General features: G+C 57.6%; 34 protein-coding genes and 1 pseudogene (1 of these 35 running past the window's edge). 18 read left to right on the top strand and 17 right to left on the bottom strand.

What is annotated here, in order from left to right:
* Both ACYAR8_RS10750 and ACYAR8_RS10745 read left to right on the top strand, forming a co-directional pair.
* Nucleotides 1-1404, top strand: partial view of a DUF748 domain-containing protein gene (locus ACYAR8_RS10750; RefSeq protein WP_463579856.1) — the 3' end only. Its footprint begins 1557 nt before the window's first position; only the last 1404 of its 2961 coding nucleotides appear in the window; the start codon falls outside the window, past its left edge; it ends in the stop codon at nucleotides 1402-1404.
* 26 nt (nucleotides 1405-1430) lie between these two features.
* Nucleotides 1431-1721, top strand: a complete 291-nt coding sequence (locus ACYAR8_RS10745) for a DUF2845 domain-containing protein (protein ID WP_074892622.1) — start codon at nucleotides 1431-1433, stop codon at nucleotides 1719-1721.
* A 750-nt stretch (nucleotides 1722-2471) separates the two neighbouring features.
* Here the strand turns inward: ACYAR8_RS10745 and ACYAR8_RS10740 are convergent.
* Genes ACYAR8_RS10740 through ACYAR8_RS10730 form a run of 3 tightly spaced genes read right to left on the bottom strand, consistent with a single transcriptional unit; the run spans nucleotide 2472 to nucleotide 7387 of the window.
* Nucleotides 2472-3845, bottom strand: a complete 1374-nt coding sequence (locus ACYAR8_RS10740; protein ID WP_074892617.1) for an HlyD family type I secretion periplasmic adaptor subunit — start codon at nucleotides 3843-3845, stop codon at nucleotides 2472-2474.
* Nucleotides 3835-5988 (bottom strand): type I secretion system permease/ATPase, encoded by a 2154-nt coding sequence (locus ACYAR8_RS10735; RefSeq protein ID WP_074892616.1) that lies wholly within the window; start codon nucleotides 5986-5988, stop codon nucleotides 3835-3837. Before ACYAR8_RS10735 ends, ACYAR8_RS10740 begins: the two co-directional genes overlap by 11 nt.
* Nucleotides 5989-6037: 49 nt before the next feature.
* Nucleotides 6038-7387 carry a TolC family outer membrane protein gene (locus ACYAR8_RS10730; protein ID WP_074892621.1) on the bottom strand — a complete coding sequence of 450 codons (1350 nt, stop codon included), beginning with the start codon at nucleotides 7385-7387 and terminating at the stop codon, nucleotides 6038-6040.
* 402 nt (nucleotides 7388-7789) lie between these two features.
* Here ACYAR8_RS10730 and ACYAR8_RS10725 point away from each other — a divergent pair, with 402 nt between their 5' ends.
* The gene (locus ACYAR8_RS10725; protein WP_463579855.1) at nucleotides 7790-17545 is read left to right on the top strand and encodes a retention module-containing protein; all 9756 of its coding nucleotides are present in this window, start codon (nucleotides 7790-7792) and stop codon (nucleotides 17543-17545) included.
* Between the two features lie 83 nt (nucleotides 17546-17628).
* The gene (locus tag ACYAR8_RS10720) at nucleotides 17629-17967 is read left to right on the top strand and encodes a tryptophan synthase subunit beta (protein ID WP_074892614.1); all 339 of its coding nucleotides are present in this window, start codon (nucleotides 17629-17631) and stop codon (nucleotides 17965-17967) included.
* Nucleotides 17968-19450: 1483 nt separating this feature from the next.
* Here the strand turns inward: ACYAR8_RS10720 and lapD are convergent.
* Nucleotides 19451-21397: a cyclic di-GMP receptor LapD gene (lapD, locus tag ACYAR8_RS10715; protein WP_463579854.1), complete on the bottom strand. Its 1947-nt coding sequence runs from the start codon at nucleotides 21395-21397 to the stop codon at nucleotides 19451-19453.
* Between the two features lie 8 nt (nucleotides 21398-21405).
* Nucleotides 21406-22101, bottom strand: coding sequence for a cysteine protease LapG (lapG, locus tag ACYAR8_RS10710; protein WP_463579853.1), 696 nt, complete (start codon nucleotides 22099-22101; stop codon nucleotides 21406-21408).
* Between the two features lie 170 nt (nucleotides 22102-22271).
* On the opposite strand from lapG, the gene ACYAR8_RS10705 reads away from it, so the two are divergent.
* Nucleotides 22272-23432, top strand: coding sequence for a glycosyltransferase family 4 protein (locus tag ACYAR8_RS10705; protein ID WP_463579852.1), 1161 nt, complete (start codon nucleotides 22272-22274; stop codon nucleotides 23430-23432).
* Between the two features lie 11 nt (nucleotides 23433-23443).
* Here ACYAR8_RS10705 and ACYAR8_RS10700 read toward each other — a convergent pair whose 3' ends face one another.
* From ACYAR8_RS10700 to ACYAR8_RS10690, 3 genes are read right to left on the bottom strand one after another with little or no spacing between them, the layout of a single operon-like run.
* Nucleotides 23444-24841, bottom strand: a complete 1398-nt coding sequence (locus ACYAR8_RS10700; RefSeq protein ID WP_463579851.1) for a TolC family outer membrane protein — start codon at nucleotides 24839-24841, stop codon at nucleotides 23444-23446.
* Nucleotides 24838-26163: an HlyD family type I secretion periplasmic adaptor subunit gene (locus ACYAR8_RS10695; RefSeq protein ID WP_074892610.1), complete on the bottom strand. Its 1326-nt coding sequence runs from the start codon at nucleotides 26161-26163 to the stop codon at nucleotides 24838-24840. The genes ACYAR8_RS10700 and ACYAR8_RS10695 overlap by 4 nt, the downstream gene beginning before the upstream one ends.
* A 13-nt stretch (nucleotides 26164-26176) precedes the next feature.
* Nucleotides 26177-27946, bottom strand: coding sequence for a type I secretion system permease/ATPase (locus ACYAR8_RS10690; RefSeq protein WP_463579850.1), 1770 nt, complete (start codon nucleotides 27944-27946; stop codon nucleotides 26177-26179).
* A gap of 600 nt (nucleotides 27947-28546) precedes the next feature.
* Between ACYAR8_RS10690 and ACYAR8_RS10685 the strand changes: the two genes are divergently transcribed.
* Nucleotides 28547-29989: a mannose-1-phosphate guanylyltransferase/mannose-6-phosphate isomerase gene (locus ACYAR8_RS10685; RefSeq protein WP_463579849.1), complete on the top strand. Its 1443-nt coding sequence runs from the start codon at nucleotides 28547-28549 to the stop codon at nucleotides 29987-29989.
* A 115-nt stretch (nucleotides 29990-30104) separates the two neighbouring features.
* On the opposite strand, the gene ACYAR8_RS10680 is transcribed toward ACYAR8_RS10685, so the two are convergent.
* The 4 genes from ACYAR8_RS10680 to ACYAR8_RS10665 are packed head-to-tail and all read right to left on the bottom strand — an operon-like array spanning nucleotide 30105 to nucleotide 36239.
* Complete coding sequence (locus ACYAR8_RS10680) at nucleotides 30105-32636, bottom strand: glycosyltransferase family 4 protein (protein ID WP_463579848.1); 2532 nt, start codon at nucleotides 32634-32636, stop codon at nucleotides 30105-30107.
* Entirely contained in the window at nucleotides 32636-34234 is a 1599-nt protein-coding gene (locus ACYAR8_RS10675) for a class I SAM-dependent methyltransferase (RefSeq protein ID WP_463579847.1), read from the bottom strand. The genes ACYAR8_RS10680 and ACYAR8_RS10675 overlap by 1 nt, the downstream gene beginning before the upstream one ends.
* Nucleotides 34234-35448 carry an ABC transporter ATP-binding protein gene (locus tag ACYAR8_RS10670; protein WP_463579846.1) on the bottom strand — a complete coding sequence of 405 codons (1215 nt, stop codon included), beginning with the start codon at nucleotides 35446-35448 and terminating at the stop codon, nucleotides 34234-34236. Before ACYAR8_RS10670 ends, ACYAR8_RS10675 begins: the two co-directional genes overlap by 1 nt.
* Nucleotides 35445-36239, bottom strand: a complete 795-nt coding sequence (locus ACYAR8_RS10665) for an ABC transporter permease (protein ID WP_463579845.1) — start codon at nucleotides 36237-36239, stop codon at nucleotides 35445-35447. Before ACYAR8_RS10665 ends, ACYAR8_RS10670 begins: the two co-directional genes overlap by 4 nt.
* A gap of 551 nt (nucleotides 36240-36790) precedes the next feature.
* Here ACYAR8_RS10665 and rfbG point away from each other — a divergent pair.
* The 9 genes and pseudogenes from rfbG to cysC all read left to right on the top strand — a co-directional run bounded on the left by rfbG (nucleotide 36791) and on the right by cysC (nucleotide 46924).
* Nucleotides 36791-37873 (top strand): CDP-glucose 4,6-dehydratase, encoded by a 1083-nt coding sequence (gene rfbG, locus ACYAR8_RS10660; RefSeq protein WP_463579844.1) that lies wholly within the window; start codon nucleotides 36791-36793, stop codon nucleotides 37871-37873.
* Nucleotides 37870-38685, top strand: coding sequence for an NAD-dependent epimerase/dehydratase family protein (locus ACYAR8_RS10655; protein ID WP_463579843.1), 816 nt, complete (start codon nucleotides 37870-37872; stop codon nucleotides 38683-38685). The genes rfbG and ACYAR8_RS10655 overlap by 4 nt, the downstream gene beginning before the upstream one ends.
* A gap of 27 nt (nucleotides 38686-38712) precedes the next feature.
* Entirely contained in the window at nucleotides 38713-39675 is a 963-nt protein-coding gene (locus ACYAR8_RS10650; RefSeq protein ID WP_463579878.1) for a glycosyltransferase family 2 protein, read from the top strand.
* Between the two features lie 11 nt (nucleotides 39676-39686).
* Nucleotides 39687-40454 (top strand): glucose-1-phosphate cytidylyltransferase, encoded by a 768-nt coding sequence (rfbF, locus tag ACYAR8_RS10645; RefSeq protein WP_463579842.1) that lies wholly within the window; start codon nucleotides 39687-39689, stop codon nucleotides 40452-40454.
* A pseudogene (locus tag ACYAR8_RS10640) lies at nucleotides 40396-41470 on the top strand (lysylphosphatidylglycerol synthase transmembrane domain-containing protein). Before rfbF ends, ACYAR8_RS10640 begins: the two are co-directional and overlap by 59 nt.
* 27 nt (nucleotides 41471-41497) lie before the next feature.
* Complete coding sequence (locus tag ACYAR8_RS10635) at nucleotides 41498-42799, top strand: NAD(P)/FAD-dependent oxidoreductase (RefSeq protein ID WP_463579841.1); 1302 nt, start codon at nucleotides 41498-41500, stop codon at nucleotides 42797-42799.
* A 111-nt stretch (nucleotides 42800-42910) separates the two neighbouring features.
* Nucleotides 42911-44872, top strand: a complete 1962-nt coding sequence (locus tag ACYAR8_RS10630) for a hypothetical protein (protein ID WP_463579840.1) — start codon at nucleotides 42911-42913, stop codon at nucleotides 44870-44872.
* A gap of 262 nt (nucleotides 44873-45134) precedes the next feature.
* Nucleotides 45135-46337: a sulfotransferase family 2 domain-containing protein gene (locus tag ACYAR8_RS10625; protein WP_463579839.1), complete on the top strand. Its 1203-nt coding sequence runs from the start codon at nucleotides 45135-45137 to the stop codon at nucleotides 46335-46337.
* Nucleotides 46334-46924 (top strand): adenylyl-sulfate kinase, encoded by a 591-nt coding sequence (gene cysC, locus ACYAR8_RS10620; protein WP_463579838.1) that lies wholly within the window; start codon nucleotides 46334-46336, stop codon nucleotides 46922-46924. The genes ACYAR8_RS10625 and cysC overlap by 4 nt, the downstream gene beginning before the upstream one ends.
* Nucleotides 46925-47066: 142 nt before the next feature.
* Here cysC and ACYAR8_RS10615 read toward each other — a convergent pair whose 3' ends face one another.
* On the bottom strand, nucleotides 47067-48203 hold the full coding sequence (locus tag ACYAR8_RS10615) for an acyltransferase family protein (RefSeq protein ID WP_463579837.1): 1137 nt from the start codon (nucleotides 48201-48203) through the stop codon (nucleotides 47067-47069).
* Between the two features lie 872 nt (nucleotides 48204-49075).
* Here ACYAR8_RS10615 and gmd point away from each other — a divergent pair.
* From gmd to ACYAR8_RS10600, 3 genes are all read left to right on the top strand, one after another.
* Nucleotides 49076-50107 carry a GDP-mannose 4,6-dehydratase gene (gene gmd / locus ACYAR8_RS10610; protein WP_272631387.1) on the top strand — a complete coding sequence of 344 codons (1032 nt, stop codon included), beginning with the start codon at nucleotides 49076-49078 and terminating at the stop codon, nucleotides 50105-50107.
* Entirely contained in the window at nucleotides 50107-51003 is an 897-nt protein-coding gene (locus tag ACYAR8_RS10605) for a GDP-mannose 4,6-dehydratase (protein WP_463579836.1), read from the top strand. The genes gmd and ACYAR8_RS10605 overlap by 1 nt, the downstream gene beginning before the upstream one ends.
* 136 nt (nucleotides 51004-51139) lie before the next feature.
* Complete coding sequence (locus tag ACYAR8_RS10600) at nucleotides 51140-52261, top strand: glycosyltransferase family 4 protein (RefSeq protein ID WP_463579835.1); 1122 nt, start codon at nucleotides 51140-51142, stop codon at nucleotides 52259-52261.
* A gap of 636 nt (nucleotides 52262-52897) precedes the next feature.
* Here the strand turns inward: ACYAR8_RS10600 and ACYAR8_RS10595 are convergent.
* The 4 genes from ACYAR8_RS10595 to ACYAR8_RS10580 form a co-directional block, all read right to left on the bottom strand.
* Nucleotides 52898-54235 (bottom strand): DEAD/DEAH box helicase, encoded by a 1338-nt coding sequence (locus ACYAR8_RS10595; RefSeq protein WP_463579834.1) that lies wholly within the window; start codon nucleotides 54233-54235, stop codon nucleotides 52898-52900.
* 60 nt (nucleotides 54236-54295) lie between these two features.
* Nucleotides 54296-55195, bottom strand: a complete 900-nt coding sequence (gene yedA, locus ACYAR8_RS10590) for a drug/metabolite exporter YedA (RefSeq protein ID WP_463579833.1) — start codon at nucleotides 55193-55195, stop codon at nucleotides 54296-54298.
* Between the two features lie 848 nt (nucleotides 55196-56043).
* A complete protein-coding gene (locus ACYAR8_RS10585; protein WP_074893312.1) occupies nucleotides 56044-56667 on the bottom strand; it encodes a 3'-5' exonuclease in 624 nt (207 codons plus the stop codon).
* Between the two features lie 308 nt (nucleotides 56668-56975).
* Nucleotides 56976-57455 (bottom strand): NYN domain-containing protein, encoded by a 480-nt coding sequence (locus ACYAR8_RS10580; protein WP_108121635.1) that lies wholly within the window; start codon nucleotides 57453-57455, stop codon nucleotides 56976-56978.
* Nucleotides 57456-57671: the final 216 nt, after the last annotated feature.

The raw sequence follows: 57671 nt of genomic DNA, 5'->3' as shown, positions 1-57671 counted from the left end.
CGACTGAATGTCGAGGGCCTGAATTTCCAGCTGGGCGATAGCCTGACCATCGCTGCGATCAATGTCGATCAGCCGTATGCGCGGTTCATGATTGCCGACGATCGCTCGACCAATATCGACGATCTGCTGATTCCGCAGCCTGCCGGCCAGGCGCCTGCCGCGCCGAAAGCCAAGGCCGCCGCCAGCAGCGAAAAGCCGATGGGCATTCGCATTGGCGAGGTCAACATCACCAACGGCTCGGCCAACTTCGCCGACTTCAGCCTGACGCCGAACTTCGCCACGGCCGTTCAGCAGCTCAACGGCAAGATCGGCACGCTGGATAACCGCCAGGACAAACCTGCGACGGTGAATATCAACGGCAAGGTTGACCGTTACGCGCCGGTGACCATCAAGGGTGCGCTGAACCCGTTCAACCCGATGGCGAGTCTGGACATCGCGACCAGCTTCAAGCGCGTGGAACTGACCACGTTGACGCCCTACTCCGGCAAGTTCGCCGGTTATCGCATTCGCAAGGGTCGTTTGAATCTGGATCTGCATTACCTGATCACCAAAGGCCAGCTGAAGGCTGAGAACAAGGTGGTGGTCGAGCAGCTGCAATTGGGTGAAAAGGTCGACAGCCCGGACGCGGTGAACCTTCCGCTGAAACTGGCGATTGCCCTGCTCAAGGACACCGACGGCAAGATTTCCATCGAGCTGCCGGTAACGGGTGACCTCAACAATCCGCAGTTCAGCGTCATGCCGATCGTCTGGCAGACCCTGCGCAATCTGGTGGTGAAGGCTGCAGCGGCGCCTTTCAAATTCATCGGCGGATTGATCAGCGGCGGTGGCGGATCCGAGGATTTGGGTACGGTGGCCTTCGCGCCAGGGGCTGATGAATTGAGCCCTGAGGCGATGGCTTCGCTGGACAAGCTGGCGGCAGGATTGAAAGCGCGTCCAGCGTTGCGTCTTGAGATTGAAGGCACCAGCGCTGAGGCGAGCGACGGGCCGCTGATCGCGCAGCAACGACTGGAGCGCGAATACCAGAGCACGTACTACAAGATTCTTCAGCGTCGCGGCGACAAGGTGCCTGCGCAGCCGAGTGATCTGACGGTGCCTGCGGATGAAAAGGCGCCGATGCTTGACGGCATTTATCGCACCCGCCTGAAACAGCAACCGCCTGCCGAGTGGGTGAACCTGGGCAAGGAAGAGCGTCAGAACAAGCTGCGCGAGGCGGTGCTCAATTCCTGGAGTTCGAGCGCGCTGCTGTTGCGTCAGCTCGGTCAGGCGCGGGCCGGAAGCATCAAGGATTATCTGGTCGACAAGGGCCAACTGGCGGATGAGCGGGTGTATTTCATCGACACCTCCCTTGGCAAGCCGGAGAAAGACGGCCGCGTCATCAGCCCCCTGCACCTCGACAGCGAGTAATGATTTTGAAGAATGCGATAACGAGGATGGCGTTGATTCTCGGTATGACCGCCCTGGTGGGCGTGGCCCAGGCGGATACATTGCGCTGCGGCAGCCAGCTGATCAGCGTCGGCGACCGGATGTTTGAAGTGCAGCAGAAATGCGGCCAGCCGGTCAGCCAGGACATCATCGGCTACAAGGAAACCGTCAATCACTACCGCCAGGTGGATCAGGTGCAGGTCCAGGAATGGATCTACGGCCCGAGCAACGGCATGTACCAGTATTTGCGGTTTGAAGGCGGGCGCTTGGTGAGGATTGATAGCAAACGCGGGAGGTAATGGCTGCGCAAAATTTATTGTAGGACCGGCTTCAGCCGGGAAGAGGCCAGTGTGAACACCGTACATTTGCGGAGTGACACCCGACGCCTTCCCGGCTAAAGCCGGTCCCACTATTAGTGCGCGGTCTGTAGGACTGGCTTTAGCCGGGAAGAGCCCCGCGAGAACAACCATACATTTGCGGTGTCACGCCTGACGCTTTCCCGGCTGAAGCCGGTCCTACGAGTGTACGGCGTGTCAGTGGGACCGGCTTTAGCCGGGAAGAGGTCAGTTCAAACACCATCAGATTTGCGGTGTCACGCCTGACGCCTTCCCGGCTGAAGCCGGTCCCACTATTAGTGCGCGGTGCTTCAGTAGGATGTGTTTAGACCCCCGCGGACTCAAGCCTGCCGCACTAGGGGGCGCGGCGCGTCGCTTTTAGTGGGACCGGCTTTAGCCGGGAAGAGGTCAGTTCAAACACCATCAGATTTGCGGTGTCACGCCCGACGCCTTCCCGGCTGAAGCCGGTCCCACTATTAGTGCGCGGTCTGTAGGACTGGCTTTAGCCGGGAAGAGGCCCGCGAGAACAACCATACATTTGCGGTGTCACGCCTGACGCTTTCCCGGCTGAAGCCGGTCCTACGAGTGTGCGGCGTGTCAGTGGGACCGGCTTTAGCCGGGAAGAGGCCCGTGTGAACACCATAGATTCCGGTGTGGCACCTGACGCCTTCCCGGCTGAAGCCGGTCCCACTAAAAGCACGCGGCCCTCTGCCATCAACGCTCGTGCAATGCCTCGGCACGGGCTTTGAGTACGGGTTTGAGCAGGTAGCTCAGGATGGTTTTCTTGCCGGTGATGATGTCCACCGAGGCGACCATGCCGGGGATGATCAGCAGCGGGTGCTCATCGGTGCCGAGGTGGCTGCGGTCGGTGCGCAATTTGATCACGTAGAAGGTGTTCTTCTTCTCTTCGTCCTGAATGGTGTCAGCGCCGATCTGTTCCAGCTTTCCTTTCAGCCCGCCATAAATCGTGTAGTCGTAGGCGGTGAACTTGATCATCGCTTCCTGACCCGGGTGCAGGAAGGCGATGTCTTGTGGACGAATGCGCGCTTCTACCAACAGCGTGTCATCCAGCGGCACCACTTCAGCAATGTCGCTGCCCGGCTGAATCACCCCGCCGACGGTGTTGACCAGCATCTGCTTGACCACGCCACGCACCGGCGACGTCACCATCGTACGGTTGACGCGGTCTTCAAGGCCCTTGGCCGTCGACTGCGCCTTCGAAAGGTTGGTGCGCGCCTCGTTCAGTTGCGTCAGCGCGTCGCTGCGGAATTTGCCACGGGTCTCATCGATCTTGCGCTGCACTTCGGCAATCGCCGCTTGTGCGCGGGGGATTGCCAGGGTGGTGCCGTCCAGCTGACCACGGGTTTCGACCTCAGAGCGTTTCAGTCGCAGGATGTCCACCGGCGACACCGCGCCCTGGGACACCAACGGCTCGGACATGCCGATCTCCTGGCGCAACAGGCCCAGGCTGCTGCGGTATTGCTCCTGCTTGGAAGCAAATTCGCGCAACTCTTGCTGCCGTTGAATCAACTGCTGCTGCAAACCACCCACTTCGTCCACCAGTTGCTGACGGCGGCTCTTGTACAGGGACTCTTCGTTGGACGCCTGATTCGGCACCAACTTGCGCGCTTCGGCGCTGATGTTCAGCGGACGATCATCGACCTCGGCGCTCAGGCGCTCAACGCGCAGCTGCATGGCCAGACGATCAGCCTCAGTCTCACCAACGTTGGACGCAAAACGGGTGTCGTCGAGACGAATCAGCGGGGCGCCAGCGTCGACGATCTGGCCGTCATGGGCATAGATCTGCGCAACGATGCCGCCCTCCAGGTTCTGGATCTTCTGGATCTTGGTCGACGGAATGGCCTTGCCCTCGCCCTTCGTCACTTCATCGATCACGGCGTAGTTCGCCCAGACCAGCAAGAACACGAAGAACAGGATCACGGCCCAAATGGTCAGCCGCACGATGCGCGGAGCGTCGTCCACCAATGCCTTTTTGACTTCGGGCAGCGCCTGGCCTTCCAGCGAAGGCGAGCCCTTGAAGTAGCCGAAGATGCCGCCACCGGAGTTTTGACCTGACTTAAGCAACACTGATCTGCCCCTTCTTCAACGCTTCCATAACGGCGGCTTTCGGGCCGTCGGCCACGATCTGGCCGCGGTCGATGACCACCAGGCGATCAACCAGGCTGAGCAACGAAGCTCGGTGTGTCACAAGAATCACGGTCTTTTTCTCTATAACGCCAAACAGGCGCTGCTTTAAACGTTCTTCGCCAGTGTTGTCCATGGCGCTGGTGGGTTCGTCGAGCAACAGGATCGGCGGATCGAGCAGCAAGGCCCGCGCCAGGGCGACGTTCTGCCGCTGACCACCAGACAGATTCTGGCCGCGCTCACCTACTTGCAGCTCGTAGCCCTGGGGATGCAGGCTGGCGAATTCATGCACGCCGGCCAGTTCAGCGGCCTGCAACACCATCTCGTCATCCACGTAACGCGCGCCGGAAATCAGGTTGTCGCGCAGCGTGCCCGACAACAGTTGAATGTCCTGGGCGACGTAACCAATGTTGTGGCGCACTTCACTGACGTCGATCTGGCGAATGTCGACGCCATCGACCAGCAGCGAACCTTCGTCCGGCTGATACAAACCGACCAGCAGCTTGGCCAGGGAGCTTTTGCCTGAACCGCTACGGCCGATGATGCCGACCTTCTCGCCCGGGCGGATCACCAGATTGATGTTGCGCAGCGCCAGGTTCTGCTGGTTCGGGTACGTGAACTCCAGGTTGCGGAATTCCATGGCGCCCTGCAGGACCTGACGGCTGAGCGGACGCTCATCGAAGTTGCGCTCCTGCGGCAGCTCCATCATCTGATCGACCGAGACCATGGTCACTTTGGCTTGCTGATAACGGGTCAGCAGGCCGGACAGTTGCGCCAACGGGCCAAGGGCGCGGCCGCTGAGCATGTAGCACGCCACCAGGCCGCCCATGCTGAGGACGCCGTCCATGATCATGTAGACGCCGAAGCAGATCATCGCGACGCCGGCCAGTTGCTGAATCAGCAGCGTGATGTTCATGGCGAGACCGGAAAGCACTTTGACCCGCAGTTCCAGGCGGCTGAGCGTACCGATGGTGTGTTCCCACTGGTACTGACGCTCGCTTTCGGCGTTGTTGACCTTCACCGCATCCAGGCCGGCGAGGGTTTCGATCAGGCTCGACTGACGCTCGGCCCCCAGCGCCATGGTGCGCTCAAGAGTGGAGGTCAGCGGTTTTTGCAGGAAATGGCCGATGCCCAGCGCCAGCGGGAAGGCAATGATCGGAATCCACACCAGATGCCCGCCCAGCAGTGCGATCACCAACAGGATGATCAACGTGAACGGCAGGTCGATAAGGCTGGTCAGGGTCAGCGAGGTGAGGAAGTCACGCATGCCCTGGAACTCATGGATGTTCTGGGCATAGCTGCCGACCCGCGCGGGGCGAAACTTCATCGCCATGCCGACGATTCGCTCGAACAGCGTGGCGGAAATGATCAGGTCGGTTTTCTTGCCGGCCAGGTCCAGGCACAGACTGCGCAGGCCCTTGAGCAAAAGGTCAAACAGGAACGCGCCACAGATACCGGTCGCCAGCACCCACAAGGTTGCGGTGGCCTGGTTGGGCACGACACGGTCGTAGACGTTCATGACAAAAAGAGGGGTAGCCAGCGCGATCAGGTTGATCACGAAGCTGGCAGCGATCGCGTCGACGTAAAGCCAGCGAGACAGCTTGAGTGTGTCTTTGAACCAGGAGCGAGCACGTGGAATGAGCGAGCCCTGGGTTACGTCAAATTTATGCTGCGGCTGTGCGAAAAACACCCGACCGCTGTAATCCTGCGCCAGCGCTTCGGTTTCGATCAGCACTTCGCCACCGTTACTTTCGCTGATCAGCAGGCGGGCAGACTCACCCTCCCAACCGAGCAGAACGGCAGAGCGCCCTTCTTTCAGGAGCAGCAAGGCGGGCAAGGCGATCTCGGGAATCTGGGTGAGCTTGCGTTGCAGCAAACGCCCCTGCAAGCCGGCCCGGGCTGCGGCGCGAGGCAACAGATCCGGGCTCAGGCGTTGGTCGGGCAATGGCAGACCGGTGGTCAGCATCGCCCGGCTCGCTGGCTTGTGGTGCAGGGCGCAGAGTGTCAGCAGCCCGTCGAGTAACGGATCGTCGTGCTGGCTGCGTGGATCATGACCTAATTGAGCCGAAGGTAATTCCAAGTCCACGCTGACACTCTCTTTCTTAACGATTAAAAGAAGCTGACTCCGTCAAGAATCAGTTCATGCCCGGCAGCTGAACGGTCGGTTTGACATCGTTCTGCACAACCGATGCCATCGGCGCTACGACGCCCTGGCTTTTCAGCAATGTGCCCATGTCCGCCTTGATGCGGTACTGGGTGTACGTCTGCAGGTTTTTCAGCTGCACCAGACGCTGTTGCGCGGTGAACAACTCGTTCTCGCTGTCGAGAAGGTCGAGCAGGGTACGCTCTCCCAGACTGAATTGCTGCTGGTACGAGGTACGCACGCTGTTGGCCCGCTCGACGTACTGCTGAGCGATCGGCACCTGGGCATTGGCGTTGTTGTAGGCGTTCCAGGCTAGGCCCAGTTCTTCGTTCAACTGACGCAATGCGTTGTTGCGGATATCCAGTGCCTGGCTCGACAGGTACGACTTCGATTGCAGGTCGGCCTTGTTGCTGCCACCGGCGTACAGGTTGAAGCGCATGCGGACCATGGCTTCCCAGCCATTGTTGTGGCCTTCGTCGCCGCCAATGTTGTTATCGGCATTGCGGCCCAGTTCTGCATCGAAACGCGGGTAGTAATTGGACTGAGCCGAGGTGTACTGCTTTTCAGCGGCAACGATGTCGGCTTCGGCCGAGCGCAGCACCGGGCTGTTTTCCAGCATCTGGCGGCGGGCTTCGTTCAGATCGGCAGGCATCATCGCGAACGGCGACGGTGCTTCAAGTTGATCAGCTTCCAGACCAACGGCACTCAAGTAATTGGTTTGTGCGTCGGCCAGGTTGGTTTGTTCGGTGATCAGGTTGTTACGAGCCTGTGCCAGACGGGCATCGGCCTGGTCCATATCGGCCATACGACCCACGCCGCGGGAAGTGCGAAGTTTGATTTGGTCGTAAATACGTTCGTGACTCTTCAGGTTCTCTTCAGCCAGCCGAACCATTTCACGCTGGGTAAGAACATCCAGATAGACCTGCGCAACAGTCAACGCGGTACGTTCGGTTGTATTTAACAGCGAGTATGCCCGGGAATTGGCGGTGGCTTGTTGACGCGCAACTTCGTTACTTGTTGCAAAGCCATCAAACAGCATCTGCTGAAGGCGGATGGCGGACTCGCCGCGGTCCAGCGTCTGGTAGTCGTGACGACCGGTCGAGGCACGGGTGCTTGGCGTATCGGAACCGGCCCGGCCGTAGCCAGCCGTGACGTCGACACGCGGCAGGTAGCCGCCTCTCGCAGCGCGGAGCGCGTAGTCCTGGGCGATACGGGCGTTGATGCCGGCCTGCACCTCGGGATGTTCGTCCATGGCTTTCTGCATGGCGGACTGCAGGGTCTGGGCCTGAACGAAGCCGGCACAAAGGATAAGGGGTACAGCAGTGAAGAGGTGCTTACGCATTTTGGTGGTTTCCCGAGAACGTACTTGTTCAAAACGCAGCAATACACACTGCCGCATCGTAAAAATGGCCATTGAAGTGATCGTTTCGAGAGTGTTCTGAAGGGCGCTTGCGATCACACTGCAGAAATACGCGATCTCATCAAATATCAATGTGACATTACGGAAGCGATTGTTTAGGATGTCGCCGAATAGGTCAATACTTTGGCAGAAAGTTAATTCCGGTGCCGACCTGCTGTTGACAAATTGACGCCAGATTAGGAGCAACTTAGTAAGTTCCCTAACTTGTTTATCTGGCATCGAAACAAATGCGAATTTTTACGTATCCCGGTATGAAGCGGCGTTAGTTAAGGCCGGTCAGCATGATGGATACCAACTGAACGGTAATTTCGGAGAGTCACCCCCATGAGCAGTGTTGTTGCCATCGTCAAAAGCATTGTTGGCCAGGTAGTCGCAGTTTCCCCGGAAGGGATTCGTCGTGTGCTCATCGAGGGTGACCGGTTGTTCACCGGCGAGCAGCTTGTGACAGGCCCGGGAGGCGCAGTCACGCTGCAGCTTGCCGATGGCCGTCAATTGGACATTGGCCGTGACAGCCAGTGGAGCGCAGACGCACCGGCTTCTACCACCAACCTTGCCGAAGCCACCGCGCAAGCGGCACCGTCCGTTGCTGAACTGCAGCAGGCCATCGCCGCCGGCGCCGACCCGACCAAAGACCTCGAAGCCACTGCAGCAGGTCCGCAAGCAGCCCCAGGTGATGGCGGCAACGCAGGCGGCGGCCACAGCGTGGTGATGCTCACCGAGACGGCGGGCGAAGTGGATCCGACCATCGGCTTCCCGACCAACGGTCTGGGGACGACGGCTGTGCCGCCTCCTACGCTGAGCAACGGCCTGCCGATCGACAACGGCAATGGCAACGCCGCCGCTCCTCAGCCAACGGGCACCCTGACACTGACCGCCACCCAGACGCTGACCGAAGCCGGCGGCGCGCTGGTGTACACGGCAAACGTCACGCAGGCCCCGACATCGGACCTGACCATTACCCTGTCCAACGGGTCGACCATCGTCATTCGTGGCGGCGACACGTCGGGCTCTACCACTGTTCAAGTGGCTGACAACAACACGCCGTACATCGACCCTTCAGTTATCAGCACGACCATCACTGGCACAACGGGCGGTGGCGGCCTGGTCGTGACGACCGATCCGACGCCGGCGGTGACCACCATCACCGACACCATCGACACCACCATTGCCAGCATCACCGGTACCCAGTCGGTGATTGAAGGCCAGGCCGCCACGTACACCATTACGTTGAGCAACCCGGCGCAGACCGAAGTCACGATCAACCTGACCTACAGCGGCACCGCGACCAACGGCACCGACTACACGCAAGTGGTCAGCGTGAAGATCCCTGCCAACAGCAGCAGCGTCACCTTCGACCTGAACACCCTTAATGACACGATCCCGGAAGGCGTTGAAAACGTCACCGTGGCGATCGGCGCCATCAGCGGCGGCAACTTCGAGAACGTCGCTGTCAGCGCTACCAACGGCAGCGTCACTACCACCATCATCGACAACGATGCTCTGCCGGTTGTTGATCCGAATGGCGGCGCTAACGGCACCAACAGCGAAACCACCTTCACCGAAGGCCAGGCTGGCGTATCGATCGCCGACCAGTTGACCGTCACCGACGCCGACAGCCCGAACCTGCAAGGCGCGAAAGTCACCCTGACCAACCCTCAGGACGCCGACACCCTGGTGGTGGGCAGCCCGAACGCGAACATCGCGGTCAGCACCGCCACCGTCAATGGCCAGATCGTACTGACCCTGACGGGCGCGGCCACCGCTGCCGAATACGAAGCCGTGATCAAGTCGATCACCTTCCAGAACAGCAGCGAAGACCCAAGCGTTGCTGATCGCACCATCACTGTGACCGTCAACGACGGCCAGAACGACTCCGCACCGGCCACCAGCATCGTGCATGTTGTCGCCGTCAATGACGCCCCGACCGTCTCGTTCACCGGCACCGATTACGTCGAAAACGGCGCGCCCCAGGCGTTGGTCAATAACCTGCAGATCGGCGACGTCGACGGCGGCCAGTTGAGCGGCGCGAAGATCACCGTGACCGGCGTCCAAGCCGAAGACCTGATCGCATCGCCGTCCTTCCAGGGTGGCAACAGCGGCACCACGGCCTCGGGCATCAGCTACACGCTGGGCAACGACGGCAACGGTAACGTCGTCATTCAGTTGAACGGCAACGCCTCGATCGCCGACTACACCACGCTGATCAACTCGATCACCTACGCCAACAGCAGCGACGCCCCGGTTACCACCCCACGCGGCGTGACGATCGAAGTGACTGACGTGGACACCCACGGCACCAACAACCTGACGGGCAGCGCCACCGGCGAAGTCGCCATCACCCCGGTCAACGACGCACCGACCGTCATCGACGCTTCGGGCAAAGGCGACGAAGACACCGCCATCGCGGTCAGGCTGACCGGCACTGACGTCGACGGCACCATCGATCACTTCAATCTGGTCACCCTGGCCCAGCACGGTACGTTCTACGCCGATGCCGCCGGGACCCAGGCGCTGACCAACTTGACCAACATCACCGCGACCAACAATGGCGCGACGATCTATTTCAAGCCGGACGCGAACTGGGCGGGCGATACCAACTTCACCTATACCGCCGTCGACAATCAGGGCCAGCCAGCCGGCGCGCCAGCCAACGGCATCATCAACGTCACGCCAGTGGCCGATGCGCCGATCGTTACCGTTGCCGACGCCCAAGGTAATGAAGACAGTGCCATCAAGCTGGACCTGAGCGCTGCACTGGTGGACACCGACGGTTCAGAGTCCCTTGGTCCGGTCATTGTGGGCGGCATTCCAGTGGGCGCGGTGCTGAGCGATGGCAATGGCCACAGCTACACCTCCATCCCTCCTTCTGAAGGCGGCGATGGCGAGGCCTACCTCACCGGCTGGAACCTGAGCACCCTGACCATCACGCCGCCGAAAGACTTCAACGGCTCGTTCGACCTGAAAGTGAGTTCGACGTCGACCGAAGGCGCCAACAAGGATTCGGCCACCACGACGCAGTTTCTGACCGTGACCGTCGGGCCGGTTAACGACGCGCCTACCGTCACCTTCACCAACCCTGACTACGTCGAGAACGGCGCACCTCAGCCATTGGTCGACAACTTGCAGATCGGCGACATCGACAGCACCCAGCTGAGCAGCGCAAAAATCACGCTGACCGGTATTCAGGCTGAAGACTTGATCGTTTCCCAGTACTACAAGGACGCCAACAGCGGCGATGCCGCCTTTGGCATCAAGTACACGCTGAGCAACGACGCCAACGGCAACATCGTGATTGATCTGACCGGCAACGCGTCGGTCGCCGACTACACCACGGTGATCAACTCGATCACCTACGCCAACAGCAGTGATAACCCGAGCACCACACCGCGTGGCGTGACCATCGAAGTGACCGACGTGGATGCCAACGGCACCAACAACTTGTCGGGCAGCGCCACCGGTGTCATCAACGTCACGCCGGTTAACGATGCGCCGACCGTGAGCGCGGCTCAGGGCCAGGGCAACGAAGACACGGCGATCGCCGTCAAGCTGACCGGCGCTGACGTCGACGGTAAGATTGATCACTTCAACCTGGTCACCATGGCAGAGCACGGCACGTTCTACGCCGATGCCGCTGGCACCCAACCGCTGACCAACTTGACCAACATCACCGCGACCAACAATGGCGCGACGATCTACTTCAAACCGGACGCGAACTGGGCCGGTGACACCAGCTTCACCTACACCGCTGTCGACAACCAGAATCTGCCAGCGGGAGCGCCAGCCAACGGGATCATCAACGTCATGCCAGTGGCTGATGCCCCGATCGTCACCGTCACCAACGCCCAAGGCGATGAAGACAGTGCCATCAAGCTGGACCTGAGCGCTGCACTGGTGGACACCGACGGTTCTGAGTCCCTTGGTCCGGTCATTGTGGGCGGCATTCCAGTGGGCGCGGTGCTGAGCGATGGCAATGGCCACAGCTACACCTCCATCCCTGTTTCTGAAGGCGGCGATGGCGAGGCTTACCTCACCGGCTGGAACCTGAGCACCCTGACCATCACGCCGCCGAAAGACTTCAACGGCTCGTTCGACCTGCAAGTGAGCTCGACGTCGACCGAAGGCGCCAACAAGGACTCGGCCACCACGAAGCAGTCACTGACCGTGAACGTTGCGTCGGTCAACGACGCGCCGGTAGTCGACAACGCCACAGGCAAGGGCAACGAAGACACCACCATCGCCGTCAAGCTGACGGGCTCTGACGTCGACGGCACCATTGACCACTTCAATCTGGTCAACACGCCTGCACATGGCACGTTCTACTCCGACGCGGCAGGCACCCAGCCGCTGACCAACTTGACCAACATCACCGCCAGCAACAACGGCGCGACGATCTACTTCAAGCCGGACGCGAACTGGAACGGCAGCACGCCGTTCACCTACACCGCCGTCGACAACCAGGGCACGGCTTCCACCACCCCGGCAACCGGCACCCTCACGGTTACGCCTGTCAACGACGCGCCGGTGGTGAATTTTGACAGCACCACCTACACCGAAAAAGGTGCCGCGGTAGCGCTGGTCAACAACTTCAGCATCACCGACGTCGACAGCACTCAGCTGAGCAGCGCAAAAATCACGCTGACCGGCATTCAGGCCGAAGACCTGATCGTGTCCCCGTACTACAAGGACAGCAACAGCGCCGAAACCGGTCTGGGCATCAAGTACACCCTGACCAATGACGCCGACGGGACCATCTACATCAATCTGACCGGCAAGGCGTCGATAGCCGCTTACGAAACCGTGATCAAGTCGATCACCTACGCCGACGACAGCAGCAACCCGAGCACCACGCCACGCGGCGTGACCATCGCGGTCACCGACGTGGATGCCAACGGCACCAACAACCAGACTGTCGTTCACGACAGCAAGGTCAACGTGATCGCCGTGAACGACGCGCCTATCGTCGACAACGCCACAGGCAAGGGCAACGAAGACACCACCATCGCCGTCAAGCTGTCTGGCTCTGACGTCGACGGCACTATTGGCCACTTCAACCTGGTCAGTGCGCCTGCACATGGCACGTTCTACTCGGACGCCGCCGGCACCCAACCGCTGACCAACTTGACCAACATCACCGCCAGCAACAACGGCGCGACGATCTACTTCAAGCCGGACGCGAACTGGGCAGGCGATACCAACTTTACTTACACCGCAGTCGACAACCAGAATCTGCCCGCCGGCAACACGGCAACGGGCACGATCAATGTCACGCCAGTGGCTGATGCGCCGATCGTCACCGTCACTAACGCCCAAGGTAATGAAGACAGCGCCATCAAGCTGGACCTGAGCGCTGCACTGGTGGACACCGACGGTTCCGAGTCCCTCGGCCCGGTCATTGTGGGCGGCATTCCAGTGGGCGCGGTGTTGAGCGATGGCAATGGCCACAGCTACACCTCCCTCCCTGTTTCGGAAGGCGGCGATGGCGAGGCTTACCTCACCGGCTGGAACCTGAGCACCCTGACCATCACGCCGCCGAAAGACTTCAACGGCTCGTTCGACCTGCAAGTGAGCTCGACGTCGACCGAAGGCGCCAACAAGGACTCGGCCACCACGAAGCAGTCACTGACCGTGAACGTTGCGTCGGTCAACGACGCGCCGGTAGTCGACAACGCCACAGGCAAGGGCAACGAAGACACCACCATCGCCGTCAAGCTGACGGGCTCTGACGTCGACGGCACCATTGACCACTTCAATCTGGTCAACACGCCTGCACATGGCACGTTCTACTCCGACGCGGCAGGCACCCAGCCGCTGACCAACTTGACCAACATCACCGCCAGCAACAACGGCGCGACGATCTACTTCAAGCCGGACGCGAACTGGAACGGCAGCACGCCGTTCACCTACACCGCCGTCGACAACCAGGGCACGGCTTCCACCACCCCGGCAACCGGCACCCTCACGGTTACGCCTGTCAACGACGCGCCGGTGGTGAATTTCGACAGCACCACCTACACCGAAAAAGGTGCCGCGGTAGCGCTGGTCAACAACTTCAGCATCACCGACGTCGACAGCACTCAGCTGAGCAGCGCGAAAATCACGCTGACCGGCATTCAGGCTGAAGACTTGATCGTTTCTCAGTACTACAAAGGCGGCGCCGACGGCACCACCGGTACCACCAGTCTGGGTATCAGCTACAAGCTGAGCAACGACGCCAACGGCAACATCTTCATTGATCTGACCGGCAAGGCTTCGGTAGCCGCTTACGAAACCCTGATCAAGTCGATCACCTACGCCGACAACAGCAACAACCCGAGCACCACGCCACGTGGCGTGACCATCGCTGTCACCGATGTGGATGCCAATGGCACCAACAACCTGACTGTCGTGCACGACAGCAAGGTCAACGTGATCGCCGTGAACGACGCGCCTGTTGTCGACAACGCCACAGGCAAGGGCAACGAAGACACCACCATTGCCGTCAAGCTGACCGGCTCCGATGTGGACGGCACCATTGACCACTTCACCCTGGTCAACACGCCTGCCAATGGCACGTTCTACTCGGACGCTGCCGGCACCCAGCCTTTGACCGGTACCACCAGCATCACCGCCACCAACAATGGCGCGACGATTTACTTCAAGCCGGACGCGAACTGGAATGGCAGCACGCCGTTCACCTACACCGCCGTCGACAACCAGGGCACGGCTTCCACCACCCCGGCCACCGGCACCATCACCGTAACGCCAGTCAACGACGCGCCGGTGGTCAACTTCGGCAGCATCACCTACACCGAAAACGGTGCAGCGACGCCGATCGTCAAAGACTTCAGCATCACCGACGTCGACAGTACCGAGTTGAGCAGCGCGAAAATCACGCTGACCGGCATTCAGGCCGAAGACCTGATCGTGTCCCAGTACTACAAGGACAGCAACAGCGGTGATACCGGTCTGGGCATCAAGTACACCCTGACCAACGACGCCGACGGCACCATCTACATCAATCTGACCGGCAAGGCTTCGATAGCCAATTACGAAACCGTGATCAAGTCGATCACCTATGCCGACAGCAGCAACAACCCGAGCACCACGCCACGCGGCGTGACCATCGCGGTCACCGACGTGGATGCCAACGGCACCAACAACCAGACCGTCGTTCACGACAGCCAGGTCAACGTGATTGCCGTCAACGATGCACCGGTGACCAAGTCAGCGTCGGCAGCGGGCAACGAAGACACCACCATCGCAGTCAAGCTGACCGGCTCCGATGTGGACGGTAAAGTCGATCACTTCAACCTGGTCGACATGGCGGCACACGGCACGTTCTACGCCGACGCTGCAGGCAAGGTCGCGCTGACCAGCCTGAGCAACATTGCGGCAGTCGGCAACGCTGCAACGGTGTACTTCAAGCCAGCCGCCGATTGGGCGGGCAGCACTTCGTTTACCTACAAGGCAGTGGACAACCAGGGCAAGGCAGACTCCACGCCAGCCACCGGCACCATCAGCGTGGCGCCTGTCGCCGACCAACCGCTGGTGACGCTGGGTAACGGTGTCGTTCAGTCGACCGGTCTGGTGAAAGACGTTTATGTCGGTACGCTGAAAAACATGGGCACCGACGGCAACGGCGCCAACGAATCGACCATCAAGGCCGGCTTCAACACCACCGTGGATCCGACCACGCACACGGTCGCAAGCGGTGCGCAGGACTCGTCCGTCTCGGTCGGGACCGGCACCAAGTTGTCCGGTCTGATGTACATGGAAGCCGGCCACACCTACACCTTCTCCGGTACCGCGGACGACAGTCTGTTGATCACCGTCGGTGGCCAGACCGCAGCCAACGCCACATGGGGCGCGGGCGGCAAGATCCAGAGTGCGGGCTTCACGCCAACGGAGTCCGGCTACTACACCCTGGACATCTACCACTACAACCAGGCGGGCCCGGGCAGCTACAACATCAACCTGGTCGACAAGAACGTCGGCACCGGCGCGACTCAGACCGTGGCCCTGAACGGCAGCAACGTGCTGCTGTTCGCAACGGTCGATGACCTCAAGGCTTCCGGCCTGAACGTCTCGCCGCTGCACGAAGGCACGGTTGGCAGCGGTGAGGGTTACTACACCGGTTACGAGCTGAACCACGGCAGCGAAGGCGCCGCGATCAAGCTCAGCCCGGTCAAAGCGGTATTCGGCGACAGCCTCGACGGTTCGGAGACTCACGTCACCACCCTGAGCGGCGGCGCACCGGCAGGCTCGATACTGACCGACGCGGTGGGCCACACGGCTACCGTGACGACCCACGTCGAAAACGGCAAAACCGTGATGGACACGATCGACGTCAGCAAATTTGACCTGTCGACGCTGAGCATCACCACGCCTGACTACTTCAGCGGCAAGTTCACGCTGAACGTCACGGCGACCGCGACCGAAGCGACTGTGCCAGGGGTCCCAAGCGCCGTGGCCAGCGCCAGCGACAGCAAGGCGATCACCGTTACTGTCGAGTCTCAGACCTACAAATCGAGTGAAGGCCTGGCCGGCACCGACCCGACGCCAATCAACGGCACCCCCGGCGGCGACATCATCGTTGGCGACGTCAGCGGCACGACCATCGTGCAGGGCAAGAGCTACAACATCGCCTTCATCGTCGACAGCTCGGGCAGCATGGGCAAAAACCTCGACACGGCGAAGACCCAGCTGCAATCGGTCTTCGAGAAACTGGCGAACGGTGCCCAGACGGCCAACGCCGGCAAGATCAACGTGCTGCTGGTGGATTTCGACACCAACGTGCGCTCGACCGTTGCTGTGGACATGTCTGACAAGGCTGCTGCCATGAAGACCCTGTCCGCAGCGCTGGCCGGGATGACCTCGGGCGGTACCACCAACTACGAAGATCCGTTCAAGACCACGGCGAACTGGTTTGCCGGCTTGAACAGCAGCAACCCGACGGGCGAGAACCGCACCTACTTCATCACCGACGGCGAGCCTAACGTTTACCAGAACACCAGCACGGTGCTTGGCAAGGTTAATGGCTCCGATTTCACCCTGGCGATGGCGCTGGTGACCTGGAAGGAAAAAACAACGTACGAGATCAACGGCAAAACGGTCATCACAGGCGATGGCACTGTTTACGACGCGAGCGGCAAGTGGGCCGGCGTACTGACCAGCCATGCCGACGGTAAGGGTGGCAAGGAATACAGCCTGACTTCTCCTGAGATGAACGGTAGCCAGGCGGTCATCACCGACGCGGACACCGGCTACGCACTGCTGTTGAAGCAGTCGCCAACCATCGAAGCAATCGGTCTGGGCTCGGGCGTGAAGACGGCCACCCTCGATCGCTACGACAGCGACCACCACTCGTTGAACAACGTCAACGCCGATGACCTGGCGAAAGCGGTGCTGGGCGACCAGAAAACCATCGCGCCGGGCAGCGACACCCTCAACGGTGGCGACGGCAATGACATCCTGTTCGGCGATCTGATCACCTTCAACAACCAGGGCGGCATTACGGCGCTGAAGGCGTTCGCGGCGGATACCTTGCACGTCAACGTGTCGACCATCGACGACAAGACGCTGCATTCGTTCGTGACCAGCCACATTGATCAGGTAGCAGACCTGGCCGGCAAGTCGTCGACTTCGCTGGACGGCAACGACACCCTGCTGGGCGGCAATGGCAATGACATTCTGTTCGGTCAGGGTGGCAATGACGTGCTCGTCGGCGGTAAAGGCAACGACATCCTCTTCGGCGGCGCCGGTGCAGACACGTTTACCTGGAAAGCTGGCGACACCAACAGCGGTGGCGTTGACGTGATCAAGGACTTCAACAAGGATGCTGGCGACCGCATTGATCTGCGCGACCTGCTGCAAGGTGAAGACACCGACACCCTCAGCAAGTACCTGCAGGTCAGCAACGATGGCCATGACACCATTCTGCAGGTCAGCACCACCGGGCAGTTCGCGTCGAACGTCACTGCGGCTGCCGCGGCGACCACGGCCGATGTGCACATCAAGGTGGAGGGCGTGACCTGGAGCAATGCCATGGTCAACTCGCTGGTGAGCGGTGCGGATCCGACCATCAAAGTCGATCACCACTGATAGCTGAGTCGCGAGAGCTGTTGTACTGTGCTGGCAGCCGTCCCTGACGGTTGCCAGCCCGGTTAGTCCCTGAGGAATGAGCCATGTTTTACGTTCAGCGCGATGCCGATGGCACGCTAATTCGCGTGGAAGCGACGGCCTTTGCCGAAGCAAGCGAGCAACTGCCGCCCGATGACCATCAGGTGCAAGCCTGGTTTGCCAACGAAGTGGTCGAGAAAAGCCTGATCCAGCTTAAGTCCAGCGACATGGACATGATCCGGGTACTGGACGACTTGATTCAGGTCCTGACCAGCAAAGGCATCCTCAACATCACCGACCTCCCCTCTGCCGCACAGGCGAAATTGATGGATCGTACCCAGGCCCGGGAAACACTGGGCGGCCTGAGTGATTTGATCAATGACGATGAACAACGGCTGATCTGAAGCCCACTTCCCCGACCTGATGCGCTTACCCGCTTAAGGGTCCCCATTCAAAAAAACAATGCTGGCGGACGCGCTGGATGCAAGAGCGCGCGGGCCCGCGAATGCGTTCTGTCAGTTGATAAAAGGTAACCGACACACCGCAATCGCGAGCAAGCTCACTCCTACAATTCCTGTATCCGCATCCAAAATCCGCGTCGAACGGTTTTAGGTGCCCGCATCCAAATCCTGGCCGAACGCAAATCCCCTTTAGGAGCAATCGGAGGTTACGACGGTCGCGAAAGCGGCGGGTCTGTTACATCAATGTCGTCTGACACACCGCCTTCGCGGGCAAGCGCGCTCCTACACAGAGCGCGTCAGCCAGCATTATTGAATTCCACCGGCAGACGCATTGGATGACCACCCCGCACGTCTCAAATCGCAGGATGAAATGGCATGGATCACGGTCTGCCTCTGCCCGAAGGGCGTAGGAGCGCGCTTGCCCGCGAAGGCGTTTTCCGGGGCGCCCCCCCCACGCCTGACACAACGCCTATTGACCAACCCATACAAATCCGTACGAGCCGGCTTGCTGGCGAATGCGGCGGGTCTGTTACATCAATGTCGTCTGGCACACCGCAATCGCGAGCAAGCTCACTCCTACAATTTCTGCACCCGCATCCAAATCAACGTCGAACAAATTTACGTACCCGCACCCAAATCCGCGTCGAACGGATTTATGTACCCGCATCCAAATCCGCGTCGATCGGATTTACGCACCTGCACCCAAATCCGCGTCGAACGCAAATCCCCCTGTAGGAGCAATCGGAGGTTACGACGGTCGCGAAAGCGGCGGGTCTGTGACATCAATGTCGCCTGACACACCGCAATCGCGGGCAAGCGCGCTCCTACACAGAGCGCGTCAGCCAGCATTATTGAGTTCCACCGGCAGACGCATTGGATGACCACCCCGCACGTCTCAAATCGCAGGATGAAATGGCATGGATCACGGTCTGCCTCTGCCCGAAGGGCGTAGGAGCGCGCTTGCCCGCGAAGGCGTTTTCCGGGGCGCCCCCCCCACGCCTGACACAACGCCTATTGACCAACCCATACAAATCCGTACGAGCCGGCTTGCTGGCGAATGCGGCGGGTCTGTTACATCAATGTCGTCTGGCACACCGCAATCGCGAGCAAGCTCACTCCTACAATTTCTGCACCCGCATCCAAATCAACGTCGAACAAATTTACGTACCCGCACCCAAATCCGCGTCGAACGGATTTATGTACCCGCATCCAAATCCGCGTCGATCGGATTTACGCACCCGCCTCCAGATCCGCGTCGAACGCAAATCCCCCTGTAGGAGCAATCGGAGGTTACGACGGTCGCGAAAGCGGCGGGTCTGTGACATTCATGTCGTCTGACACACCGCATTCGCGGGCAAGCGCGCGCCTACACATAGCGCGTCAGCCATCGACATTGAGCAAAACAGCAGGCGCATCCCTCAGCCCATCACTTCCACGGCGCAGGGTCTCCGAACAACTGCCCCTGTACCCCTTCAATCCCCATCTCAAGGATCACCCGGTGTTCACCTTCTGTCTCAACACGCTCGGCAATCAGCGGCAGGTCGATGCTGTGGGCCGCGCGCTGGACCGCTTCGATAAACAACCGCTTGTGGCTCTCCTGGTCGATGGTGCGGATGTAGCTGCCATCAATCTTCAAATACGCCAACCCCAGATGCGCCAGGTTGCCGATCATGCTGAAACGCCCGCCAAACCGCTGCAGCGCCAGGGAATAACCGGCTTCTTGCAGGCGTCGGGTCAGCTTCTCCAGCACCGCTTGCTCCGGCACCTGCTCCTCGCCGATCTCGAAGGTCAGGCGGGCGCCGAGTTTCGGGTGCTGGCGCAGGGCGTTGAACACTTCGTTGAGCGCCGCCGCGTCGTTCAGCGTGGCCGCCGACAGGTTCAGCGCCAGTCGCTCATTGTGCGTACCCAGATGCCCCAGCACTTGCCGCAACATCAGCAAATCCAGCCGGCTCGACCAACCAAAGCGTTCCAGCCACGGCAGAAAGCGCCCCGCCGGAATTGTCTCGCCGTCAGCATCGACCAAGCGCGACAGCACCTTGTAATGCATCACGGTCGCGCCATCGCCAGACGCCACCACCGGCTGGAAGAACAACTGAAAACGCCCGTGCTCAAGGGCATGGTCCAACGTCCTGTGCCACGCGTGCTGATCCTCACCCAGATCACCAATCGCGCCGCGCTCGATGCAATACCACGATTGCTCGCCGCCGCTTTCAGCCTGGGACAGCGCCTGATCCGCCAACCCCAGCAGGGTCATCGAGGCATCGCCCGGGCTGTACGGCGCCAGCCCCATGTGCGCGACAGGCGAGACATCGGAGGCACCGGTGGCTTCCAGACTCATCAGCGCCGCCTCAAGATTCTGCACCAGCTGCACGGCTTCATCGTGAACCATGCCCGGCGCCAGCACGGCGAACTCACCGCCTCGGCTGCGGCTGATGAGGTTACGGGTTTCCGGAAACTTCTCGCAGTGACGCACCAGTTGCTCCGCCACCGCCACCAGCAATGCATCGGTGCGCTTGCCGCCCAGACGCTGGTTCAGACCGGCCAGATCGGTGACGCGCAACAGCATCAAATACCCCGCGCGACCGTCTTCCAGATGGCTGACGTGGGCGTTGAGCTGCATATCGAAATAACGGCGATTGGACAGCCCGGTCAGGCTGTCCTGATACGACTCGATGCGCAGCTTCTCACTGCGCTCGGTGCTTTCCTGAAACAGCGCCTTGAGCTTCTCGACCATCTGGTTCATCGCCTGCACCACCCGGCGCAGCTCCGGCGTGCGCGGCAGCTCAGGCAGAACGAGGAACTCGCGACGACCAATCGCCTGGGACTGCGCCACCATGTAATCCAGCGGCTTGAGCTGACGACGCAACAGCATCGCCCCCAGAATCGCACTGACCACGCCGCACACCAGCAACCAACCCAGGCTGCCCAGCGCGCTCTGCCACAGTTTCGCCAACGCGAACATCGGATGACTCACCACCTCAACCCGCGCCGTCTGCTGCCAGCCACGGCTGACAATCGCTTCGCCGCCCGCCGGCTCAAGCCCGATCGCATTGATGAACCACTGCGGCACGCCCTGATTGTCCGGCGTCGCACTGCGCTCGACGATCGCGTCGCCACTGGCCAGGTCCACCACCCGGATGCTCGCGTAATAACCGCTGTCAAAGATCGACGACACCATCAGCTCAACCATCGCCGGGTCATCGATATTGGACGTCAGCGACAGGGCCAGCGAGGTCGCAGCGTCCTGGGCGTGGGAGCGCAACTGATTGACGTACTGCGCCCGCGAGCTTTCGAGGCTGACGACAAAACTCCCCGCAAAGGCAACCACCAGAAACAGACAGATCGCGATCAACAGCTGTTTGAACAGAGACATCAGTACTCCTAATTCTCGGGCTCGGTGGGGAAGCCTTCTGCAGTCATTTTTTTCAGCACGTCCTGCCACCGAGACAGACGCTTGGTGTCGCTCACTTTCTTGTTGCCCTGCGCGCCCGGCAGCCACAGCCCTTCAGCGTTGAAGGCATACACCGGCAACAGATCCGTGCGTTGGCTGGCGGGTTTGATCTCGTCGATCAGGCTGTCGAGCACCAGCGGCATGGCGTTGGGGCTCGAGTAATAGGTCAGCACCATGTGCGCGCGATTCAGGCGCAGCGCTTTAACGTAAGTGATCAGCAGCTTCTCGCTGGGCACACCTAAGCGGCGCAGACTGAAATACTTGGCGATCGCGTAATCCTCGCAATCCCCCGCGCCCTTGATCAGCGACTCGACCGGCGTGGCCCAGTAATCGACCTCGTGCCACAGGTCGATGTCTTCGGCGTAGCGCATCTGCTTGTTGAAGAACAGGTTCACGACGTTGAGCTTGTCCATTTCGCTGACCTGCTTCTCGGTCGCCAGCAGGTTCTGCCAGGCATCGATGCGCTGCTTGCCGGCGCCCAATGGCCCGTACAGCGCCTCGGCGCGACGGCTGATCAGAGAAAAATCCCAATCCGCACGCAGATAGCCGACACACGCCGTGCACGTCAGTGCAAGCGCCAGAAGCATCCATAATCCAGGGCGCTTTTGAGCCGAACGTGCTGCCAATTTGTCTAGTCCATCGGGCAATGGATAACGGAAAGCGATGGTGAGGGGTTGGGGCAGGAAACGCAATGGCGCAGTGCGATCATGCGCGGAAGCAAATGCCCGCAAACGTGACTCATGATAGGCTCGCGCCCCTTGATTTAATGACTCACCGGATTGGTTTGGAAACGCGTATGGATATTGGTTTGAGCTGTACAGTGTGGGCAGGATGTGAACGTGCCGGTCATCTGGATGGTATCGGTGTGTACACCCGCTCTCTGTGGCAGGCTATGGAAGAGCTTAAGCAAAGCGAAGCCAGTGACATCACTGTCAAGCCGTATGCGTTTGGCCTCGATCTGCCGGAGCTCGCCTGTGGCGTGCCCAAGACACTCATGGCGGACTTCCGCATTCATGTGCTGTCTAGCGGACTACTTAAGTTGCCGCTGCCAACCTCGGCAGCTATACGTAGAGATGTCGACCTAGTCCATGCGACCGACCACCACATTCCCAGAATTAGTGGTGTTCCCGTGGTGGCGACGGTGATGGACGCCATTCCGCTGATCCATCCGGAGTGGATCAGACAAAATTACAAGACCTTTAAAGGCTGGCTCTTTGCGAGAAGCGTGCGCGGTGCCGACCATCTGATCACGATCTCAGAACACAGCAAGCAGGATCTGATCACGCACTTTGGGGTTTCCCCCGAGAAAATCAGCGTAACGCCCCTTGGCGTTGATCCGGTGTATTTCGAGCGCATCCCGCTTGAAACCCGAGACGCCGTGCTGAGCAAGCATCAGATCAAACCCGGGTTTTTTCTGTTCATCGGCACGCTGCAGCCGCGCAAAAACCTGCCCAAGGTGCTGGAGGCGTTCAACGCGCTGCCGGAGTCGGTTCGCAAACAGCATCCGCTGATCGTGGTAGGACGTGACGGATGGGCCAACGAAGATCTACTTCCGCAGCTAAAAGCGCTGGAGGAACGCGGCGAAGGGCGCTGGCTTAGCTACTTGCCTCAATCCGAGGTTATGGCGTTGCTGCAAAGCGCCGGCGCGCTGGTCTTCGCTTCTCTGTATGAGGGATTTGGCCTGCCGGTCATCGAAGCATTCGCAGCCAAATGCCCGGTTATCGCATCAAACACCACGTCGCTGCCGGAAGTGACCGGCAATGCCGCCTGGGCGGTCGACCCGCTCGATGCATCGAGCATCTCGGCGGCGATGCTCGACGTTTTGAGTAACGACGCACTCAGGACCGAACGGGTTGAAATAGGACTGGAACGCGCCCGTCAGTTCACTTGGCAGGAATGCGCACGGCAGACGCTGGCGGTGTACCGCAAAGTATTGGCGGCACACCGGCAAGCTTGATTGACTGCTGGCTACTTGGACTTGGGGGCTGAATTACCCAAGTCCTTCAGCGCTTCCGAATCATCCCCGCCGAGCCAGACGTTCACACTGGCAACGCTCTCTTGCGACAGCTTGCCGGCCCAGCGATTGAGAATGAACAAGTTGGTGATGAAGTCGTACTGAGATTTCAGCAGATCGCCACGGGCCTTGAATTCGTTCTGCACGGCGGTCAGCACATCGACGGCGTTAACCACGCCATAGCTGAAGGCTTTCTGCGCGGCGATGCTCGATTGCTTGGCCGAAGACAATGCATTCTGCCCCGCGCGGATCTTGTCCACGGCAGACTGAGCCGTCAGATACGCGTTAGTGGTCTCCTTCACCACTTGCCGGCGCACCCCCTCCAGATCCTGCTCGGCTGCGTATTGCTCGTCATACAGCCCACTTACCCGCGCTGAAGTCGAGCCACCGCTGTAGATCGGCACTTTCAGGCCGATGGTGGCGACATAGCTGTCGCTGCGCGGGGTCAGGGTGTTGTCGTAACCGACGTCACTCTGCGAAGCCCCGAGGTTGAAACTGAGCGAGGGATAATGACCGCCCTTCCCTTCGCGTACCGCTGCATCGGCCGCCGCCAGATTGCTTTCATAGGCTTTGAGTCGCGGGTTGCTGTCGAGCGCCTGGGCGATCCAGGCGTCCAGCGGCAGCGTCGGCGCTTCGAGGGCGATGTCGTTACGGATGCGGCTCAGGCGATCATTGATCGGACGGCCGACGATCTCCGACAACCCTTCACGTGACAGACGCACCTGATTGCGCGCCTCAATTTCCTGAGCAATCAGCAAGTCGACCCGGGCTTTAAGGTCCAGCATGTCGGTGATCTTGGCCATCTGCCTAGCGTACAGAGCGTTGACGCGATCAAGGCTGCCCTGAGTGGCACGACGCTCGGCCGAGACCAGTTCAAGCGCATCGTCGGCGGCCAGCGCAGCAAAATAGCGTTTGGCCAGGTCCACCGTCGCTTCCGCCTGAGAGTCCTCGGACTGCGAGCTCTTCTGCAGCGTGACGCTCTTGGCCTTCTGATAACGCTCCCACGCTTCCTTGTTGTAGATGAACTGGCTCAGGTTCAGCGAATAGCTTTTGTTGTCGTAGATGTCCCGGGATTGCTCATCCTTGCGCAGAATCCGGTTGATATTGCTGCTCGCCGAGACCTGGGGCAGCAACCCGCCAAACGCCTCACGCTCCTGCTGCCTGGCAGAGCGTGCATGGGCGTAGGCCGAAAGAATGCGCGGATCTTCAAGCCGCGACTCCTTGTACAGCGTCATCAGGTCAAGGGAATAGGTCGAAGCGCTGACCTGTTGCGGGGCGGCGGGCTGCGCCGCATTGGCGTTCAGCGCAAACAAGCCAAACAGCAGACCAGGAAGCATACGAACCACGGTCATTCCTCGATCATCGATTTGGCGAACATGTTGCGCGCAGGCTTGAGCAGGTACTGCAGCATCGTGCGTTCGCCCGCGTTGATCAGCACCTCCGCCGGCATGCCCGGCTGCAGTTTGCGGTTGCCCAACCGCTGCATGCCTTCATCGGTGACTTTCACCCGCACCAGGTAATAGCCCTCGCCGGTCTTCTCGTCAGTGAGACGGTCGGCGGAAATTCGCGTGACCTGCCCTTGAATGACGGGCGTGGTGGCCGCGTTGAACGCGCTGAAGCGGATATCGGTGAGTTTGCCGAGGGTGATGCGGTCGATGTCGTTGGTCGAGACGTGCGCCTCCACGACCAGGTCCGAAGACTCCGGCACGATGTCCAGCAGCGGCGTCCCCGCGCTGACCACCCCGCCAATGGTGTGCACTTTCATGTCCAGCACCATGCCGTCTTCCGGGGCGCGGATAACAATGCGCGACAGCCTGTCCTTGAGCGCGCTGGCTTTCTCCTGCAAATCGAAGACCTGCGCCTGCACATCGCTCAGGTCCTTGGCCACGTCGGAGCTGAATTTCTGATTGGTCTGAACGATCTGCATCTCGGTTTCGTTGATCTGCAGACGGGTCTTGGTGATCGTCGACTGGTGGTCAGCGACCTCCGACTTGAGCATGTCCAGCTTGCGTTCCTGTTCAAGCAGGCGCTGCTTGTCGACGAAGCCCTGACGCAAGAGGTCCTTCAGCTCGGTGATTTCACCGGTGTAGGATTTTTCGAGACTGACCTTGGTCGCGATCATGTCGTTAAGGCCGATGATCTGCTGCTTCAACTGGCCGATGCGCTCTTTCTGCACCGAGATCTCGCCCAGGCGCGCGTCATGCCGGGACCGGAACACCTGAGCCTCACCGTCGATGGCTTCACGGGCACGATCACTTTCGACACCGTCGATCTTCAGCGCCGGAATGGCCGGCTGATCGTCACGTTCGGCACGCAGACGCGCTTCTTTGGCCCGTGCGGTGATGAGCTGATTGCGGGTGGATTCGTACTCAGAACTGAGCTGGCCATCGTCAAGGATGATCAACGGATCGCCCTTGTGCACCGTGTCGCCGTCACGGGCGAGCAGTTCTTTTACGATGCCGCCCTCAAGGTGCTGGACGGTTTTGCGGTAGCTCTGCACGGTGACGACACCGGAACCGTAAACGGCGTTGCCCAGCGGGGCAAAAGCGGCCCAGGTGCCGAACAAGCCAAAGGTCACGAGCACAATGGTCATCCCAACCCGGCGGATGCCACGGTCGGAAGTGGGCATGTCTTCAGAATGCTCGTCGAGCACGGTAATCGCGTTACTGGTCATTCAAGAATTCCTGTCAGGCGCTGGGCTGAATAGCGCCGGTCGCAGCGGGAGCGACCCGAGGCGGTGTTTGACCCTGTGCCTGGGCCTGCGCTTGAGCTTTGGCCTGCTGCTGGGCCAGTTCGGCGATCACTTGGTCACGGGGGCCATACATCGTCAGGCTGCCGCTGTTCAAGACCATGATCCGGTCGAGTCGCGACAGCACGTTAGGGCGGTGGGAAATGATGAACACCGTCGCCCCGGTCTCTTTCATCTTTTGCAGCGCCACACCCAGCGCACGTTCGCCCACTTCATCGAGGTTGGAGTTGGGCTCATCCAGCACGATCAACCGAGGGCTGCCATACACCGCGCGCGCCAGACCGATGCGCTGACGCTGTCCACCGGACAAGTTAACGCCTTCGCTGCCGATCACCGTGTCGTAACCGTCGGGCAGTTGCAGGATCATTTCGTGGACGCCAGCCGTGCGCGCCGCCAGCACGACTTTCTCGGGGTCGATCTTGCCGAAACGAGCGATGTTGTCGCTGATGCTGCCTTCGAATAATTCGATGTCCTGAGGGAGGTAACCCAGGTGCGGGCCGAGCTTTTGCTTGTCCCAGGCACTGATGTCAGCGCCATCGAGCCTGACAACACCATGCTGTGGCGGCCAGATGCCGAGCAATGCACGCGCCAGCGTCGATTTGCCTGCTGCGCTTGGCCCGACGATACCGACGATGCTGCCGGCGGGAGTCACGAAACTGATGTTTTTGATCACCGCCGCTTTCGCACCCGGCGGCGCCACGAAAAGGCTTTCGACCTGTAGGTGCCCTTCCGGATTCGGCAAAGACATCCGCTCGGGCTCGGCGTTGAGCTTGTCCAGGGTTTCATTCAAGCGCTGGTACTGCACGCGCGCTGAGACGAAGCCTTTCCAGCTGCCGATCATCTGATCGATGGGCGCGAGTGCACGGCCCAGCAGGATGGAGCCGGCCATCATCAGGCCGGGGTTGATCTCATGGGTGATCACCAGGTACGCGCCTGCCGCCAGCATCATCGACTGGGCCCAGGCCCGGAACGTCTTGGAGATGGAAGTGATCACGCCGCTCTTGTCGCTGGCCCCGGACTGCAACACCAGCACGCGCCGCTGCCGAACCGCCCAGCGCCCCATCAGGGTGTCGAGCATGCCCATCGACTCGATGACTTCAGCATTGCGCAGGCTTTTGGTGGTGTGCAGATTGGCGGTAAGGCTTTGCTTGTTGGCCTCGGCCAGGGCGGCGCCGGTGTAGCGATGATTGACGTACGCCAGCGCCACCAGCACCACGGCGGACACAACCGTCATCCAGCCAAACCAGGGGTGAAACAGAAACATCACGGCGGTGTACACCGGAAGCCATGGCGCATCGAAGAACGCAAACAGCCCGTTACCGGTGAGAAATTGCCGCAGCGAGGTCAGGTCATTCAGGGACTGCGCCGACGCGTCCATGCCGCCGCTGTTCAGCGCTTTCCGGAAACTTGCGCGGTACACGTCGCGACTGAGCAGCACATCCAGCCGATTGCTGATGCGCACCATGATGCGCGACCGCACCCACTCCAGCGACCCCAGCGTCAGCATCAGCATGGTGAGAATGAGGGTGAGCATGATCAGCGTGGACGTGCTGCTGCTCGGCACCACCCGTCCCGAGACCTGGATCATGTAAAAGGTCGGAACCAGCATCAATGTGTTGACGAATAGACTGAAGAACCCGACCGAGAGGAAGCTCCCGCGACAAGCCTTTAGTGCCGCTTGCAGGTTGTTTTCGTGTGAGCGACTCATAGAATCCATGACTGAATATAGAAGGCTGCGAAGCCGAGGACGTGCGGCAACGGTTAAGGCCGGCAGCATAAGAGCCGTCAACCGACGTTGCGTTCCGCGTTCAGATTCTTTTCCTGCTATCTCGACACTGGACTACCGGTGTTATTCGTTGCCGGGCTGTCGATCCGACGAGCTGTCGACTGTGATTCGCGCCTATAAAGTGAGGCTGATGCCGGTTGGATGCTGCAGCGATTGGGGATGGCGTGCCACCACCGTTACTCGCCTAAAACAAACTGCTTTCCTGATCAGTGTCAGATTATCGGCGCCCCGATCCTACTGGTTAAAAGGCTCAGTTGTTCAGATGACAAGCCCGGAAACCGTGTCCTGCCGCATTGCCACAGCGACGCCCGCTGACGACTGAAACGTCCTACAGCATGCAAACCCACTTGGGGGGACCCGCATACCGACGCCACTCTGATATTCTTGCGTCATTTGCACGGGCCGCTCCACGAAAAAAACGACAAGCGCCCCCTGCTAACCGAATTTGTCGGATGAAGCCATGCGTTGCCTCCGACCTCACTTCAGACACCACTGCCTAGCTACGCGCAAGGATTTAGAAATATGGAATTGATACCGGTAATTATGTCCGGCGGTGTAGGTAGCCGGTTGTGGCCCGTCTCGCGCGAGGCCCACCCAAAGCCGTTCATGACGCTGCCCGACGGACAGAACCTCATTCAAAAAACCTTCCTGCGCGCCGCTGCGCTTGAAGGGGTGACGGAGATTCTGACGGTCACCAATAAAGAGCTGCTGTTCAAGACCGAAGACGAATATCGGCATGTCGCTAAATCGGGCCCGGCTCAGGCGTTCATCCTGGAGCCCTTTGGTCGCAACACTGCTGCTGCAGTGGCCATGGCTGCGTTGCAACTGAAGGAAGTGCACGGCCCGGAAGCATTCATGCTTGTGCTTGCAGCCGATCACCTCATTCAGAATGAAGTCGCCTTTTCCGAGGCCGTTGCCAAAGCTGTCCGACTCGCCGCAAACGGTTGGCTCGTCACGTTCGGCATCAAGCCGCAGTACCCGGAGACGGGCTTTGGTTACATCGAAGCCGGCGAGCCCATCCAGAACGAAAGCGGCCTTAAAGTCGCGCGCTTTGTCGAAAAACCAGATCTGGCCACCGCTCAGTCCTACGTTGCAGCGGGTAACTACTTCTGGAATTCGGGAATGTTCTGCTTCCAGGTAGGCACGGTTCTTGAGGAACTCTCAAAGCACGCGCCTGACGTCCTGTCTGCTGCTGCAGAATCGATCAGTCTCTCTCGTGAAACCAAAGGCGACGCATACCGCTGCCTGAACCTGGACGCGGAGTCCTTCGCCAAAGTCCCGGACATCTCGGTTGACTACGCATTGATGGAGCGCTCTGAAAAGGTCGCCACCGTACCTTGCGATATCGGCTGGAGCGACATCGGCTCGTGGAACGCAGTAAGCGAACTGACCAGTGCCGATGCCAACGGCAACCGTTTTGAAGGCGAAGTGCTGTCCCACGGCGCGCGCAACAACTACGTCAACAGCGAAGAACGCCTGACCGCACTGGTCGGTGTGGAAGACCTGCTGGTCATCGACACCGCCGATGCCCTGATGATCGCGCACAAGGACCATGCCCAAGACGTCAAACACATCGTCACCCAGCTGAAGAAGTCCGGCCACACGCTGCATCAGCTGCACCAGACGGTGCATCGCCCATGGGGTACTTACACCACCCTGGAAAACGGCGAGCGTTTCAAGATCAAGCGCATTGTGGTCAAGCCAAAAGCGTCACTGTCGCTGCAGATGCACCACCACCGCAGCGAGCACTGGATCGTGGTCAGCGGCATGGCGATTGTCGTGAACGACGATCAGGAGCTGATGCTGAATACCAACGAATCGACCTTCATTCGTGCGGGGCATCAGCATCGCCTGACCAACCCGGGTGTGATCGATCTGGTGCTGATTGAAGTGCAGAGCGGCGATTACCTGGGTGAGGACGATATTGTTCGTTTTGAAGATGTCTATGGCCGCGCCGGAAATTAACGAACTCTGAACAAAGATCCGCTCGCCACCTTTCCAGATTAAACGCAGTGATATGGCTGATTCAGCAGAATCAGCCATATCGGCTGTGTTCAGGCTTCCATCATCGCGACAGTTATCAGAACGCGCATTTGCCAATTTGACCTATCAGTTGCTGCGCGCTTCCGCTCCAAGTCAGCCACGGCAAATCGCCTGACTGAGGATGCTGCTGCGATTTATACAGCCCCAACCATTCGGTCACACTGTCAGCAATATCTTGTGCGGTCTCACCTGCAAAATACCAAGCATGCTCACCCGCAACCTCACGGAATACTGGAAGATCTCTTGCAACGATCGCGAGCTTGTATTGGGCCGCCTCAATCAGTGGCAACCCAAAGCCCTCGCCGTAAGAAGCAGCGATTAGACAATCACATCGGTTATAGAGGTGCTCAAGATACTCATCACTAGCGCCCTCAAGCCAAAGCAAGCGTCGACCAAGCTCAGGGTGACTCACGAGCCGCGATGCCAAGTCGTCCACCAGCCAACCGTGCTTGCCCACGATGATTAGGTTTGCATGTACACCGGCTGCCCATAGCACTTCGAAAGCATCCAGCGTCTGCGCGTGGCCTTTCCGAGGCTCCAAAGTGCCAACCATAAGGAAGTTCGGATTGGGCTCCAAGGACTCTATTCGAAGCGCAGGATTTTCTGGCAAGCCCGTGGATGGCATGGACTGATCAATATCAGCTCCCAAATGAAATGCGCCTATCTGGAAAGGCCGAGCGCGCGGCGGCGCATTATCCACTAGCCATTCGCTAAGCTCATCGGCGACCGCCTGGGAAATACACATCGCCCCATCGTACTGAGCGACCGCATGAATCCACTTCACATAATGAGCCTGCAGACTGTCTACGAAACAGTGCGGAAGTTGCAGGATAAGCAGGTCATAGACCACGAAGAAAATGCTTACGCCATGGGCCCGCATCGTGTCTAGATAAGACTGCTTGTGGGGTAATACGTCCATGAGCAGGTCAAGGCAGAGATAGATGTCTCCCGCAGCATAGCTGATAGGCTCATCCAGCTCTGCCTCTTCGGACTCTTTACCCAAAAACATGGTAGTGAAATGTGCCGCATAGCGGTAAAACGGCTCACCGGCCTGTGTGTACACCGGTTTGATCACGTAGCCAGGCGGCGGGTTGGTTAGCCACTCCAGCAAAATACTTCGCACAACTCGTTGGATACCGCTTTTCCCGTCGTGCTTGCACAGTTCGGATATGTCCACGAACAGAGTCGGCTCGCCCGCCGGGCCTTGTAGCGAGTAGTCAATGGCCTTGGCGAGCACTGGAATATCCATTGGCCCGGTATGTAAATGGCCGCTATCTGCCAATGACTCAATCAACCTCTCGAATGACTCGGCCGAAGGTTTACCTTCACCGGATTTGTCATAAGACTCATGAGTTACCAAAGCCTGCTCGAACGCCGCTATCGCGGCCTTACCGGTGAGATCCCACGAGAACTGCTCCGCTCGTTGAAGCCCGTGACTCGCTAACTCGGCACGGAAGGCGTCATTTTCAAGCACTTGACGAAGCTTCGCGGCGACAGAGTGAACATCGAACGGATCAAAGGTGGCCTCTTTCAAGCCAATCACCTCAGGGACGCTAGAAGTGTTGGCACCAATAACTGCAGCACCACATTTCATTGCTTCAAGCGGTGGCAACCCAAAACCTTCGTGCCATGACGGGAACACGTACACGTGACACAGATTATAGAGCGCGACCAGCTCAGGATCAGTCACGTAACCTGTGAAGATAAGGTCGCCCGGACCGAAGCCATGCTTTACTGCGACATTGCGATACTCGCTGATATGCGACGGAGGCATTTTTCCTGCGAAAACAAGCTGGATATCACCGAAATCAGCTCGTGCAATTGAGAAGGCCTCAATCAACTGCGGCAGGTTTTTTCGCTCATCGGCCCCGCCAGAATAAAGTACGAATTTGTCTCGAAGATCGAATTTTTCCGTAAGCGTATGGCGCTCGTCCAAGCTCAGCGCAACCGGCCGAAAAATGTCATCCGCCGCAGTAGAAACGTTGACCACTTTGGCTTCATCGAGCGGCAATAATGCCAAAGCTTCTTCGCGCGCGAAGTCTGATATAGACAGCAGCAAGCTGTAGCTTTTGAATGCCTCAACCTTTTCCAGGTAGTGCTTCTTGTAGACCGGATTGGGGTCAAGGTACTGTTTCGGACTGATCAACGGAATCAAGTCGTAAAGTGTCGCGCTGACCAGCGCACGCGAATCTAACTCCGGACTCCCGATAACTGCATCATCGCCGTAACCTTCGACCGAGCTAGTGACGTGTACGACGTCGGGACGAATCTCATCAATGCACGCTTGTCGGATGCGCTGAGCGATTTCTTTCCGGGCATGATTACCCGGGTCCTGAGCACACACTGGGCCTTGAGCGTACCAGACGCGAATATGGCTTTGGGGTAACAGGCCGATGAAGGCTGTGCGGATGCTCTCGATACTCTCGCTGAGCATGCCGTTTAACACGAGGTAGACTTCGTGATCGCCGCGATTCCGGACGATGCCCTGAGCGATGGACAGGCTGTATCGACCAATACCTCGAAACCTGCTTTCCGTCTGCGCGCCTTGCATGTCAATTACGATACGCATTAATTCCGGCCTTTTGTCATGGCGTTACGAAGGGCAGCCTCAATAGCTCGGCCCCGCTGGCTCAGTGGAGCATGGTCAATGACACCGTGCTGAGGATCGCTGACGTGAGTGGCGGGGACAGGGTGCAAGCTGCTCACGTAAAGCGCACGAAGCTTCGGACTTACCCACGGGATTCGAGTGACGACAGCCATGACGGGACGCTGGATAGAAGGTCTTTCAGCGACCCAGCGTCGCGCGCGCACAAGACCACGGCCCAGCGTTTGCCTTAGTGGCGGCTTATTGGAACGAAACGGCCATCTAATCGCATGCACGATTAAGCGAAGCGGTGCGGTGATACGCCACGATGTGCTTTGCTCAAATGCAGTGAGCTTCTGCTCGTAAGTTGTGGCGCGTACATACCAGTTGTGCGCATTAGAAAGGGACTCGTTGAGCGCCGCCTGGACCGCGTCCAACTGGGCTGCAGCCGCTTCGATACTTGAATCGCGCTGTTGTTGCACAACGCGTAGCTTCTCGGCCGTCGCAACCGAAAGACTGTCTTCATATCGCTTTTGCATGAGCTGCAATTGCTCTGACTGCTGCATCTGCTCGGCGAGCAGCGCATCGGCTTTGGCCGCCGCAGCCGCAATTCCCTCTGCGTACCGCTCGTGCGTAAGCATCAGTTGCTCAGCCTGCCGGATTTGCTCAGCGACCAATGCCTCTGCTTTCGCAGTCGCAGCCGTGATTCTTTCGTCATACTGCTCTTGCATCAGCCGCAATTGCTCTGCTTGCAAGCTTTTGACGCTCTCCATAGCATCTAGGTAGCCCGCACGGCCTGTCGACATTTTTTCCTCTAACTCTGAAAATCTGATTTTCAAGCCTAGGTCGTATCGCACAGCCAATTGATCAAGTGATACGCCGTAGCTGGGCTCGAACACGCTGTCAAACAGGGCTAGCTCTTCGGGGTCAGACAGTTTTTGGGCCACGACAGCGTAATCCGGACTAGTCCCAGACAGAACATCCCAGAGACCCAGCTCATTGGCCTCGTCGCGCAGCGCCGGCGCTTCTTGCAAACGCACGATCTTTGATCTCGCGAAGCCGCTGTGCTCCGTTAGAAACGACAACAACAAATTTGGAAGCGGCCGCTCGTGAGTCGGGTCGAGGTAAAAATGGTTGGTGCCTACGACAAGACTTTCCGCGTTTGGGGTCTCGAGAATCAGCAATCCTCCCGGGCACAGTACTCTCAGCGCCTCGGTAACCCACTGCTGCAAAACTTTGAACGGGACATGTTCTGCAATGTGAAAACCCGTCACTGCTACCAGGCTGTTATCAGGGAGGCGCTGCAAAGCAATGAGCGCGTCGCCTTTTTGCGCTCGCAACCCCAAGGTGGCGCATGCTTCAAGCATGCCGTCGTCGAGATCCACGCCGAACGCTTGAAATCCTTCACGTCCAAGGAGTTCTAGCCATTCTCCCCGGCCGCATCCCAGGTCGAGAACCGACAATTCTTCACGGAGCGTCTTTAAAGGCGCTAAAAACGGAAGATATGCTTCCAGCCGTTCGCTGATTATTGCCCTTGAACCGCGGTACCTGTCTTCGAAAGCCCGGTAAAAACGATCATCCATCAGTTGCACTCCACGGTCGGCGGCATCCAGGCCAAGCCGACAAACTTACTTTGCGAAATATTGACCACGGTAAAGACCAGCGTAAGGTCTACCCACTCGTAGTTACGCCCGATATGACTGTCTGCCGTGTGTAGGGCAACGGCGACGGAATAAGAACCTACGCCGAGATTCGCCGCAAAGTTAAATGAGTAACCGACCGTTTCACCCGCCTCAAGCGCTTGGGTCTTGCAACCCAGATGGTGAGTGTTGGTGCCATATACCGGCTGACCCAGCCTGTCCTTGATCAGGTAACCCACCACCAGCTCTGGAATCGCGCTATTAATTTTGGTGCTGATGCGCAGCGAAACGTTTTCTCCGACTGATACGTACTCAATGGGAGCACCTGCGGCATTGTGCAGGGTTACTGAAGCGATAGTCGCTTCACCGCTCCCTGATCGGGTCTGAACCGACCCATCTTCCAGTTCACGAACCTGTACGGTCGCATTCTCCTTTTCCGCAATCAATGCGTTGTAGAAGTCCATGACTTCTTCCGGCCGCCCGTCTCTAATGACCGTACCCTTTTCAAGCAGGATCGCGCGATTGCACAGCGCCTGGATCGAGCCGCGATCATGCGAGACGATAAGCAGCGTCGTCCCTTGAGCCTGGAATTCACGGATGCGATCAAAACTTTTGTGCTGGAAATAGCTGTCGCCCACGGACAGCGCTTCATCGACGATAAGGATTTCGGGGCGGATGGCTGTTGCGACTGCAAAGGCTACGCGCATCTGCATCCCGCTGGAGTAGGTCCGCACGGGTTCATCAAAGTACTCGCCGATCTCGGCGAACGACTCGATGTCCGCAATGACATCGGTGACTTGGTCAGCACTAAACCCCATCAACCCGGCAGCATGAAATACGTTCTGACGCCCTGTGAGATCAGGGCTAAATCCCATACCTAGCTCAAGAATGGCGGCGATCCGGCCATTCACCTGAACGCTACCCTCCGTGGGCTGAAGGGTACCGGTGATCATTTTCAAGAGCGTCGATTTGCCCGCACCATTTTGACCTACGATCCCGATCGCCTCACCGGGCTGGATGGCGAAACTGATGTGCTTGAGAACCCAATGTTCTTCACTGGGCTTGGTCGGGATGCCGAACCAGCGCCCTATGCGCTGAAATTCTGAAGCATAAACGCGATAAGCCTTACCAAGGTTACTTACAGTGAGCAGGCTCATAATACGTCCACCATTTCAGGCGCTGCACGGCGAAACATAAACAAACCCAGCAATAGCAGGCCCAATGAGATGACAGTGGTCACAGCAATCTGCTGAATGTCAGGGGTCTTCGCATACACCAAAATGTCGTGATAAGCGGTGACAATCGGGTACATGGGGTTCATGTCCATGTAAGGTCTGAACCGGTCTGGAATGATGTTCGCGGGGTAGACCACCGGCGTAAACCAGAACCAGACCTGAAGCAGGATAGGAATGACTTGGCCTACATCTCGAACGAAAACGTTCAGCACACCCAGTACCAGGCCCAGCCCGACCGCCAAAGCGGTGACTGCAACCGTCAATGGGATCAGCCATAACATCTGGAGATGCGGCCACTGACCAAGCAACGCGAAAACTGCCAACAGCGCGACGAATAGCAGCACGTAATTCAGCAGGCACGACCCGACCACGATCACGGGCAACGTGATGCGCGGGAATCGCATTTTCTTCATCAAATTGCCCTGATCTATGAACAAGGTCAGGCATCGGCCGATGATCTCGGAAAACAGGCTCCAGGCCAGCATCCCTGACATCAGATAGAGGGCATACGCGTATTTGTTCTCTATACCTGGCAGCTTGGCCGCCAGCACATTGGAAAGCACCAAAGCGTAAATGGCTACCTGAGCTAGAGGGTTGATGATCATCCAGAGGCCGCCTAGCCGACTACGAGCGAATCGGGCGGAAAATTCGTTGCGTATGGATGAAAAAACGAAACCTCGGTAACTCCAGAGGCTCCTGAGCAGCTCCAACATTCCTTACTCCTGGTAGAAATGAAGCAGAATGCTTCATCCTTGGCGGTGTATGTGCGGCCCGCAGGCCAGGCCGGGGCTGAACCCCTCATCGGGGCAGACAATGGACACGGTATGTCCCGACAGATTCCCGGCGCGCATTATATAGTGCTCCGATAGAGAATCTCTGAAAAAAAGCTCAGCCAATGAACTGCTCGTCCAAGGGCCTTGCGGCTGATGGGTTGCGCCGCTGCCAAAGGACCTTCAAGCCCCTCGCCGTCATGCTGTTTCGTTGGTCCGCACAGTTCTGAACGAGTGCTACCCTCCTCGCAGCCCTTTGCTCAGTTCATAGCGACCGGCATTGGCGTGTAGCCGCAATTCCCCCTAGCAGCCACCTCCGCCTGATCTCGGCGCACGTGCCCGCGACTTCAACGCGCCACCGGGCGATCTCTTTCAAAAGCCATCGGGCACCTCGGTCCTGCACAAGATGAAGCATTCGATGTATTATTCGCGCCACTTAAAAGGTCGCCCGTCCAAGGGTTGGGACCGATATATACCAATGACGGTGCGAGTTAATGACATCCAGATTGAAGTTTGAAGACCAACTCAGTGGTAAAAAAATCCTGGTGACCGGACATACCGGCTTCACTGGAGGCTGGGCTTGTCTTTGGTTGAAGTCTATCGGGGCAGAAGTGGCCGGTTATGCGCTCGCACCTGAAACCTCCCCGTCTTTGTTCACCGAGCTCAATCTGGAAACGGAAATCGCGAGCACGCTAGGGGACATCTGCGATTTCGACGCATTGTTAGAAGCAGTTGAAGCTTTCCAGCCCGACCTGATTCTTCATCTGGCCGCCCAGCCCCTGGTTCGCAAATCCTATCGCGAGCCAGTGAGCACTTTTCTGGTCAATGCTCAAGGCACGGCGCATGTACTGGAAGCTGCTCGCCTGGTAAAGAGCGTCAAAGGTGTGCTCTGCATCACGACTGACAAGGTCTACAAAAACAATGAGTGGGCTTGGCCGTATCGGGAAAATGACCCGCTGGGAGGCAAAGATCCCTACAGCGCCTCCAAAGCAGCAGCCGAAATGATCATCCAGAGCTACGCCGCTTCATACCCGGCCTCGGAAGGCAAAGGCCCGGCGATCGCGACTGCTCGCGGCGGCAATATCATTGGCGGCGGTGACTGGTCAGAAGACCGTTTGATCCCCGACTTCGTTAGAGCAGCTATAGACGGTGGTGCAATGACCTTGCGCTATCCAGATGCAACCCGTCCATGGCAGCACGTTTTGGCTCTGGTTCACGGCTATCTGGTCATTCTGGCCGGCCTGCTGTCCGATCAACCGGAACGCGTGGCGAAGGCCTGGAATCTGGGCCCTCAGGAGTTGAAACAGTATTCGGTCAGAAACGTGCTGGAGCTGATGAGCGCGCACTGGCAACGTCCAGATCTTGAGTATATGAACAACCCTCTTCCCGAAGCCGGCTCACTGGCACTGGACAGCTCCATCGCCCGAAACCAGTTGAACTGGATTCCCGTCTGGGACACTGACGAGGTGGTGCGCCAGACTGCCGTCTGGTATCGCGACTTTTATGCAGCGCCTGAAAAAACGCGTGAAATCACGTTGTCGCAGATCGATGAGTGGCGTGCAGGCATTCAGGAATGATCTTCGTCCTGGGTAGCCGAGGCCGTTTGGGGCAGGCCGTGGCTGCTCAATATGCGCCGGGCGATGTCGTCTGCATTGATAGAGCAGTTTATGAGTCATGGTCGAGTGCGGATGCGGTCGCTGGTATCAGCGAATTTTTTTCTCGGGGTCAGCCTGAGCACTCGGTTGTGTACATTTGCTCAGGCCTCCTGGACCCTCGTCTCAGTGACGAGCAACTGCTTGCGGTTAATTATCACCTGCCACGTAACGTGATCGAAAGCGTTGCGCCTTTGGGCGCGCGTGTCGTCACCTTCGGCACGGCCATGGAACACACCCTGACCAGTAACAGTTACGTTCAGAGCAAGCTCAGACTTAGCCGGTTTGTCGAAGATGCGAACGCTGGCGGGGCGCAGGCTACTCACGTCAGAATCCATACGCTCTATGGATCGGGAGAGCCAAGCCCTTTCATGTTTCTCGGCCAGATTTTGACCGCTCTTCGGACGGACTCGCCTTTCAGCATGACCATGGGCAGGCAACTGCGCGAGTACCATCACGTGGATGACGATGCGCGCGCGATCAAGTCGCTCGTGGATGCGAATATCGTCGGCGTCGTGGATCTTGCCCATGGCAATCCCGTAACGCTCAGGAACTTGGCGCAAGCCATATTCAGTGCTTTTGGCAAGCCCCATTTGCTGCAGTTGGGCGCTTTGCCTGAGCCGGCGCAAGAAAATTTCGACCACGTGTTCCAGGCGCCCTCGGCTCTCAAGGGATCAACCTTTAGAGACTCTATTCCGTCAGTCGTCGAGTACATGAAGTCCAGGATGAATGCTTGAATGCACGGATTTGATAAGGAAAAAGCAATGTCAGAAAAGCGGCCTCTGATTTCGATATCAATACCGGTCCTGAATGAATCGGGGAATCTGGAGAATCTCTACAAGCGTCTCGATGCCCTGGCCTTGAAGATGAGCGACCGGTGTGATCTTGAGTTTGTCTTCTCGGACAACCATTCAGATGATAATACGTGGGCAATGCTCGCAGAGCTTGCGAGTAAAGACTCACGCGTCAGGGCGATCCGGTTCTCGCGAAACTACGGATTCCAGCGGTCCATTCTGGCCAACTACATGCACACCCGCGGTGATGCGGTGATGCAGATAGATGCCGACTTGCAGGATCCACCCGAGCTTCTTGAAGAGTTTTTTGCCCGCTGGCAGGAAGGCCACGAGGTCGTGTACGGCGTACGGCGTAAACGACCAGAAGGTTGGTTGTTGAATAACTTCCGGCGCTTGGGTTACTGGGCAATCGACAAAGTGAGCGAACATCCGATTCCTCGCGATGTTGGCGACTTTCGTTTGATGGACCGCAAGGTCATCGAAGTGCTGCTGAAAAGCAAAACCGCGAACCCGTATCTGCGCGGAATGATCGCTGGTATCGGCTTCAATCAGACCGGGATTGCCTACGACCGTGACGCGCGCATCGCCGGCGAGAGCAAGTTCAACGTCAACCGGCTCATCCGCCTGGGATTGACCGCGGTCCTCAACCATTCGACGGTTCCGCTTCGTGCGGCTTCTTTCGTTGGCATCCTGATACTCGCGGCCAGCCTGATCGGCGCAGCTTATTACCTGCTGTTGCGTTTTGCTCATCCCGACCTCCCTCAAGGCTTGGCGAGCATTCACATACTGGTACTGTTCGGTATCGGGCTTAACTCTTTCCTGCTTGGCATCATCGGCGAGTATCTGCTGCGCATCTATCTGGTCCTGCGCGCAGACCCCGTCGCCGTTATTCAGCAAAGTCTCAACTTTGAACCCGCAGACCTGAAACTATAAGGATTGTTAGCATGAAAGCTGTAATTTTAGCCGGTGGTCTGGGAACCCGCATTGCGGAAGAGTCCGACACTAAACCAAAGCCAATGGTCGAAATCGGCGGCAAGCCGCTGCTGTGGCACATCATGCGTACCTACGCCAATCACGGGATCAAGGATTTCGTTATTTGCCTGGGCTACAAGGGCTATGTCATCAAAGAATTCTTCTTTAACTACTACCGCCACATGTCGGATATGACCATCGACCTGACCACTGGCGACACGCAAATTCTCAACAGTCAGGCTGAAGACTGGCGCATCACGCTGGTCGATACCGGCGCTGAAACTATGACCGGCGGACGCCTGAAGCGCGTTGCACCCTATCTGAACAACGAGACCTTCTGCCTGACTTACGGCGACGGCCTGTCTGATATCAACATCAGCGCCGAGGTGGCCTTCCACCGCCAGCACGGCAAGCTGGCGACCGTAGCGGCTGTTCAGCCCCCGGGACGTTTTGGCGTGTTGAATATCAATGAGCACAACAGCGTTTCCAGCTTCGAAGAGAAACCAAGCGACGAGATTGGCTGGATTAACGGCGGCTTCTTCGTGCTGGAGCCGGATGCGATCAAATACATCGACGGCGATGCGATCTCCTGGGAGCGCGAGCCCCTGATGCAGCTCGCTAAAGACGGGCAACTGAGCGCATTTCATCACACAGGCTTCTGGCAGCCGTGCGACACGCTCCGTGACAAGCGCGAGCTCGAAGCCCTCTGGGCCGCAGACAAAGCTCCTTGGCGCATTTGAGAGAAACGATGACAGCAGCAACGCAACCCAAGCAAAAGCGCTGGATCAAGCACGTCATCGGGGCAGTTGTAACCCTAGTTTGCCTGCTGGCGATTGCACGTCTCGTGAATTTCTCTGAAGTCATGGACGCGCTTGAGCACTTCCGCTGGCACTACCTCGTGCTGGGAATAGCATCACTGACCTTTGGTTATGCGGTACGCATTTTCAGATGGTCCGTGATGCTTTCCGCTGCTTCACACGCGGTTAGTTTCCGGAACTGCGCAGCACCGTTTCTGGGTGCAATCGCGCTGAATAATGTTCTGCCTCTTCGCCTCGGCGATGTGATCCGGGCGCTGGTTTTTCCCGGCGCGATGGGCGTCACCAAAACCGTCGCCACCACAAGTCTGGTCGTAGAGCGCTTGATCGATCTAGTCACCCTGATCGCTTGTTTAGCACTGGGTATCCTGGCAGTGAGCACGCTTGATATACCGCCGGCCATCAGGCAGACGGCAGTCATCCTTGCGGCGCTGGGTGGCATTGCATTGGCGCTAGGCTTCTTTTTTTCGGGAGCCTTCGCACGATTGTTCACCAAGCTGGGTGACGACCAACCGAACAGTAAGGTCCCGCCTAAATTACAAACCGTTTTCCGGACTGTTGGCGGCCTCTTCGAAAGCTTTGAAGTGATGTCGAGGCCTCGCGTGCTCGGCCTTATGCTGCTGCTTTCAATGCTTGTCTGGGCGGGTGAGTCAGGCCTGTTCTATTTTGCGTTGCTCGGATTGGGCCTGGACGCCAGCCCGCTGATGGCTCTTCTGGTAATGGCGATTGCCACCCTGTCTACGCTGGCGCCGTCATCCCCTGGCTATGTAGGGCCGTTTCATTTGGCCGCTTTTACCGCGGTTACCCTGATTGGTGGAACATCTGCCCAAGCGGGTAGCTACGCAGTAATTGTCCATCTAGCGCTTTGGCTGCCGACAACGATCGTCGGAGCCTTGGCAATATGGTCCCGCCCCGCCCTGTTCAAAGCAGCCACTAAGTGACTGCGAAAACTTACATTGGAATCGTAAATGAATAACTATGACGTTGTGATTGTCGGGGGCGGATTCACTGGCCTCACGGCGGCCTATGTGCTGTCGAAGCAGGGCAAGCGGGTACGGGTCCTTGAAGCCGATTCAACCCCCGGCGGTCTGGCCGGTATCTTCGAATTCGAAGACGGTGTCCGGGTTGAGAAGTTTTACCACCACTGGTTCAACAACGATGTTTTCGTTCCGGAGCTCGTGAAAGAACTTGGCCTGGAGGGTGACGTCATCCTGCTGCCAACCCGCACAGGCATGTATTTCAATGGCCGGATGTGGAAGCTATCGACGCCTCTGGACCTCCTGCGCTTCAAGGCTCTTTCGCTGGTGGACCGAATCCGTCTCGGACTCCTGGTGTTTCAGGTACGTCGCATCAAGGACTGGAAAACCATCGAGCACCTGAGCATCCGCGAGTGGTTGGAAGGAATGTGCGGGAAGTCGGTTTATAAAGTCGTCTGGGAACCGCTGATCAATTCGAAGTTTTCCGTATATGCAGAGGCCGTGAACGCCGTCTGGATGTGGAAGAAGCTCGTACTGCGCGGCAGCACTCGCAACGATAAAGGCGGCGAAGAACTCGCGTATTTCAAAGGCGGCTTTGGTCGTCTGGCAGAGGCGATGGTCTCCGCGATCCACGCCAACGGCGGGGAAGTATCGTTTGGCAGCAAAGTGACCGGTCTCGTAACAGCCGGCAAGCAGCTTTCGGCCGTGATGACGGAAAGCGGCCCGGTTGAAGGGAGCAAGTTCCTGTTCACGCCGTCCTTCCCGCTCATCGCTGATATGTTCCAGAACTCCGCAGATGATGCCTGGCTGGCCAAGCTGCGTCGTGTGAAGTACCTGGGCAACATGTGCTTGGTATTGAGACTGAAGCAGAGCCTTTCCGACACTTACTGGCTGAACGTCAACGACCCGGGTTTCCCATTCGTGGGCGTGATTGAGCACACGAACTTCGACACCCCGGAAAACTACAAGGGCAGCCACATCGCCTATCTGTCCCGGTACCTGGCCACTGAAGATCCGGTATGGCAGTACTCGGATGCCGAGTATCTCGAATTCGCCCTGACCCACCTAAAACGCATGTTTCCACATTTTGAAAAAGACTGGATCATCGACTTCAAGGTATGGCGTTCCGAATACGCACAGCCTGTGACTGAGCGTAATTACTCCCAATACGTGCCTGATGCTTCGACGCCGTTTGATAACGCGCTGATCTCGACCATGGCCCAGATTTATCCGGAGGACCGTGGGACGAACTATGCTATCCGTGAAGGGCGGAAAATAGCCAAGCTTTTATAATCACATGAGCCCGGGTTCGCAGGCGGACCCGGGTGGCTCCCACAAGTCAGCCTGAAGCATAGTTTCGGGCCTAGCAATAATCTTGCGCGGCTATTATTCAAAGGCAAAAAAATGCTCAACGTGAAAACATCCACACCGGATCACGTAGACCGGCCAGCTTACATATACCTACTGTTGCTATTTGCGGCTCTTGTTGTTTTTCTGGAACTCCACAGGCTCCATCCACAGCGGGTAGGAGACGGGGCTGAATACTACGCCATGTTTCTGGCTTGGAAAGATACCTTTCGACCCTGGATGACGCCTGCGTCATTTGACTCCTATAGCAATTTAGTGCTCAGCAACAGTATCAGCGGGCTGGTCCCCGAAGAGTGGCTTAAAAACGCATTCCCAGCCCTCAAGCTCGGTCAGCAAGCAGACTTTAATCATTTCTGGTTCTATAGCGCATTGGCCTTCGTGCTATCAAAAGTAGCTGCTGCTTTAGGGATAGCCACCACGGCTCATGGCTCTTTCTTGCTCTTGCATTTCTTGCTTTTCGTCGTGACTGGGTGCATGTCCTATCGACTGTTTGGAAAGTCGGGTATTGCAGCCTTTGTAATCATGACTTTGTTTTCGCCCATGCTATGGTTCTACGACAAAGTTCATACGGAGTTTTTTACATATTGCCTCACCTTGATGGGTGTGATGCTGGTTTACTCCCGGAAATACTTGCTAGGCGCACTATTAATAGCGTTGGCCTCAACCCAAAATCCGAGCTTCGCGCTGGTAGCGTTTATACCTTTCGCGTACCGATTCACACTTGAGAGAAGTAAAAGCTTCAGCATTATTGAAGTCTTCTTGACCGTAGGAACTGCCTTAGCGGTGCTTGCGCATCCGGTGTATTACCTACTTAGGTTTGGCGTACTCACTCCACAGCTTTTAGCTGGCGGCGCTTCACTCGGGGAAAACATTTCAAGCTTCTATATCTGGTTAATCGACCCCGACTTGGGTTTACTTCCTAACTGGCCCATCGGCATTGTCACTACTCTAGCCGCACTCTCAGCCTGGAAGCTTGCCCCATCGACAACCTCGTCGGAAAAATCGCAAGTACCATTTGTAATTTTCATAGTGCTATTCTTCGCCATAAACTTTTTGGCTCACTCATCAACTGAGAATCTTAACTCAGGTGCTACACCGGGCCTTGCACGATATTCACTATGGTATCTGCCCCTATTCTTCCCAGCATGTTATTTCGCAATTAAATCTTTGCAACCTTTCAAATCAGCCAAAATACTTGGAGTGATTATTGTTGGATTCCTGGGAATAAAGAGCATAGTTGCAAACAACCCGAAGATGCCGGAAAGCTACTCTGAGCCGACGTCGCTCTCCCGTTTCATACAGACGAAGGCTCCGTATTTATACTCGCCGCCGGCCGAGGTTTTCTCCGAGCGCTATTCAGGTGTTGGAGAATCAATTCAATCAATGCACCCACGTGGTGTACTCGGTCCGGACTGCCATAAGCTGCTCCTATTTTCGGGCGAAGGTCGGGAATTAATTACAACGCCTCGCTCATGCGAAGTGGATGCTCGCAAGTTGATTCAGCTGGCCGCAAGTCGTTGGGCCAATATCTCACATGACCAATATGTAACGATTACCGATGACGAACTAGAAGCGGCTCGCTTTAGCCTTTCGCCTGGTAAATATACTGTAGGGGTAAGTGGAACGGGCAATTTTATCCTCGGGTCAGGCTGGCATGATCTTGAAGCTTGGGGTGCATGGTCTCGGCGGAAGACTGCCTCGATAAGTCTGCCCTGTAGCAAAACGCAACTCACGGAGTCTGGCAAAATTGATATTGGCCTTGAGTTACGCCCATTTGCTGAGCAGGAACTCAAGATTTATCAAGAAGGTACATTATTATTTGAAGGTAGCCTAAAAGCGCCGCAAGTCGTCCACATCCGACCGAGCATGAACGATTGCCAAGCTCGTCGCATTTTAATAACGCTTGATGTCTCTAATCCGATATCGCCTTCCGAGCTAGGAATCTCTCCTGATCCTAGAGTCCTAGGCGTTGGCCTCACCGGATACAGCGTTGAATAAACGTGCTGAGCTGCCGTGCATACGTTGTGTGGCGGCTCCGTATAATCATCAGACGACTTAATCGCCCGGACCGTTTGATCTCTCTTATTGCCACCCTCCAACCGCGTACCGATCTGCTACGCTGTTGAGAAGCCAATCAAGCCGACTGAAGTCATGACGCGCCAACCAGAGACTTAAAGCTTCATAACCTCCGCACCATCTGCACCATCTGCACCAAGTTGAATAATGATACTGAAAAGCACCATAGTTGAGCACAGGTATAATGATTGAGCCACTGTACTACCTACACATACCGAAAACTGCGGGCACGTCGCTAACATCTTACCTTGATAGACAATTTCGGCCGGAGCGGATTTGTCCAGCTCAGCTCCTCCCAGAGCTTTTTGGGTTAGAGCAAAACGGGCTTTCCAATTTTGATTTCTTCCGTGGCCACCTGTGGTACGGCCTTAACAACTATGTTGGAAGAGATCTTAATTACATGACCATGTTGCGAGACCCTGTTCAGCGCACCATATCCTGGTACGCGCACGTCAAGCGCGATCCGAACGCTTACAGACACGAACGCATGACGTTAGAAAATTGGTCATTGTTGGAATTTGTGACAGACCGTGAGACACACTGGGATATGGTGAATGCTCAAACAATATTCCTGGCAGCCGATCTAGATTTCGGAAAATTATCTAAAGATCCCGTGGGCTACGGTACCGCTGTGATCCAGAGCTATGCCGCGCGAAGAAACGATCGTCAACTCCTCGATATTGCCAAAGCCAGACTGGAGAAATTTTGTTTCGTCGGGATCACGGAGCGTATGACCCAGTCACTGCAACTGCTTTCACACACCTTGAATATCTATCCAGATTTTCCAACACAACATCTAAATATGTCACCCAACCGGCCTAGCGACAGCGAACTGACCGGAGATGTAATCGATGCTATTGCAGGCATAACTGGCTTAGATCAGCAACTTTACGACTGGGCGACTGAGGTCTTCGCTTCAAAATATAGTGATTTCGTCACTTCGATGCTGAAAACTTCTTACAAGTCTAACCTCGCTCAACATGACGATGGAACTAGCAAACCGCTGCCCGTATGCGAAATAAAGAATTTCAAAATTTGCTTTCTAACCACACCCACAGATGTCGAATGTGATAGCGACTTCCTTGTTGATTTAGAGCTAGCCAACCAGTCTAAATTCTCAATAGAAAGTCAAGGCCGGTTCCCAATCAACATCAGTTATCACTGGCTCATACCTAATACCAATGAGATCGTAGTGTTTGATGGTGAGAGAACTCCTCTTAAGTCAAAGCTCCTGCCGGGTAAGTCTGGCATACATAGCGCTAAAATCATCACACCAGAGAACCCCGGAAGGTTTCAGCTCATAGTCACGCTTGTTCAAGAAGGGGTGTCGTGGTTTGACGAGCCAGGCTCGGATGTATCTGCACACGCGGAGATCGAAGTGAAATGAAGAATTGCAAAGAAAATATCACTTGGCAACAAGGTGGGCTTACTCGCTCAGAACGGGAGTCAAAGCTGAATCAGACCGCATCTACTATCTGGCTAACTGGACTGAGCGGATCAGGCAAATCATCTTTAGCGTTCGCGCTGGAGAAATCGTTGGCGGCGCGGGGTAGGTCATGTTTGGTTCTAGATGGCGATAACGTCAGACATGGGCTTAATAAGGATCTAGGATTCACTCTCTCTGACAGATCAGAAAACATTAGAAGGATTGCGGAGGTAGCTAAACTTCTAAATGAAGCCGGCTTGATAGCTATCGTAGCGATAATTTCACCACTTGTAGAGGACCGGCTTTTAGCCTCTGAAATCATCGGTACCACTTGTTTTCACGAGGTATACGTATGCACCCCTCTAAGCGTATGCGAACAGCGGGATGCTAAAGGGCTCTACAATAAAGCTAGAAACGGATCGCTGAAAAATTTTACAGGCATATCATCCCCCTACCATCCACCACTTAAGCCTGCTGTAGTAGTGGATAACACCTTACACTCTATAGAACAAAACGTATTGGCAATTGTTGAATCTTTAGGAGGCTGACTCTGACGCATCTTTCAGTCTAACAGTGCCGACGAAACGCCTCCAAGGATCGGGGATCAACTGACACTACTACAACACTTACAGACGCTACGTCCACACCCTGCGCGAGTGTGGACTCTTTTTTGAAACAGATAAAGATCGTTTAGTTAGAGGGAAACGGTGGACCTGAACTTCTTGACCGTGACGCAAAGAATCTTTTACCCGCATGAGCGGTGTAGTTTTCAACTGTAATGTGCATGACATATGCCACGGCAACTGTTATACCAAACACCACAGGAATACAATATCGGTATGGCATCCCTTGATCCATGAGAATCCTGAACATGGCATATCCCGCCACAGAGTGGATAATATATAGCGGATAGCTTATCGCAGCCATGAAATCCAAGGGAGCCCATGATTTAAAGCGATCTCTAAACATAAAGCACAGGGAAAAAACAATAAACCCATAGATGTAGTTTATGTAGATCGATGGAAACTGGCCTGAAGCACTGCCCTTTGACCACAACAATGAAAATATTAACAGCATTGATACACTATACAATATAAGCGTATTCCGATTTATTATCCCGATGTATAAATTATAAAACCCTACTCCGATCAGCATAAACACGACAAACATCATGTCATTCTTAAGCGAGTCAATTGACACCTTAACGCCAGCTACCACAATGATATTATCTGCCACCGGATACCACAAACTAAAACAAAGAACACCAACTGCAAACACGATAAACGGCAAGAGGTCACCGTGTCTGATAACACGATACAAAAGAGCCGCAAGCAAATAAAATTTTATTTCAATTGCAAGTGTCCAGTTAATCAAATCTATGCTCGGCCGCGCCAAGTCTTTATGGACCAACAGCAAGTTTGCGACCAATCCTTCGACATCAATTCTAAAATCCTGCCCCCAATAATGTGCTGAACACGCCACTATCGCCATCATGAAAGCGGTGCCAACTAAATATGTAGGGTAGATCCTGAGCGCCCGAGATACAAGAAACTCAAAGGGAGCTGACTTTGCAATTGAGAATGGAATTACAAAACCACTAATTAAAAAAAATATCGCCACTCCAAGAGCACCGTAATTAACGGTTGGCGGTGAAAGCAGGTTTATTATTGAGGACGGTGCTCCTTCAACAGGAGGGGCATAGATGAACGAGGCTACAGTGTCACGTGCATACCAATAAATCCCCGTCCAATGAATCAACAGAACCGCTAATACAGCGACACCGCGTAGTTGATTGGCAAACAGTGCTTTGCTATGATTTTTTTCCATGACTGCCCTCCTGTAGGCAGCCGCATCCTAACCTAACCTCTATAGATATGGAAACGTAAAAGCAATGCATCGCGAACCATGCCACTAAGCGACCATTTCTATGGTCTGAACGTCGACGGCTTCGACGGTAGACTGTAGCTCACTTGCAAGCTTAGACCGGCTCACAACCCTAAGTGAATTGCGCGTCAGCCTCTCGCCAATCAACTGCCTGAATGTACGTAGGAGATCTGGGGATTTTCCATATGCATGCATTTACTGCTTAGAGACCCTATCGCTTGTACTTAGTCCTAATAGATTATTTATATCAGTGCAGCAGGGTTACTTCCCCGCTCGAGATTTAAAAATCTGTTAAATCTGCAATGTACGGATTGCCTAGCAGATAACCATTTACGAACTACTCTTCCTTGTGGTAGATGCCGCCTCTGAATCCTTACGCTCGGAAGGATTGGCATGCCCATCATCACTTGCCTTAGCCTTGATCAAGGCTGCCACCAATTACCATCGCGAGTAGCACGCCATACCTAGCGATCGGCCAGCCATAGACGGTAAAGCAAGCAGTTGCGCAACTGACTCGCTTATTTGTCTCAGGCAGCGTAGCTTCAGCTTCCAAACGGCTGGTAATCATTCCGTTGCAGAAAAAAGGGCTTATTCCGTATACGTTCTGTGCCTACTAATATGGGTAGCAAATGTGGAGTGCATTTTCTTCAAACCACTTTCACTCGCTGCTGCATCGACGAGGTTAGCTCGGCCCACGCCGTTGCCTCGGTTTGGCTTTGTACCTCTATCGCTGCTCGTTGTACCATGCGGACCTGCCCAACATGATTTATCAACACGTGCTGTAATGGCACACGAACGGAGTTCAGAGGATTCGCATGAAAGCAATTGTTACCGGCATCACTGGTCAAGACGGCGCCTATCTGGCTGAACTGCTGCTTGGCAAAGGCTACACCGTCTACGGCACCTATCGTCGTACCAGTTCTGTCAATTTCTGGCGGATCGAAGAACTGGGCATCCAGAACAACCCAAACCTGCACCTGGTCGAGTACGACCTGACCGACCTGTCGGCCAGCATCCGCCTGCTGCAGACCACCGAAGCCACCGAGGTGTACAACCTCGCCGCGCAGAGCTTCGTGGGCGTTTCCTTCGAACAGCCAATCACCACCGCCGAAATCACCGGCCTGGGCGCTGTGAATCTGCTGGAAGCCATCCGTATCGTTAACCCGAAAGTCCGCTTCTACCAAGCGTCGACTTCCGAGATGTTCGGTAAGGTTCAGGCCATTCCTCAGGTTGAAGACACGCCGTTCTACCCGCGCAGCCCTTACGGCGTTGCCAAGCTGTACGCCCACTGGATGACCATCAACTATCGCGAGTCGTACGGCATTTTCGCGACCAGCGGTATTCTGTTCAACCACGAGTCGCCACTGCGCGGCCGTGAGTTCGTAACACGCAAAATCACTGACACCGTTGCCAAGATCAAGCTGGGTCTGCAGGACTCGCTGGTACTGGGCAACATGGACGCCAAGCGCGACTGGGGCTTTGCCAAAGAGTACGTCGAAGGCATGTGGCGCATGCTGCAGGCTGATGAGCCGGACACCTTCGTTCTGGCCACTAACCGCACTGAAACCGTCCGTGACTTCGTCGCGATGGCATTCAAGGCTGTCGGCATCACCATCAACTGGAGTGGTGAAGCAGAAGAAGAGAAAGGCACCTGCGCCGCCACTGGCAAGGTTCTGGTCTCGGTCAATCCGAAGTTCTACCGCCCGACCGAAGTTGAGCTGTTGATCGGTAACCCGGCCAAAGCCAAGGAAGTCCTGGGCTGGGAGCCTAAGACCAATCTGGAAGAGCTGTGCCGCATGATGGTCGAAGCGGACCTGCGTCGTAACGAAAAAGGGTTCTCGTTCTGATGAGTATCGCCGGCAAGCGAGCGCTGATAACGGGTATTCATGGATTTACGGGGCGCTACATGGCGGCCGAGCTCACAGCCCAGGGCTGCGAGGTTGTTGGCCTGGGCAGCAATCCATCCAATGAAGCCAATTATTATCAGGCCGACCTCACTGATCTGGTGGGTCTGAGCAAGCTGCTGGCGGACCTTCAGCCGGACATCGTCGTTCATCTCGCGGCGTTGGCATTTGTCGGGCACGGCGCGGCCGATGCGTTTTACCAAGTCAATCTGATTGGTACGCGCAATCTGCTCGAAGCCATCGCCAACTGCGGCAAAGCGCCTGAAAGCGTTTTGATCGCCAGCAGTGCCAACGTGTATGGCAATGCGTCGGAAGGGTTGCTCGATGAGAGCACCAGGCCAGCGCCCGCCAACGATTACGCCGTCAGCAAGCTGGCCATGGAGTACATGGCCAGTTTGTGGTTCGGACGGTTGCCGATCATCATCGCGCGCCCGTTCAACTACACCGGCGTCGGCCAGGCGGAAAACTTCCTGCTGCCGAAGATCGTCAAACACTTCCGCGAGAAGGCCGAAAAGATCGAGTTGGGCAACCTGGATGTCTGGCGCGATTTCAGCGATGTCCGTTCGCTGGTGGCCGCTTATCGCGGGCTGCTGGAAGCAAAGCCGTTCGGTCAGTACGTCAACGTCAGTTCAGGCAAGACTCACTCGCTGCGTGAAGTGCTCGACATGTGTCGCGCCATCACAGGCCACGACCTCACCGTCGAAGTGAATCCTGCTTTCGTGCGGGCCAACGAGGTGAAGACCTTGTGCGGCGACAACAGCAAGCTGAAGTCGCTGGTCCCGGGCTGGCAGACACCCGAGCTGAGCGAAACGCTTGGCTGGATGCTGGCAGACGCGTAACTTCCGCAGTACCCAACCCGAAGCGCTGTAGGGCGCCTCGGGTTTTCCTTTATTCTCCGCTCCACACATCCCCGCTCTGCCCGCAACGCATCTATCGCGAGAACAGCGGACGTTATCGTTTCGTCAGAGAATCCTGATGACCAAAGTTTTGCACTTCTTCAAGACCTACTTCCCGGAAAGCAAGGGCGGTGGCGTCGAGCAAGTCATCTTTCAACTGGCACAGGGTTGCCAGGCCCACGGGATTGAATCCCAGGTGCTGTCGCTGAGCACACAAGGCGCGGCGCGTAACGAGACGGTTGGCAATCACATTGCTCACCGCTCCAAGCAGGATCTGTACGTCGCGTCGACGGGCTTTTCGCTGTCGGGCATTCGGGACTTCAAAGAGCTCGCGCGCGACGCTGACATCGTGCACTACCACTTCCCGTGGCCGTACATGGACATCGCGCACTTCGCCGCGCAGATCAAAAAGCCGACCGTGGTGAGTTACCACTCGGACATCATCAAGCAGAAGACGCTGCTCAAGCTGTATGCGCCGCTGATGAACCGCTTTCTGGGCAGCGTCGACCGGATTGTCGTGTCTTCACCCAACTACGCCGCCAGCAGTGAGGTGCTGACCCGGTTCAGGGATAAGGTTGAGATCATTCCGTTTGGGCTCGATCGCGCCACCTACCCTGCCCCGTCTCAGGCAAAACTTGAGCACTGGAAACAGCAGTTGGGCGAGCGCTTCTTTCTGTTCGTCGGTGCGCTGCGTTACTACAAGGGCCTGGATTTCCTGCTTGAAGCCGCGCACAAAAATCGCCTGCCAGTGGTGATCATGGGCGGCGGGCATCAGGAGCTGGAGCTCAAGGCGAAGGCCAAGGCGCTCGGGCTTAGCAATGTCGTGTTTGTGGGCAGCCTGCCGGATGAGGACAAGAATGCGCTGCTGATGCTTTGTGAGGCGTTTGTGTTCCCGTCACATCAGCGTTCGGAGTCTTTCGGCATCTCGCTGCTGGAAGCGGCGATGTACGGCAAGCCGATGATCTCGTGCGAAATGGGCACTGGCACCACGTTCATCAACATCGCGGACGAGACCGGGCTGGTGGTTCCGCCACGGGATCCGGAAGCGTTGGCGGTTGCGATGAATACGCTGTGGAATGACAGAGAGCGGGCGAAGCAGATGGGGTTGAAGGCGGTGCAGCGGTTTGAGTCGATGTTTACGTCGGAGAAGATGGTGCAGGGGTATGCGGATCTTTATCAGGATGTGCTGCGCAGGCGTTAAGTGACTGGGTGAACTGGGTGAACTGGGTGTCCCAGTGGGACCGGCTTTAGCCGGGAAGGCGTCGGTTGTCACACTGCAAAATTGATGGCGCTCACACCGGCCTCTTCCCGGCTGAAGCCGGTCCCACACAGAGCACGCATTCATCCAGTGGGACTGGCTTTAACCGGGAAGGTGTCGGTTGTCACACCGCAGAATTGATGGCGCTCACACCGGCCTCTTCCCGGCTGAAGCCGGTCCCACAAAGAGCACGCATTCATCCAGTGGGACTGGCTTTAGCCGGGAAGGCGTCGGTTATCACACCGCAGAATTGATGGCGCTCACATTGGCCCATTCCCGGCTGAAGCCGGTCCTACTGACCGAACGCGTGCACGTGTAGGACTGGCTTTAGCCGGGAAGGCGTCGCTTGTTACGACACAGAATTGAGGGTGCGCATGCCGGCCTCTTCCCGGCTGAAGCCGGTCCCACTGACAGCACGCATTCATCCTGTGGGACTGGCTTTAGCCGGGAAGGCGTCAGGCGTCAAACTGCAAAACTGATGGCGCCCATGCAGGCCTCTTCCCGGCTGAAGCCGGTCCCACATTGATCGCGATGAAGTCCGGGCAGTGAGATTCTGCCCGGACTCTGCCGCCATTCTTCTTACGGCTTGCGCTTGCGCGGCCCCGTGTTAAACACCGGGACTTTGCGCACTGGCTTGATGGCCGGTACTTCAGGCGCCGCTTCGCCGCTATCGACCCATTTGCCCAGATTGCGTTTGCCGCCTCCGCCACTGGTTTTGGGTTTCTTTGGCTTTTTCGGTTTTTTCAGAATCTGCCCAGTCGCGTCGGTGGCCGGTACGCGGTGTTCCGGGATGAAATCCGGTTCTTCGCGGCGCTGCAGGGTCTGGCGGGTCAGCATTTCGATGGCGCTGAGCAGGTCGACTTCGTCGGCGCACACCAGGGAAATCGCTTCACCGGTCTGGCCCGCGCGGCCGGTGCGGCCAATACGGTGGATGTAGTCTTCGGCAACGATCGGCAGGTCGAGGTTGACCACGGTCGGCAGGTCGTCAATGTCCAGACCGCGAGCAGCCACATCGGTGGCGACGAGGATCTGCACGTCACCGCTCTTGAACCGATCCAGCGCGCGCTGGCGAGTGGCCTGGGGTTTGTCGCCGTGAATGCCGTCTGCGTTGAGGCTAAGGCCTTGCAGGCGCTCCACCAACTGGTCGACGCCAACGCGGGTTTTGGCGAAGACCAGCACCTGACCCCAGCGATGCTTCTTGAACAGATGAATGAACAGCTCGCTCTTGCGCTTCTTGTCGACGGTGACGATCCACTGCTTGACCGATGATGCCGCGACGTTGCGCGGGCTGACTTCGATGGTCAGCGGGTTGTCGAGCATCTGCCCGGCCAGCGCGCGGATCGCATCGGAGAAAGTCGCGGAGAACAGCAGGGTCTGGCGGCGTTTCGGCAGCGCGGCGTAGATGTCGCGCAGTTCTTCTGAGAAGCCGAGATCGAGCATGCGATCGGCTTCGTCGAGGATCAGGGTCTGCAACTGAGAAAACTTCACCGCGTTCTGGCGATACAGGTCGAGCAGGCGGCCCGGCGTGGCGACCAGCACGTCAACGCCTCGGCGCAGCTTCATCATTTGCGGGTTGATGCTGACGCCGCCGTACGCAGCGTAAGTGGTCAGCGGCAGGTGTTCGGCGTATTGCGCGATGGCTTCGTGAACCTGCTCTGCCAGTTCGCGGGTCGGCACCAGCACCAGCGCGCGCACGGAGTTGGCAGCGACCTTCGGGCCTTCCATGGTCAGGCGTTGCAGCAATGGCAGCGCGAAACCTGCGGTCTTGCCGGTGCCGGTCTGGGCGGCGGCCATGAGGTCGCGGCCTTCGAGCACGGGCGGAATCGCCTGGGCCTGAACGGGGGTGGGAGTCTGGTAGCCCAGTGTTTCGAGGGCACGCAGCAGGGGTTCGATCAGGCCGAGGGAGGCGAATGTCATTTCAGTACCGTTGGAAAAAGGTCAGCGCACAAGAGTCTGTAGAAGACAATGGCGCGCAGTTTACCCTTTCTGCAACGGTTTCTGCTTGCGCCACTGCGGCAGGCCGATGAGCACGACGGCGCTTATGATCACTGCCATCGCCGCACCTTCGGCCCAGCCGATGTGTTCGCCGGCGAACAACACGCCCAGCAGCACCGCCACCGCCGGATTGACGTAGCAATAACTGGTTGCGGCGGCGGGCCGCACGTTCTTCAGCAGGTACATGTAGGAGCTGAACGCGACGATGGAGCCGAACACCACCAGATACGCCATCACCAGCCAGCCGGACATGCCGGGGGATTGGGTCATGCGTTCGCCGCTCACGAAACTGCCAAGCAACAGCACAGCGCCGGCCACCAGCATTTCGCAGGCGCTGGCCATCGGCCCGGCGGGCAATGGCAGGTAGCGGCTCCACACCGAACCAAACGCCCAGGTCGCGGCCGCGAAGATCACCAGCGCGGCGCCCATGGGGCTGGCTTGCAGGTTCGAGCCGAGGTTGAGCAAGGAGATACCGACAAGGCCGAGCAGGATGCCGGCCCATTCCAGCCCGGTATTGCGATGGCCCCAGATCAAGCCGAACAGCAAAGTGAACAACGGCACCACAGCGACGGCCAGTGCCGCGACGCCGGAGGCAACACCTGCGTGCTCTGCGAGGGTAACGCCGCCATTGCCGCAGGCGAGTAACAGAAAGCCGATCATTGCTGCGGATTTCCACTGTTTCCAGGTCGGCATCGGCGCGCCACGAAAGCGCATGAAGGCGAACAGGATGGAGCCGGCGATAGTGAAGCGCACCCCGGCCATCATCAGCGGAGGCCAGGTTTCGATGCCGATGCGAATGGCGAGATAGGTTGAGCCCCAGATCACATAAAGCGCGAAAAAGGCCCCGATGAGCAGCAGGGGAAAACGGCGGGCGGCAGGCATGAAGGGCTCTAGTACAGTCGTTTATTGTGGGACTGATTCTAGAAATGTCCGAGCCGCAGGCGTCAGTTACAAATGGGGTTTATTCGACCCGTACAATTTCTCGGGGGCTGAAGCGGGGGTTTAGTGCGGCTGGCTGAAGCCAGTCCTGATGAACGCGTACACCCGTAGGACTGGCTTTAGCCGGGAAGGCGTCAGTTGTCACGCCGCAAAAGTGATGTCGAACACGCTGGCCTCTTCCCGGCTGAAGCCGGTCCCACTGACAGCACGCGCTCATCCAGTGGGACTGGCTTTAGCCGGGAAGGCGTCGGTTGTCACATCGCAAAAATGATGGTGCGCAAATGGGCCTCTTCCCGGCTGAAGCCGGTCCTACTGACAGCACGCGATCATCCAGTGGGACTGGCTTTAGCCGGGAAGGCGTCGGTTGTCACGCTGCAAAGGTGATGTCGAACGCGCTGGCCTCTTCCCGGCTGAAGCCGGTCCCACTAAGGGCACGCGCTCATCCAGTGGGACTGGCTTTAGCCGGGAAGGCGTCAGGTGTCACAACGCAAAAGTGATGGTGCGCAAACGGGCCTCTTCCCGGCTGAAGCCGGTCCCACTAAGGGCACGCATTCATCCAGTGGGACTGGCTTTAGCCGGGAGGGCGTCAGGTGTCACGCTGCAAAAGTGATGTCGAACGCGCTGACCTCTTCCCGGCTGAAGCCGGTCCCACTAAGGGCACGCGTTCATCCAGTGGGACTGGCTTTGGCCGGTAAGGCGTCAGGTGTCACGCTGCAAAAGTGATGTCGAATACGCTGGCCTCTTCCCGGCTGAAGCCGGTCCCACTGACAGCACGCGTTCATCCGCCGGTCCTACTGAGCGGCGAGGCCGCGGTGCTTGCTGATGGCATCGGCGATTTTCTTCGCCGGGACTTTTTGCAGGGTGCACAGCAACTGGTGAGAAACACCGGCGAGGCCGTGGGTGTCGCGCAGCTGGTGGCCCAGGTGCAGCGTGAGGTTGGCGGCCATTTCGGCATCGGCCATGGCCCGGTGAGCCTTGCCGGTGTGGGGCAAGCCGGCCCAACTGGTCAGCGTGCCGAGCTTATGGTTCGGCGCATGGGGCAGAAGGCGACGTGCCAGCAGCATGGAGCAGGCGAAGCTCTGTACGCGATTGCGCTTGATGCGAGCCAACTCGAAGTCCCAGAACTTCTGGTCGAATGAGGCGTTGTGCGCCACCAGCGGCGTCAGGCCGACGAACTCGGCGACTTCGTTCATGACGCGGTCAGCCGGCGGCGCCGTGCGCAGCATGCTGTTGCTGATGCCGGTCAGGGACTCAATGAAAGACGGGATGCGCACGCCGGCGTTCATCAGGCTTTGATAGCGCTCGACAATAACGCCCTGCTCCACGATCACCACGGCGATTTCGGTGGCGCGGCAGTAGCTGCTGGGGGAAATGCCGGTGGTTTCGAAGTCGATGACGGCGATGCGTTCTTGCATGGGAGAGACCTTCAGAAATAGCTGGTTTTTGCGTTTTGCTCGGGAGCGCCTGGCTGATATCGCGTCGGACATCGCTTGCGTGTTGCGCCTCTGTAGGAGCTGTCGGAGGTAACGACGGTGGCGAACGCGGTGGGTCAGTTGGCGCATGTTTACCTGAACGGGCCGGGTTCGCCAGCAAGCCGGCTCTTACAGATTTGCGGCGTTTGTCAGCCTGCGCTACGTCACGCTCTGAGCAGCGGCCTGCCCACAATCGGAATATACGGCCGCGCGGTTCAACGAATTGGCGGCGTTCGTTTACCCGCGTTGCATCAAGTCTTGAGCAGCAACCCGCCCTCGATCGGCACATAACGGCTGGCTGCGCGGATCAACGAATTGGCGGTCAGCCCCGGCACGCCGTAGGCAATCGCTTCGACGCCGTGCTTGCTGATGATGCGTTCCAGCAACAGGTCAAAATCGCCATCGCCGGACGCCAGCACGACTTCATCGACATTCGGCGCGACGTCCATGATGTCGATGGTGATGCCCACGTCCCAGTCGCCTTTGGCCGAGCCGTCGCTGCGCTGAATGTAGGGTTTGAGTTTGACGGTGAAACCGAGGTTGCGCAGGATCTGCTGGAATTGCTGCTGCTTGCTGTCGCCACGGTCGATGGCATACGCATACGCCTCGACGATCTGCCCGCGCTGGCTGATGTCAGCCCACAGGGCGGCGTAATTGAAGTGACAACCGTGAGCCTGACGCACTGTGTAATACAGATTCTGTACGTCGGCGAAGACCGCGATTCTTCTCACCCAAATTCCTCGATGCGCTGACAAGCGACAGGGATCCGAAAACCGGACCGGCGCTCAGTATGCCAGTTTGGGGGAGGGATTGAAGGATTGGGTTTGGAGGCGATTGCGGAACGCGGTCTGTATTCCTGACACACCGCAGTCGCGACTCATCACATAACGGTGTAGGAGCGCGCTTGCCCGCGAAGAGGCCGGTACATCCGACACGTCTCTATCGTC

The organism is Pseudomonas sp. HP_01 (genome assembly GCF_055284355.1).
The sequence above is the reverse complement of the archived record's forward strand: the minus strand, read 5'-3'. Positions and strand labels throughout refer to the sequence as shown.

Bases quoted from the DNA above. Each gene is read 5' to 3' on its own strand.
- ACYAR8_RS10745 (WP_074892622.1), top strand. From the start codon at position 1,431: ATGGCGTTGATTCTCGGTATGACCGCCCTGGTGGGCGTGGCCCAGGCG.
- ACYAR8_RS10730 (WP_074892621.1), bottom strand. From the start codon at position 7,387: ATGCGTAAGCACCTCTTCACTGCTGTACCCCTTATCCTTTGTGCCGGC.
- ACYAR8_RS10725 (WP_463579855.1), top strand. From the start codon at position 7,790: ATGAGCAGTGTTGTTGCCATCGTCAAAAGCATTGTTGGCCAGGTAGTC.
- ACYAR8_RS10720 (WP_074892614.1), top strand. From the start codon at position 17,629: ATGTTTTACGTTCAGCGCGATGCCGATGGCACGCTAATTCGCGTGGAA.
- lapD (WP_463579854.1), bottom strand. From the start codon at position 21,397: ATGTCTCTGTTCAAACAGCTGTTGATCGCGATCTGTCTGTTTCTGGTG.
- ACYAR8_RS10705 (WP_463579852.1), top strand. From the start codon at position 22,272: ATGGATATTGGTTTGAGCTGTACAGTGTGGGCAGGATGTGAACGTGCC.
- ACYAR8_RS10700 (WP_463579851.1), bottom strand. From the start codon at position 24,841: ATGACCGTGGTTCGTATGCTTCCTGGTCTGCTGTTTGGCTTGTTTGCG.
- ACYAR8_RS10695 (WP_074892610.1), bottom strand. From the start codon at position 26,163: ATGACCAGTAACGCGATTACCGTGCTCGACGAGCATTCTGAAGACATG.
- ACYAR8_RS10690 (WP_463579850.1), bottom strand. From the start codon at position 27,946: ATGAGTCGCTCACACGAAAACAACCTGCAAGCGGCACTAAAGGCTTGT.
- ACYAR8_RS10685 (WP_463579849.1), top strand. From the start codon at position 28,547: ATGGAATTGATACCGGTAATTATGTCCGGCGGTGTAGGTAGCCGGTTG.
- ACYAR8_RS10680 (WP_463579848.1), bottom strand. From the start codon at position 32,636: ATGCGTATCGTAATTGACATGCAAGGCGCGCAGACGGAAAGCAGGTTT.
- ACYAR8_RS10675 (WP_463579847.1), bottom strand. From the start codon at position 34,234: ATGGATGATCGTTTTTACCGGGCTTTCGAAGACAGGTACCGCGGTTCA.
- ACYAR8_RS10670 (WP_463579846.1), bottom strand. From the start codon at position 35,448: ATGAGCCTGCTCACTGTAAGTAACCTTGGTAAGGCTTATCGCGTTTAT.
- ACYAR8_RS10665 (WP_463579845.1), bottom strand. From the start codon at position 36,239: ATGTTGGAGCTGCTCAGGAGCCTCTGGAGTTACCGAGGTTTCGTTTTT.
- rfbG (WP_463579844.1), top strand. From the start codon at position 36,791: ATGACATCCAGATTGAAGTTTGAAGACCAACTCAGTGGTAAAAAAATC.
- ACYAR8_RS10655 (WP_463579843.1), top strand. From the start codon at position 37,870: ATGATCTTCGTCCTGGGTAGCCGAGGCCGTTTGGGGCAGGCCGTGGCT.
- ACYAR8_RS10650 (WP_463579878.1), top strand. From the start codon at position 38,713: ATGTCAGAAAAGCGGCCTCTGATTTCGATATCAATACCGGTCCTGAAT.
- rfbF (WP_463579842.1), top strand. From the start codon at position 39,687: ATGAAAGCTGTAATTTTAGCCGGTGGTCTGGGAACCCGCATTGCGGAA.
- ACYAR8_RS10635 (WP_463579841.1), top strand. From the start codon at position 41,498: ATGAATAACTATGACGTTGTGATTGTCGGGGGCGGATTCACTGGCCTC.
- ACYAR8_RS10630 (WP_463579840.1), top strand. From the start codon at position 42,911: ATGCTCAACGTGAAAACATCCACACCGGATCACGTAGACCGGCCAGCT.
- ACYAR8_RS10625 (WP_463579839.1), top strand. From the start codon at position 45,135: ATGATTGAGCCACTGTACTACCTACACATACCGAAAACTGCGGGCACG.
- cysC (WP_463579838.1), top strand. From the start codon at position 46,334: ATGAAGAATTGCAAAGAAAATATCACTTGGCAACAAGGTGGGCTTACT.
- ACYAR8_RS10615 (WP_463579837.1), bottom strand. From the start codon at position 48,203: ATGGAAAAAAATCATAGCAAAGCACTGTTTGCCAATCAACTACGCGGT.
- gmd (WP_272631387.1), top strand. From the start codon at position 49,076: ATGAAAGCAATTGTTACCGGCATCACTGGTCAAGACGGCGCCTATCTG.
- ACYAR8_RS10605 (WP_463579836.1), top strand. From the start codon at position 50,107: ATGAGTATCGCCGGCAAGCGAGCGCTGATAACGGGTATTCATGGATTT.
- ACYAR8_RS10600 (WP_463579835.1), top strand. From the start codon at position 51,140: ATGACCAAAGTTTTGCACTTCTTCAAGACCTACTTCCCGGAAAGCAAG.
- ACYAR8_RS10595 (WP_463579834.1), bottom strand. From the start codon at position 54,235: ATGACATTCGCCTCCCTCGGCCTGATCGAACCCCTGCTGCGTGCCCTC.
- yedA (WP_463579833.1), bottom strand. From the start codon at position 55,195: ATGCCTGCCGCCCGCCGTTTTCCCCTGCTGCTCATCGGGGCCTTTTTC.
- ACYAR8_RS10585 (WP_074893312.1), bottom strand. From the start codon at position 56,667: ATGCAAGAACGCATCGCCGTCATCGACTTCGAAACCACCGGCATTTCC.